General features: G+C 70.8%; 47 protein-coding genes, 6 pseudogenes and 1 riboswitch (1 of these 54 running past the window's edge). Of the genes and pseudogenes, 33 read left to right on the top strand and 20 right to left on the bottom strand.

The features are described 5' to 3' along the window. Positions 1-90, top strand: the 3' end of a protein-coding gene (locus ACFU53_RS01880) for a LacI family DNA-binding transcriptional regulator (protein ID WP_383984917.1). 960 nt of this gene lie to the left of the window's left edge; only the last 90 of its 1,050 coding nucleotides appear in the window; the start codon falls outside the window, past its left edge; it ends in the stop codon at positions 88-90. Between the two features lie 3 nt (positions 91-93). Next, on the top strand, positions 94-867 hold the full coding sequence (locus ACFU53_RS01875; protein ID WP_383984914.1) for a hypothetical protein: 774 nt from the start codon (positions 94-96) through the stop codon (positions 865-867). A gap of 151 nt (positions 868-1,018) precedes the next feature. Here ACFU53_RS01875 and ACFU53_RS01870 read toward each other — a convergent pair. Next, positions 1,019-2,192: pseudogene (locus tag ACFU53_RS01870) on the bottom strand (RNA-guided endonuclease InsQ/TnpB family protein). A gap of 257 nt (positions 2,193-2,449) precedes the next feature. Beyond that, on the bottom strand, positions 2,450-3,754 hold the full coding sequence (locus ACFU53_RS01865) for a DUF6986 family protein (RefSeq protein ID WP_383984911.1): 1,305 nt from the start codon (positions 3,752-3,754) through the stop codon (positions 2,450-2,452). 191 nt (positions 3,755-3,945) lie between these two features. Here ACFU53_RS01865 and ACFU53_RS01860 point away from each other — a divergent pair, with 191 nt between their 5' ends. Then, entirely contained in the window at positions 3,946-4,851 is a 906-nt protein-coding gene (locus ACFU53_RS01860; protein WP_383984908.1) for an endonuclease/exonuclease/phosphatase family protein, read from the top strand. Positions 4,852-4,908: 57 nt separating this feature from the next. Here ACFU53_RS01860 and ACFU53_RS01855 read toward each other — a convergent pair whose 3' ends face one another. The 4 genes from ACFU53_RS01855 to ACFU53_RS01840 all read right to left on the bottom strand — a co-directional run bounded on the left by ACFU53_RS01855 (position 4,909) and on the right by ACFU53_RS01840 (position 8,056). Next, positions 4,909-5,871, bottom strand: coding sequence for an electron transfer flavoprotein subunit alpha/FixB family protein (locus ACFU53_RS01855; protein ID WP_383984905.1), 963 nt, complete (start codon positions 5,869-5,871; stop codon positions 4,909-4,911). Between the two features lie 89 nt (positions 5,872-5,960). Further along, the gene (locus ACFU53_RS01850) at positions 5,961-6,746 is read right to left on the bottom strand and encodes an electron transfer flavoprotein subunit beta/FixA family protein (RefSeq protein WP_383984902.1); all 786 of its coding nucleotides are present in this window, start codon (positions 6,744-6,746) and stop codon (positions 5,961-5,963) included. Between the two features lie 205 nt (positions 6,747-6,951). Further along, positions 6,952-7,461, bottom strand: a complete 510-nt coding sequence (locus ACFU53_RS01845; RefSeq protein ID WP_383984899.1) for a flavin reductase family protein — start codon at positions 7,459-7,461, stop codon at positions 6,952-6,954. Between the two features lie 181 nt (positions 7,462-7,642). Next, positions 7,643-8,056 (bottom strand): thioredoxin family protein, encoded by a 414-nt coding sequence (locus ACFU53_RS01840; protein WP_383984896.1) that lies wholly within the window; start codon positions 8,054-8,056, stop codon positions 7,643-7,645. Between the two features lie 75 nt (positions 8,057-8,131). Here ACFU53_RS01840 and ACFU53_RS01835 point away from each other — a divergent pair, with 75 nt between their 5' ends. Next, positions 8,132-8,548: a DUF4395 domain-containing protein gene (locus ACFU53_RS01835; protein WP_383984893.1), complete on the top strand. Its 417-nt coding sequence runs from the start codon at positions 8,132-8,134 to the stop codon at positions 8,546-8,548. 186 nt (positions 8,549-8,734) lie between these two features. After that, positions 8,735-9,463 (top strand): lysophospholipid acyltransferase family protein, encoded by a 729-nt coding sequence (locus ACFU53_RS01830; protein ID WP_383984891.1) that lies wholly within the window; start codon positions 8,735-8,737, stop codon positions 9,461-9,463. 22 nt (positions 9,464-9,485) lie between these two features. Here the strand turns inward: ACFU53_RS01830 and ACFU53_RS01825 are convergent, their stop codons facing one another. The 5 genes from ACFU53_RS01825 to ACFU53_RS01805 form a co-directional block, all read right to left on the bottom strand. Next, entirely contained in the window at positions 9,486-9,839 is a 354-nt protein-coding gene (locus ACFU53_RS01825) for a hypothetical protein (RefSeq protein ID WP_383984888.1), read from the bottom strand. Between the two features lie 95 nt (positions 9,840-9,934). Next, a complete protein-coding gene (locus tag ACFU53_RS01820; RefSeq protein WP_383984885.1) occupies positions 9,935-10,528 on the bottom strand; it encodes a transglutaminase family protein in 594 nt (197 codons plus the stop codon). A gap of 72 nt (positions 10,529-10,600) precedes the next feature. After that, the gene (locus ACFU53_RS01815) at positions 10,601-11,671 is read right to left on the bottom strand and encodes a threonine aldolase family protein (protein WP_383984882.1); all 1,071 of its coding nucleotides are present in this window, start codon (positions 11,669-11,671) and stop codon (positions 10,601-10,603) included. Then, a complete protein-coding gene (locus ACFU53_RS01810; RefSeq protein ID WP_383984879.1) occupies positions 11,668-12,420 on the bottom strand; it encodes an SDR family NAD(P)-dependent oxidoreductase in 753 nt (250 codons plus the stop codon). The genes ACFU53_RS01815 and ACFU53_RS01810 overlap by 4 nt, the downstream gene beginning before the upstream one ends. 47 nt (positions 12,421-12,467) lie before the next feature. Then, positions 12,468-13,865, bottom strand: a complete 1,398-nt coding sequence (locus ACFU53_RS01805; RefSeq protein ID WP_383984876.1) for a DUF6421 family protein — start codon at positions 13,863-13,865, stop codon at positions 12,468-12,470. A gap of 413 nt (positions 13,866-14,278) precedes the next feature. Here ACFU53_RS01805 and ACFU53_RS01800 point away from each other — a divergent pair, with 413 nt between their 5' ends. After that, entirely contained in the window at positions 14,279-14,962 is a 684-nt protein-coding gene (locus ACFU53_RS01800; RefSeq protein WP_383984873.1) for a glycerophosphodiester phosphodiesterase, read from the top strand. A gap of 3 nt (positions 14,963-14,965) precedes the next feature. Here the strand turns inward: ACFU53_RS01800 and ACFU53_RS01795 are convergent, their stop codons facing one another. Beyond that, positions 14,966-15,505 (bottom strand): GNAT family N-acetyltransferase, encoded by a 540-nt coding sequence (locus tag ACFU53_RS01795; protein ID WP_383984870.1) that lies wholly within the window; start codon positions 15,503-15,505, stop codon positions 14,966-14,968. A 147-nt stretch (positions 15,506-15,652) separates the two neighbouring features. On the opposite strand from ACFU53_RS01795, the gene ACFU53_RS01790 reads away from it, so the two are divergent. From ACFU53_RS01790 to ACFU53_RS01780, 3 genes are all read left to right on the top strand, one after another. Then, positions 15,653-16,045 carry a VOC family protein gene (locus tag ACFU53_RS01790; protein WP_383984867.1) on the top strand — a complete coding sequence of 131 codons (393 nt, stop codon included), beginning with the start codon at positions 15,653-15,655 and terminating at the stop codon, positions 16,043-16,045. Positions 16,046-16,157: 112 nt separating this feature from the next. After that, on the top strand, positions 16,158-16,922 hold the full coding sequence (locus tag ACFU53_RS01785; protein WP_383984864.1) for a VOC family protein: 765 nt from the start codon (positions 16,158-16,160) through the stop codon (positions 16,920-16,922). An 80-nt stretch (positions 16,923-17,002) separates the two neighbouring features. Then, complete coding sequence (locus ACFU53_RS01780; protein ID WP_383984861.1) at positions 17,003-18,025, top strand: aldo/keto reductase; 1,023 nt, start codon at positions 17,003-17,005, stop codon at positions 18,023-18,025. Here the strand turns inward: ACFU53_RS01780 and ACFU53_RS01775 are convergent. Together ACFU53_RS01775 and ACFU53_RS01770 are read right to left on the bottom strand one after the other, a co-directional pair. Further along, positions 18,022-18,567, bottom strand: a complete 546-nt coding sequence (locus tag ACFU53_RS01775) for a MarR family winged helix-turn-helix transcriptional regulator (RefSeq protein ID WP_383984858.1) — start codon at positions 18,565-18,567, stop codon at positions 18,022-18,024. The genes ACFU53_RS01780 and ACFU53_RS01775 overlap by 4 nt on opposite strands. Continuing rightward, complete coding sequence (locus tag ACFU53_RS01770; RefSeq protein ID WP_383984855.1) at positions 18,564-20,138, bottom strand: FUSC family protein; 1,575 nt, start codon at positions 20,136-20,138, stop codon at positions 18,564-18,566. Before ACFU53_RS01770 ends, ACFU53_RS01775 begins: the two co-directional genes overlap by 4 nt. Positions 20,139-20,391: 253 nt before the next feature. On the opposite strand from ACFU53_RS01770, the gene ACFU53_RS01765 reads away from it, so the two are divergent. The 4 genes and pseudogenes from ACFU53_RS01765 to ACFU53_RS01750 all read left to right on the top strand — a co-directional run. Beyond that, positions 20,392-20,946 (top strand): DUF5134 domain-containing protein, encoded by a 555-nt coding sequence (locus tag ACFU53_RS01765; RefSeq protein ID WP_383984852.1) that lies wholly within the window; start codon positions 20,392-20,394, stop codon positions 20,944-20,946. 161 nt (positions 20,947-21,107) lie between these two features. After that, positions 21,108-22,049 carry a M56 family metallopeptidase gene (locus ACFU53_RS01760; protein WP_383984849.1) on the top strand — a complete coding sequence of 314 codons (942 nt, stop codon included), beginning with the start codon at positions 21,108-21,110 and terminating at the stop codon, positions 22,047-22,049. 134 nt (positions 22,050-22,183) lie between these two features. Then, positions 22,184-22,867: a phosphatase PAP2 family protein gene (locus ACFU53_RS01755; RefSeq protein ID WP_383984846.1), complete on the top strand. Its 684-nt coding sequence runs from the start codon at positions 22,184-22,186 to the stop codon at positions 22,865-22,867. 32 nt (positions 22,868-22,899) lie between these two features. Then, positions 22,900-23,508: pseudogene (locus tag ACFU53_RS01750) on the top strand (hydrolase); the annotation flags it as partial. Between the two features lie 314 nt (positions 23,509-23,822). Here the strand turns inward: ACFU53_RS01750 and ACFU53_RS01745 are convergent. Beyond that, entirely contained in the window at positions 23,823-25,328 is a 1,506-nt protein-coding gene (locus ACFU53_RS01745) for an LVIVD repeat-containing protein (RefSeq protein WP_383984843.1), read from the bottom strand. A gap of 194 nt (positions 25,329-25,522) precedes the next feature. On the opposite strand from ACFU53_RS01745, the gene ACFU53_RS01740 reads away from it, so the two are divergent. Continuing rightward, positions 25,523-26,188 carry a DUF305 domain-containing protein gene (locus ACFU53_RS01740; protein ID WP_383984840.1) on the top strand — a complete coding sequence of 222 codons (666 nt, stop codon included), beginning with the start codon at positions 25,523-25,525 and terminating at the stop codon, positions 26,186-26,188. Positions 26,189-26,215: 27 nt separating this feature from the next. Here the strand turns inward: ACFU53_RS01740 and ACFU53_RS01735 are convergent, their stop codons facing one another. After that, positions 26,216-26,746, bottom strand: coding sequence for a DUF6214 family protein (locus ACFU53_RS01735; RefSeq protein WP_383984838.1), 531 nt, complete (start codon positions 26,744-26,746; stop codon positions 26,216-26,218). Positions 26,747-26,918: 172 nt separating this feature from the next. On the opposite strand from ACFU53_RS01735, the gene ACFU53_RS01730 reads away from it, so the two are divergent. Then, entirely contained in the window at positions 26,919-28,334 is a 1,416-nt protein-coding gene (locus ACFU53_RS01730; protein WP_383984835.1) for an FAD-dependent oxidoreductase, read from the top strand. Between the two features lie 70 nt (positions 28,335-28,404). Further along, positions 28,405-28,991 (top strand): annotated as a pseudogene (locus ACFU53_RS01725) (solute carrier family 23 protein); the annotation flags it as partial. On the opposite strand, the gene ACFU53_RS01720 reads toward ACFU53_RS01725, so the two are convergent. Together ACFU53_RS01720 and ACFU53_RS01715 are read right to left on the bottom strand one after the other, a co-directional pair. Beyond that, positions 28,927-30,207: an SGNH/GDSL hydrolase family protein gene (locus tag ACFU53_RS01720; RefSeq protein WP_383985048.1), complete on the bottom strand. Its 1,281-nt coding sequence runs from the start codon at positions 30,205-30,207 to the stop codon at positions 28,927-28,929. The pseudogene ACFU53_RS01725 and the gene ACFU53_RS01720 overlap by 65 nt on opposite strands. Before the next feature lie 273 nt (positions 30,208-30,480). Then, the gene (locus ACFU53_RS01715; RefSeq protein ID WP_383984832.1) at positions 30,481-31,806 is read right to left on the bottom strand and encodes a PHB depolymerase family esterase; all 1,326 of its coding nucleotides are present in this window, start codon (positions 31,804-31,806) and stop codon (positions 30,481-30,483) included. Positions 31,807-32,249: 443 nt separating this feature from the next. On the opposite strand from ACFU53_RS01715, the gene ACFU53_RS01710 reads away from it, so the two are divergent. Together ACFU53_RS01710 and ACFU53_RS01705 are read left to right on the top strand one after the other, a co-directional pair. Beyond that, a complete protein-coding gene (locus ACFU53_RS01710; protein WP_383984829.1) occupies positions 32,250-33,227 on the top strand; it encodes a polysaccharide lyase family 1 protein in 978 nt (325 codons plus the stop codon). A 38-nt stretch (positions 33,228-33,265) separates the two neighbouring features. After that, a complete protein-coding gene (locus ACFU53_RS01705; protein ID WP_383984826.1) occupies positions 33,266-34,048 on the top strand; it encodes a pectate lyase in 783 nt (260 codons plus the stop codon). Positions 34,049-34,171: 123 nt separating this feature from the next. On the opposite strand, the gene ACFU53_RS01700 is transcribed toward ACFU53_RS01705, so the two are convergent. After that, positions 34,172-34,756, bottom strand: coding sequence for a hypothetical protein (locus ACFU53_RS01700; RefSeq protein ID WP_383984823.1), 585 nt, complete (start codon positions 34,754-34,756; stop codon positions 34,172-34,174). Positions 34,757-34,991: 235 nt separating this feature from the next. On the opposite strand from ACFU53_RS01700, the gene ACFU53_RS01695 reads away from it, so the two are divergent. The 12 genes and pseudogenes from ACFU53_RS01695 (at position 34,992) to ACFU53_RS01640 (ending at position 53,964) form a co-directional block, all read left to right on the top strand. Beyond that, the gene (locus ACFU53_RS01695; protein ID WP_383984821.1) at positions 34,992-36,077 is read left to right on the top strand and encodes a WD40/YVTN/BNR-like repeat-containing protein; all 1,086 of its coding nucleotides are present in this window, start codon (positions 34,992-34,994) and stop codon (positions 36,075-36,077) included. Between the two features lie 155 nt (positions 36,078-36,232). Continuing rightward, positions 36,233-36,433 (top strand): annotated as a pseudogene (locus ACFU53_RS01690) (uracil-DNA glycosylase); the annotation flags it as partial. Positions 36,434-37,361: 928 nt separating this feature from the next. Further along, positions 37,362-37,571, top strand: a complete 210-nt coding sequence (locus ACFU53_RS01685) for a DUF5988 family protein (protein WP_383984818.1) — start codon at positions 37,362-37,364, stop codon at positions 37,569-37,571. 190 nt (positions 37,572-37,761) lie between these two features. Then, entirely contained in the window at positions 37,762-39,045 is a 1,284-nt protein-coding gene (locus ACFU53_RS01680) for a beta-ketoacyl synthase N-terminal-like domain-containing protein (RefSeq protein WP_383984815.1), read from the top strand. 199 nt (positions 39,046-39,244) lie between these two features. Continuing rightward, the gene (locus ACFU53_RS01675; RefSeq protein ID WP_383984812.1) at positions 39,245-45,703 is read left to right on the top strand and encodes an SDR family NAD(P)-dependent oxidoreductase; all 6,459 of its coding nucleotides are present in this window, start codon (positions 39,245-39,247) and stop codon (positions 45,701-45,703) included. 677 nt (positions 45,704-46,380) lie between these two features. Further along, a riboswitch (SAM riboswitch) is annotated at positions 46,381-46,490 on the top strand. A gap of 29 nt (positions 46,491-46,519) precedes the next feature. Then, positions 46,520-46,639: a putative leader peptide gene (locus tag ACFU53_RS01670; protein WP_383984809.1), complete on the top strand. Its 120-nt coding sequence runs from the start codon at positions 46,520-46,522 to the stop codon at positions 46,637-46,639. Between the two features lie 186 nt (positions 46,640-46,825). Then, positions 46,826-48,451 carry an ABC transporter substrate-binding protein gene (locus tag ACFU53_RS01665; protein ID WP_383984806.1) on the top strand — a complete coding sequence of 542 codons (1,626 nt, stop codon included), beginning with the start codon at positions 46,826-46,828 and terminating at the stop codon, positions 48,449-48,451. 3 nt (positions 48,452-48,454) lie between these two features. Further along, a complete protein-coding gene (locus tag ACFU53_RS01660; RefSeq protein ID WP_383984803.1) occupies positions 48,455-49,414 on the top strand; it encodes an ABC transporter permease in 960 nt (319 codons plus the stop codon). Then, positions 49,411-50,337: an ABC transporter permease gene (locus ACFU53_RS01655; RefSeq protein WP_383984800.1), complete on the top strand. Its 927-nt coding sequence runs from the start codon at positions 49,411-49,413 to the stop codon at positions 50,335-50,337. The genes ACFU53_RS01660 and ACFU53_RS01655 overlap by 4 nt, the downstream gene beginning before the upstream one ends. Further along, positions 50,319-52,046 (top strand): dipeptide ABC transporter ATP-binding protein, encoded by a 1,728-nt coding sequence (locus ACFU53_RS01650; RefSeq protein ID WP_383984797.1) that lies wholly within the window; start codon positions 50,319-50,321, stop codon positions 52,044-52,046. The genes ACFU53_RS01655 and ACFU53_RS01650 overlap by 19 nt, the downstream gene beginning before the upstream one ends. After that, a pseudogene (locus tag ACFU53_RS01645) lies at positions 52,043-52,866 on the top strand (DUF1684 domain-containing protein). Before ACFU53_RS01650 ends, ACFU53_RS01645 begins: the two are co-directional and overlap by 4 nt. 48 nt (positions 52,867-52,914) lie before the next feature. Continuing rightward, positions 52,915-53,964: an LLM class flavin-dependent oxidoreductase gene (locus ACFU53_RS01640; RefSeq protein WP_383984794.1), complete on the top strand. Its 1,050-nt coding sequence runs from the start codon at positions 52,915-52,917 to the stop codon at positions 53,962-53,964. 108 nt (positions 53,965-54,072) lie between these two features. Here ACFU53_RS01640 and ACFU53_RS01635 read toward each other — a convergent pair whose 3' ends face one another. Further along, the gene (locus ACFU53_RS01635) at positions 54,073-54,750 is read right to left on the bottom strand and encodes a uracil-DNA glycosylase (RefSeq protein ID WP_383984791.1); all 678 of its coding nucleotides are present in this window, start codon (positions 54,748-54,750) and stop codon (positions 54,073-54,075) included. Between the two features lie 269 nt (positions 54,751-55,019). Between ACFU53_RS01635 and ACFU53_RS01630 the strand changes: the two are divergent. The 3 genes and pseudogenes from ACFU53_RS01630 to ACFU53_RS01620 form a co-directional block, all read left to right on the top strand. Beyond that, positions 55,020-55,184 (top strand): annotated as a pseudogene (locus tag ACFU53_RS01630) (uracil-DNA glycosylase); the annotation flags it as partial. Next, complete coding sequence (locus tag ACFU53_RS01625) at positions 55,181-56,254, top strand: N-acetylglucosamine kinase (RefSeq protein WP_383984788.1); 1,074 nt, start codon at positions 55,181-55,183, stop codon at positions 56,252-56,254. The pseudogene ACFU53_RS01630 and the gene ACFU53_RS01625, both read left to right, overlap by 4 nt. A 193-nt stretch (positions 56,255-56,447) precedes the next feature. After that, positions 56,448-57,371: a sirohydrochlorin chelatase gene (locus tag ACFU53_RS01620; RefSeq protein WP_383984785.1), complete on the top strand. Its 924-nt coding sequence runs from the start codon at positions 56,448-56,450 to the stop codon at positions 57,369-57,371. The last annotated feature ends 75 nt before the right edge of the window (positions 57,372-57,446 follow it).

Raw genomic sequence — 57,446 nt, 5'->3', positions numbered from 1 at the left:
CTGGACGGCTCCCTCGTCGCCCCCGAGCGCATCGAGCTGCCGACCCGGCTGATCACCCGCGGCTCGGGCGAACTCCCGCCTGCGGACTGACCCTTGGAAGCCCCCGACCCCCGTACGCTCGAAGCGCTCGGCCTCGCCGTGGCGCCGCGCGAGGACCCGCTGAGCTATCCGGGCGCATGGCCTGCCGAGTCCGCGCTCCTGGACGGCAACCGGATGCTGCCGCTGGACTCGCTCGTCTTCGGGGACCGTGTCCCGGTCCTCTCGGTCGGCTCCAACGCCTGCCCCGCGCAGCTCGTGCACAAGATGGCCGAGCGCGGCGTCGAGTGCCGGATCCCCATGGTCAGGGCCAGGGTCACGGGCATCGGGATCGGCGTCTCCGCGCACGTCAGCCTGCTCGGCTACATGTCCGCCTCGCCCTTCCACTCCCCCGGCTCCACCGGCGAACTGTTCATCACCTGGCTCGACGAGGCGCAGCTCGCCGTGGTCGACGCGAGCGAGGGCGTCGACTCACCGACCGGCAACTTCCGGCGGGCCGTCCTGCCCGCCGCCGACTTCCGTGTCGAGCTGGAGTCGGGCGAACTCCTCGACCACGCCTGGATCTACGTCAACCGGTGGGGCGTCCTGCACGACGGCGGCCCCGGCCCGCGCTCCCACCCGGGCCGCCAGCGCCCGCTGATCACCGAACTCCTCGCCGCGTCCGCCGAGTTGCGCGAACTGTTCGGCGCCACCCCGGACGAGTTCTGCGCCCGGGCGCGTGGCGACCGAGGGCTGTGCGCGCGGGGCAGGGAGCTGTTCGCCGAGCAGAGGTGGACGACGGTGTCGGGTCTGGAGCAGTACGTACGGCCGCACCCTCGGTCGTACGGCTGAGGCTGATCCCGGCCCGGCCTCAGCAGACCGGGAGGCCGGGCACCGGGGCGTCGTTGTCGCCGCCCTTCGGGGCTGCGGCCCGGCACCCGTTCCCGGCCCAGGTTCTGCTGGCATTGAAGTGCTCTCCCGGCTGAAGCCAGGAGATTCCCTCCTACCTTGCGGTGGCGGGCTTGACGCCACGAGGGCGCCTGACGACTGCCCTCCCGGCAGCCGGGACGAGCGCGAGGCCCATCCGGTACAGGTGCAAGATGTTCCGGGCCGCGTTGTAGTCGGCATTGCCCACCCACCCGCAGTCGGCGTTCTTGCACACGAAGACGGCCTGGCTCTCACGGCTGCCCTGGGTGGTGAAGCCGCAGGCGGAGCAGCGCCTTGAGGTGCCGGGAGCGGGAACCTTGTGCAGGGCGCCGCCGTGGCGGACGGCCTTGTACGTCAGCAGAGTGACGGTCCGGCCCCATGCCTCGCCGCTGATGGCGCGGTTGAGGCCGGACTTCTGCGCAACGTTCTTTCCCGGGTTCTCGACGGTTCCCCTGACGCTCTTGGTCATGTTCGTGATGGCCAGGTCCTCCACCACGATCACGCCGTATGTCCGGGCGATGTCGGTGGTGGTCTGGTGCTGCCAGTCACTCGCCCTGTGCTTGGCTGTCGCGCGAAGGCAAGCGATCTGGTCGTACGTCCGCTTCAGCCGGTTCGAGGTGCAATCTCCCCGCTTGCGGAAGCTCTTGCGGTGTGCGGCGCGCTGCTCCAGCCGAAGCAACTTGGCCTGTTCCTTCTCGGTCAGCCACGTGCCGTGGGTCTTGGTGTCCCCGTCCGACAAGGCCAGGGGGACGGTGACACCCATATCGATGCCGGCCTCGGGGCCGGTGTGCGGCTCGGCTACGCCTTCAAGGGTCTGGACGCGGAATGCGATATGCCAGCCAAGCGCGTCCTTCACCAGCCGGGCGCCGGTGATCCGGTTGCCGACGTCCGCGTTCTTGGCGACCGGGAGGTCCTTGGTCCAGCGGAAGCGGACCCGGCCTACTTTGGGGATGTTGACCATGCCCCAGCGGCGGTGTACCCGCGTGATCTGCAGGTCGCGCCCCTGGGGGATGTCCACGCTCATCACGGACCGGCAGCGTGTCTTGAAAGCCAGGCGCGTCGGCGCGGCCGTCCCAGCAATTCTTCCACGCCTTGAAGTGCGTCTTCAAAACGGCCTGGGCGCCCTGGGCCGGGAGGACGGCAAGCCAGCCGATGTCCTTGCGGGCCTGGCGGATCGCCGCATCGGCAGCGGCCAGTGAACGCTTCTCCTTCGGGAGCATCGTCCACCAGTCGTGCAGCAGGTTCCACATCGCTCGGGCCGCGTGTGCCTGGGAATCGACGAGCCGGACCTGCACAGGTGTCAGCGCCAGCCGGGCACGATGCCCGAACTGCCGCTTCTCCCGCGCACGTTCCGTACTCACGCGATCACTGTGCCATATGGCTTATGTCACCGTGGTCGAATCCGACCGCGTCCGAGCTGCTCCACGCCACGGTACGAGGAGCCGTCCGATCTGCCACAGGGCCGCTACTTGGCCACGTGTCCCGCCCACTTGACCCGCCCACCCGCCTACTGGCCGGAGATCGTCAGATCCGCCCGCCTGGGCGCCGCGAAGCCCTCCAGGCCGGCGCGGGTCAGGCCGGTCGCCTCGGACACCTCGTCGATGTCGAGGGCGCCGCAGTCCAGGCCCCGCAGCAGATAACCGCTGAGGGCCTTGGCGGTCGCGGGCTCGTCCATCACGTCGCCGCCGGCGCGGTTGGCGTATCGGGAGAGGCGGGCGGCGGCCTGTTCGTAGCCTTCGCGGTAGAAGGCGAAGACGGCCGCGTAGCGCGTGGGGATGTGGCCGGGGTGCATGTCCCAGCCCTGGTAGTAGGCGCGGGCGAGGGCGCGGCGGGTGAGGCCGTAGTGCAGTCGCCAGGCGTCGTGGACCTTCTCGGTCGGGCCGACCGGCAGGACGTTGGTGGAGCCGTCGGAGACGCGGACGCCGGTGCCGGCCGCCGCGACCTGCATGATCGCCTTGGCGTGGTCGGCGGCCGGGTGGTCGCTGGCCTGGTGGGCGGCGGAGACGCCGAGGCAGGCGCTGTAGTCGAAGGTGCCGTAGTGCAGACCGGTGGCGCGACCCTCGGCGGCGTCGATCATGCGGGCGACGGTCGCGGTGCCGTCGGCGGCGAGGATGGACTGGCTGGTCTCGATCTGGATCTCGAAGCCGATCCGGCCGGGCTCCAGGCCGCGCGCCTTCTCGAAGGCTTCGAGGAGCCGGACCATGGCGGTGACCTGCTCGGCGTACGTCACCTTGGGCAGGGTCAGGACGAGTCCGTCGGGCAGGCCGCCGGTCTCCAGCAGGCCGGTGAGGAAGATGTCGAGGGTGCGGATGCCCCGGTCGCGTACCGGCGCCTCCATGCATTTCATGCGGATGCCCATGTACGGGGCTGCCGTGCCCTTGGCGTACGCCTCCGCGATCAGCCGGGCGGCGCGGGCGGCGGCCTCGTCCTCCTCGGCGTCCGGACGCGGCCCGTAGCCGTCCTCGAAGTCGACGCGCAGGTCCTCGATCGGCTCGCGCACCAGCTTGGCGCGGACGCGGTCGTACACGGGCCCGGCGAGGCTGTCGTCGAGGCCGAGGACGGCGGCGAAGGAGGCGGCGTCGGGGGCGTGCTCGTCGAGGGCGGCGAGGGCCCGGTCGCCCCAGGTGCGGAGGGTGTCGGCGGCGAAGACGTCACCGGGGACGTAGACGGTGTGCACGGGCTGACGGGTGCCCGGGTCGCCCGGGTAGCGGCGCTCCAGCTCCGCGTCGACGGGGGCGAGGGAGGCACTGATCTCCTCGCTGACGGCGCCCGCGAGACTCGTCGCCACGTTCTCCTGCCGGCCCTGCCCCATTTCAAACCCTCCATTTTCCGCACTGCGGAATCAACAATCCGCATATCGAAGCTATCTGTCGGCCTTCACCCCGGTCAACACCGTCTCGAAGTGGGATTCCCCATGCTCTCCCGCTGGTCACTGCTATCCCGCCGTCTTCTTCCGTATTAGTCAGGCAAGATTCATCCTGACTCACAAAGGAGGGAGATCGCGTGCCGAAAGAGGTCGGAGTGACGCGCCGCCAAGGACTCAAATCCGCGGCGGCCGCCGCCATCGCCGTGCCGCTGCTGACCACGGCGGGCTCGTCACAGCCGGCGTCAGCCGGTGAGTACGCGGGCGCCCTGAACGTGATGACGTTCAACGTGCGCTTCGCGACCGTCGTCGACAAGACACCGCGCTGGGCCGTGCGCCGCCCGGTGATGCGGCAGCTGCTGCGCCGCGAGCGACCGCACGTCATCGGCACCCAGGAGGGGCTCTACCAGCAGCTGCGCATGATCGAGAAGGATCTCGGCGGGCACTACGACTGGATCGGTACCGGCCGAGGGGGCGGCAGCAAGGACGAGTTCATGGCGATCTTCTACGACACCCGCAGACTCGACCCGATCGAGTTCGATCACTTCTGGCTGTCCGACACCCCGTACGCCATCGCCTCCAACACCTGGGACGCGGACTGGCTGCGCATGGTGACCTGGGTGAAGTTCGCCGATCTCGCCGACGGGGGACGGGAGTTCTACGTCCTCAACACCCATCTGGACAGCGTCAGCCAGTACGCACGGGAGCGCTCCGCAGGGCTCATCGGCGAGACGATCGCCGGGTGGGACCCGTCAGCGCCGGTCATCGTCATGGGCGACTTCAACGCGGCCGCCCACGACAACCGGGTGTACGACCTGATGCTGGACATCGGCCTCGTCGACGCCTGGGACACGGCGGACTCGCGCAGCCAGGCGTACGCGACCTACCACGGCTATCGGGGGCTCAAGCCCGGTGGCCGGCGCATCGACTGGATCCTGACCTCGCCCGGGGTGACCACGCACTGGGCGGCGATGAACACCTTCTCCGTCGACGGGATGTACCCGAGCGACCATCTGCCGGTGCAGGCCTCGCTGACCCTGGGATGAGCCGAGGCCCCCGTGACCGTTCGTGCGGTCGCGGGGGCCTCGGACGACTCAGGAGGCTCAGCCCTTACGGGTGTTGATCTCCTCGGTGAGCTGGGGGACGACGTCGAAGAGGTCGCCGACGACGCCGTAGTCGACGAGGTCGAAGATCGGGGCTTCGGCGTCCTTGTTGACGGCGACGATCGTCTTGGAGGTCTGCATGCCGGCGCGGTGCTGGATGGCGCCGGAGATGCCGTTGGCGATGTACAGCTGCGGCGAGACGGACTTGCCGGTCTGGCCGACCTGGTTGGTGTGCGGGTACCAGCCGGCGTCGACGGCCGCGCGGGAGGCGCCGACGGCCGCGCCGAGGGAGTCGGCGAGGGCCTCGATGAGGGCGAAGTTCTCGGTGCCGTTGACGCCGCGGCCGCCGGAGACGACGATCGCGGCCTCGGTCAGCTCCGGGCGGCCGGTGGACTGGCGCGGGGTGCGGCCGGTGACCTTGGTGCCGGTGGCCAGCGCGCCGAACGTCACGGCCAGTGCCTCGACCGCGCCGGCGGCCGGGGCGGCCTCGACGGCGGCGGAGTTGGGCTTGACGGTGATGACCGGGGTGCCCTTGGCGATGCGGGACTTGGTGGTGAAGGACGCGGCGAACACCGACTGGGTGGCCACCGGGCCCTCGTCCGAGGCTTCCAGGTCGATGGCGTCGGTGATGATGCCGGAGCCGATGCGCACCGCGAGACGCGCGGCGATCTCCTTGCCCTCGGCGGAGGACGGGACGAGGACGGCGGCCGGGGACACGGCCTCGACCGCGGCCTGCAGCGCGTCGACCTTGGGTACGACCAGGTAGTCGGCGTACTCGGCGGCGTCGTGGGTGAGGACCTTGACCGCGCCGTGCTCGGCGAGGGCGGCGGCGGTGTCCGCGGCGCCGTTGCCCAGCGCGACGGCGACGGGCTCGCCGATACGGCGGGCCAGGGTCAGCAGTTCGAGGGTGGGCTTGCGGACGGCACCGTCCACGTGATCGACGTAGACGAGAACTTCAGCCATGGGAATGCTCCTGCGGATTGCGAAGGCTTGAGGGGCGGTAAGGGAGTCGGGCCTCGGCCGGACCGTCGGGTCGCGGCGGGCCGCTGGGCCTAGATGAACTTCTGGCCCGCGAGGAACTCGGCGAGCTGCTTGCCGCCCTCGCCCTCGTCCTTGACGATCGTGCCCGCGGTACGCGCCGGGCGCTCGGCAGCGGAGTCGACAGCCGTCCAGGCGCCTTCCAGACCGACTTCCTCGGCCTCGATGTCGAGGTCCGACAGGTCCCAGGACTGCACCGGCTTCTTCTTCGCCGCCATGATCCCCTTGAACGACGGGTAACGCGCCTCACCCGACTGGTCGGTGACCGACACCACGGCCGGAAGCGAAGCCTCCAACTGCTCGGAGGCTGCGTCGCCGTCACGGCGGCCCTTCACCGTGCCGTCCTCGACGGAGATCTCGGACAGCAGCGTGACCTGCGGAACACCCAGACGCTCGGCCAGCAGCGCGGGCACGACGCCCATCGTGCCGTCCGTGGAGGCCATGCCGGAGATCACCAGGTCGTAACCGGCCTTCTCGATCGCCTTCGCCAACACCAGCGAGGTGCCGATCGCGTCGGTACCGTGCAGGTCGTCGTCCTCGACGTGGATGGCCTTGTCCGCGCCCATCGACAGCGCCTTGCGCAGCGCGTCCTTGGCGTCCTCCGGGCCCACGGTCAGCACGGTGATCTCGGCGTCGTCGGCCTCGTCGGCGATCTGCAGCGCCTGCTCCACCGCGTACTCGTCCAGCTCGGAGAGCAGACCGTCCACGTCGTCACGGTCGACGGTCAGGTCATCGGCGAAGTGCCGATCGCCAGTGGCGTCGGGCACGTACTTCACAGTGACAACGATCCTCAAGCTCACGCCGGCTCTCCTACTGCATCGTCATTTCTGGGCTGCCTTCTTCCAGGCAGCATAGGCGCCTGAAGCGGCCGATCCCGATCGGGGCGACCTGCACCCCGATCGAAATATTACTCGCCAGTACGACGCCTACGTTCCCGCATTTCGTGCCCGCTAAGCAAGCGCTTTGAACTGTGAGTTAGGCAACCCTGCGTAATCGTGCGGGAAATCAGTCTCGCAGACCGTTGAAGCGGCCCTGGTGGTACAGCAGCGGCTGCCCGGCGCCCGACGGATCGCCCAGGACCACCTCGGCGAGGACGATCCGGTGCTCGCCCGCCGGAACGCGCGCCACCACCCGGCAGACCAGCCAGGCGAGCACGTCGTCGAGAACGGGAACTCCCTCCGGGCCGCTACGCCATCCGGTGGGCGCCCCGAACCGGTCGGCTCCGCTGCGGGCGAAGGTGGCGGCCAGCTCCCGCTGGTGCTCCCCGAGTATGTGCACGCCCACGTGCTCCGCCTCGGAGATCACCGGCCAGCTGGAGGCTCCCGTGCCGATGCCGAACGAGAGCAGCGGAGGCTCGGCGGAGACCGAGGTGAGCGAGGTGGCGGTGAAGCCGACCGGGCCGGCGCCGTTCTGTGCGGTGATCACGGCGACGCCGGCGGCATGGCGCCTGAAGACGGAGCGCAGGAGGTCGGGGGAGGCGAGCTGGGGCGAACCGAGGCCGGAGGTGGCCGTCATGGAGTTGTCCTTCTGTCGGAGTCGACGGGCTGGTCCGTGATTGCTCAGGTTCCCGGACAGCACGAACTCGCCGTGCGGACCAAATCCACATGGACGCGCTCGAAGAGAAGGAGTTCTCGGGGCATACGGTCAGGCTGACGAGAGGTGCGGCGCCCAGTCAAGTGCGTTCCGACATGCGGCTTCACACGGCCTCGCCGAGTGCGGCGATCACATCCGCCTTGCGCGGCTGTCCGGTTGCCCTGCGCACGATCCGGCCGTCCGCGTCGAGCACGAGCACGGTCGGCGTCTTGAGGATGTCCAGGCGGCGCACGAGGTCGAGGTGTTCCTCGGCATCGATCTCCACATGGGCGACGCCGGGGACCATTCCGGCCACTTCGGCGAGCACCCTGCGGGTCGACCGGCAGGGGGCGCAGAAGGCGCTGGAGAACTGGACGAGCGTGGCCCGTTCGCCGAGCCCCTCCCCCAACTCCGCCGCGCCGAGCAGCTTGTCGCCGTCCCGCCCGCGCACCCTGACTCTCCCGCTCCGCCGCTGATGCAGCACTCCGTAGACGCTCGCCGCGGCGAGCACCAGTCCACACACCACAAGTCCGGTCACAGCGTGCGTCAGCGTTCACGAGACTGCAAAGATTCCCGGCTCCCCACGGAGATTGGCCTGCGGAATGCTTGACGCATGGACATCGATGTGAGGGGCCCGCGCTTCGGGGCGGCCGTGACGACCGTGGTGCTGGCGGTCGTGCTGATCACCGGCAGTGGCTGGCTACTGGCCTGGCAGACGTTCGCGTTCGCGCTGGGCGCGGCGGGCGGGGTGGGGCGTTCGCCGTACGGCTTGGTCTTCCGCACCCTCGTGCGGCCCCGGATCGGGCGGCCCACGGAGTTCGAGGCGCCGGAGCCGCCGCGGTTCGCGCAGGCGGTCGGGCTGGTCTTCGCGGCGCCGGGCCTGGTCGGTTTCACGGTGGGGCCCGAGTGGCTGGGGCTGACGGCGACCGGCGCGGCGCTCGCGGCCGCCTTCCTGAACGCGGTGTTCGGGTACTGCCTGGGGTGCGAAATGTACCTGCTCATCCGGCGGGTGACGGTACGTACCGAGTAAAGACCGGGTGAACTTCCGACGATCGGCCATGTGTCCGACGTGACGAGAATCTCGCCCTCGGCCTGCGTCAGGACTGGCTACTCGTGCGTTCTTGGGGCACGATCTGCGAGATGCCGTAAACCTACGGCTGCGTAACTTCCCGCCGGGAGCCCCCTTCCCAGGCAGAGAGAAGGGTCCACTCCGCCCATGGCAGAGCTTGTCTACCGTCCCGCAGTCGGTCTCGCCGTCACCCTGTTCAAGGCATGGGACCTGAAGATCGACTGCAAGGGGTCGGAGAACATCCCGCGCTCGGGCGGCGCGGTGCTGGTGAGCAATCACATCAGCTACCTGGACTTCATCTTCGACGGTCTGGCGGCGCTGCCGCAGAAGCGTCTGGTGCGCTTCATGGCCAAGGAGTCGGTGTTCCGCCACAGGATCTCCGGTCCGCTGATGCGCAACATGCGGCACATCCCGGTGGACCGCAAGCAGGGTGAGGCGGCCTACGCGCACGCGCTGGACTCGCTGCGCTCCGGCGAGATCATCGGCGTTTTCCCCGAGGCCACCATCTCGCAGTCGTTCACCCTGAAGAGCTTCAAGTCGGGCGCGGCCCGGCTGGCCCAGGAGGCGGGCGTCCCGCTGATCCCGATGGCCGTGTGGGGCACGCAGCGGCTGTGGACCAAGGGCCACCCGCGCAACTTCAAGCGCAGCCACATCCCGATCACCATCCGGGTCGGCGAGGCGATAGAGGCCTCCAAGGACAAGTACGCGGGCGCCATCACCCGCCAGCTCCGCGAGCGTGTCCAGGAGTTGCTGGAGGCCGCCCAGCGCGCCTACCCCGTCCGCCCCAAGGGCCCGGACGACACCTGGTGGATGCCCGCCCACCTCGGCGGCACGGCCCCGACCCCGGAACAGGTCCGCGAGGCCGAGGCCCGCTGACCCCCCTCGCCCGGCGTGGGCTTCACGGGTTCCAGTAGGTGGACAGGGACCCGATGAAGCCCGCCCCGAAGTTGAGCACGACCAGGTGCACCACGGCGGTGAGCCACAGTCGGCAGACCAGGGCGAGCCCGACGCCTCCGGCCGCCAACCGGTGGAGGAAGGCCACGGAGTCCTGCTGGTACGTCTCGCCCTCCGGGGCCATCATCCCCGGGTAGGGCAGCCAGTCCTCGGTGAAGACACCGTCGATGCCGATCATCAGGACCCAGCCGATGACGGCGAGGTCCACGGCGCCCAGCACCAAGGCCGCACGCACGTCCGCGCGCTGATGGCGCTCCGATCTCACCAGGAACCGCTGGACCCGCCCCGCTTCACGCATCCGCCGAGTCGATCACTTCGGCTCGGCGGCGGCCTATGACGGAAGCCACACCTCCGGCAACAGGAGTGTCACAGAGCCCGGCACCCACAGGGACCTCAGAGTTCCGTGGGGAGCGTTCGCCAGAGGTGCGGCCGGTCGGCGGCGGCCTTGAGGACGTCGAGTACCGCCGGATGCGGTGCGGCGTACAGGACCGGGTAGTCCCGCTCGTCGGCATCGGGATCGGGCACCCACGCCAACTCCTCTCCCTCCAGCGAGAACCGGGCGTTCACACCCGGTTTGTTGCCGCGCGGATCCTGACGGTGCCAGTACCCGTTGAAGCGCACCGCGACCAGGCCGTGGACGGCGTGTCCGTCGCCGTCGTCGTGCGCCAGCCGTTGGTAGCAGAGCGCGGTGGGGATGTCCTCGGCGCGCAGCAGTGCGGTCAGCGCGTGGGCCTTGGCGTAGCAGATGCCGGTGCCCTGCTCCAGGACGTCGGAGGCGCGCCAGGTGACGCGCGGGTCGCCCGAGTCGGCCGAGTGGGGAATGGTGTCGCGCACGAACTCGTAGGCCGCTCGCGCATAGTCATACGAGTCGGTCGCGCCCTTGGCGAGCCGGGCGGCCGTCGCCCGTACGCGGGGGTGGTCATGGTCGATGACCTCGTCGGCGGCCAAGTACGCGGACAGGTCAGAGTTTTGCTGCATCAGCTCCATGCCTGCAGAGCATAGGAAAACGATCACCCGAGAGTCAATGACTTTTCGGGTGACCGTATATCTATGCAGTCTTCAGCGGGCCATCTCCTCCTTGAGCGCCGCCACGAACCCGTCCACGTCCTCCTCGGTCGTGTCGAAGGAGCACATCCAGCGGACATCGCCCGCGGCCTCGTCCCAGAAGTAGAAGCGGTAGCGCTTCTGGAGGCGTTCGCTGACGTCGTGCGGGAGGCGGGCGAAGACGGCGTTGGCCTGCACGGGGTGCAGGATCTCCACGCCGTGGACCGCGCGGACGCCCTCTGCGAGCCGCTGCGCCATCTCGTTGGAGTGGCGGGCGTTGCGCAGCCAGAGATCCTTCGACAGCAGGGCCTCCAACTGCACCGACACGAAACGCATCTTGGAGGCGAGCTGCATGGACAGCTTGCGCAGGTGCTTCATGTGGCGGACGGCGTCCTGGTTGATGACGACGACCGCCTCGCCGAACATCGCGCCGTTCTTGGTGCCGCCCAGGGAGAGGAGGTCGACACCGGCCGCGTTGGTGAACGTACGCATCGGGACGTTCAGGGAGGCGGCGGCGTTGGCTATCCGGGAGCCGTCCAGATGCACCTTCATGCCGTGCGCGTGGGCGTGCTCGCAGATCGCGCGGATCTCCTCGGGCGTGTAGAGGGTGCCGAGTTCGGTGCTCTGGGTGATCGAGACGACCTGCGGCATCGCGCGGTGCTCGTCGTCCCAGCCGTACGCCTGCCGGTCGATCAGCTCGGGCGTGAGCTTGCCGTCGGGCGTGGGCACGGTGAGCAGCTTCAGCCCGCCGACCCGCTCGGGCGCCCCGCACTCGTCGACGTGGATGTGCGCGCTCTCGGCGCAGATCACCGCGCCCCATCGGTCGGTGACGGCCTGGAGCGCGACGACGTTGGCGCCGGTGCCGTTGAAGACCGGAAAGGCCTCGGCGGTGGCGCCGAAGTGGCTGCGGACGATCCGCTGGAGGTTCTCGGTGTACTCGTCCTCGCCGTACGCGACCTGGTGCCCGCCGTTGGCCAGGGCCAGGGCGGCGAGCACCTCGGGGTGGACACCCGCGTAGTTGTCGCTGGCGAAGCCGCGGATCTCCGGGTCGTGATGGCGGTGGGCGTCGGTCTTCGGAGGGTTCACGGCTTGTCGGTCAGCCACAGACGGTTTCCGTTCACTTCGGCGGCGGGCGTCTCCCAGACGCCGGCGATGGCCTCGGCCAGCTCCTTGACGTCGGTGAAGCCCGCGAACTTCGCGTTGGGGCGGTCGGCGCGCATCGCGTCGTGCACCAGTGCCTTCACCACCAGGATGGCAGCCGCGGAGGTCGGCCCGTCCGGCCCGCCCGCCTTGCGGAAGTAGTCAGCCGTGGCCAGCGTCCACGCCTCGGCGGCGGCCTTGGCTGCGGCGTAGGCGGCGTTGCCCGCGGTGGGCCTGCTGGCGCCGGCTGCGCTGATCAGAACGTATCGGCCGCGCTCGCTGCGCTGCAGGGCCTCGTGGAAGGCGAGGGAGGTGTGCTGCACAGTGCGGATGAGCAGCATCTCCAGGAAGTCCCAGTCGTCGAGGCTGGTCCTGGTGAAGGTCTCGCTGCCGCGCCAGCCGCCGACGAGGTGGACGAGGCCGTCGACCCGCCCGAAGTCCTTCTCGATACGGGTGGCCCAGTCACGGGTCGACTGGAGGTCCAGCAGGTCGACCGTGTCGCCCACGACGGTGGCGCCGCCGTGCGCGTAGCGGGCCGCGTCGACGGCCTCGGAGAGCCGCTCGGGGTCGTTGTCCGAGCCGACGACGATCGCCCCCGCGTCGGCCAGCCGCAGCAGGGCCGCCCGGCCGGCGGGTCCGCCCGCCCCTGCCACCGCGATCACCGCACCGCTCAGTGCACCGTTGCCGTTCTGCATGGTCTTCGCCTCCTGAGCAGCGACTGTGACGTCTGCGAATCTGGCGCTCACGCGGCGGCCCGCTCGGCGTTCGCCGCGGTGATGCCCTTGGTGGAGGCGATCACGGTCTTCAGCTTCTTGGCGAGCGCCTCATAGAACATGCTGAGCGGAAACTCGTCCGGAAGCACGTCGTCGACGAGTTTCCGCGGCGGTTGCGTCAGATCCAGGGCGTCCGGGCCCTTGGCCCAGCGGGAGCCGGGGTGCGGAGCGAGGTAGTCGGCGACCAGCTCGCACCCGGCGAACCAGTGGACGAGCTTAGGGCGGTCGATGCCGTCGCGGTAGAGCTGCTCGATGTCGGCGCAGAGCTGGTTGGTGACCTGCGGGGCGCGCCGCCAGTCGATGTGCAGCTTGTTGTCGGTCCAGCGGACGACGTCGTGCTTGTGCAGGTAGGCGAAGAGGAGCTGGCCGCCCAGGCCGTCGTAGTTGCGGACCCGCTCGCCGGTGACCGGGAAGCGGAACATGCGGTCGAAGAGGACCGCGTACTGCACGTCACGGGCCTGCGGGACGCCGTCGTCCTCCAGTTTCACGGCCTCCTTGAAGGCGGTGAGGTCGCAGCGCAGCTCTTCGAGGCCGTACATCCAGAACGGCTGGCGCTGCTTGATCATGAAGGGGTCGAAGGGCAGGTCGCCGTGGCTGTGGGTGCGGTCGTGGACCATGTCCCACAGGACGAAGGCCTCCTCGCAGCGCTTCTGGTCGTGGACCATCGCGGCGACGTCCTCGGGCAGCTCGAGGCCGAGGATGTCGACGGCGGCCTCGGTGACACGGCGGAAGCGGGCGGCCTCGCGGTCGCAGAAGATGCCGCCCCAGGAGAAGCGGGCGGGTGCCTCGCGCACCGCGATGGTCTCCGGGAAGAGGACGGCCGAGTTGGTGTCATAGCCGGACGTGAAGTCCTCGAAGGTGATGCCGCAGAACAGCGGGTTGTCGTACCGGGTGCGCTCCAGCTCGGCCAGCCACTGCGGCCAGACCATGCGCAGCACGACCGCTTCGAGGTTGCGGTCGGGGTTGCCGTTCTGCGTGTACATCGGGAACACGACCAGATGCTGGAGGCCGTCCGCGCGGCTCGCGGCGGGCTGGAACGCCAGCAGCGAGTCAAGGAAGTCGGGCACCTCGAAGCCGTCGTCGGCCCAGCGACGCAGGTCCTTGACGAGCGCCTCGTGATAGGCGGCGTCGTGCGGCAGCAGCGGTGACAGCGCCTCGACGGCCCCGATGACGCCCTGTACGGCCAGCTCGGCGTCGGCCGGATCGGGGGCGTGCTCGGCGTCGAAGTCGATCGAGCCATCCTTGGACTGCCATGGCCGGATCCGCTCCACGGCATCCTTGAGCACGGGCCAGGCCGGGTGCTCCACCACCCTATCGACCGAAGGAACGACGCCCTCCGCACCCACTTGCACAAGAATTTCCGTCATGACCCATCCTCCACGGGAGAACCTTTCGTAAGGACACCGTATGTAGCGGAGGTTCCCCACCGCAAGACCGATCATGAGCGATCCGGCCGGAAATCCTCCCGCCACTCCCTCTACCTAACCGCTGAATCTCCTGCCACACGCGTCATGGATCACAATTCATGCGCCGCGCTCTCCGCGCGGAGATCGCCGGGTCAACGCGCGCCGGACTCGCCCACTCAGGGATGACCCGATCGGTACGGGGCAGGCGCGGAAACGGTCCTGTTCTCCGACGTGACACGGCGTGCCACGGCTCGAAAGGGCTCGTGCACATATGGATGCATCGCACGGCGGGAGGACTACGCTGCGCCCCAGCCGCGTGCCGCCCCTCCCCCGGTCACGCGGGCCGAGCCGCCGTCGACGGAAGCGAGTCAACCTTGAACTTCGTCACCATCGGTCACCGCGGAGTCATGGGTGTCGAACCCGAGAACACCCTTCGTTCCTTCGTAGCCGCCGATCGCGCGGGCCTCGACGTCATCGAACTCGATCTGCATCTGAGCAAGGACGGCGCGCTCGTCGTCATGCACGACGCGGACGTGGACCGGACGACGGACGGCACGGGCCCGATCGCCGACAAGACCCTCGCCGAACTGCGCGCCCTGGACGCGGGCCGCGGCGAGCGTGTCCCCACCTTCGAGGAGGTCCTGGACGCGGTACGGGCGCCGATCCAGGCCGAGATCAAGAACACGGCGGCGGCCCGCGCCCTCGCCGAGGTCATGCACCGGCGCGACCTGGTGGGACGGGTCGAGGTGCTGTCCTTCCACGACGAGGCGGTCGCCGAGACAGCCCGGCTCGTGCCCGGTGTACGCACCGCGCTGGTCGCCAGCCGCTACGGCCCCGACATCGTGGACCGGGCGGTGGCGGTGGGCGCCGCCACCCTCGTGCTGAACATCCGGCGGCTGACGCTGGAGGTCGTCGAGAAGGCCCGCAAGGCGAACCTGAGGATCATCGGCTGGGTGGTCAACACCCAGGACCACCTGCGCCTGGTCCGCGCACTCCAGCTGGACGGCGCGACAACCGACTACCCGGACATCAAACGCACGGGCCGCTTCACGGCCTGACCCCTACACGAGTTCCTTGACCAGCAGTTCGAACCGCAGGTCCTCGCGCTGCGGGATGCCGAAGCGCTCGTCGCCGTACGGGAACGGGGTCGTCCGTCCCGTACGGCGGTAACCACGCCGCTCGTACCAGGCGATGAGGTCGTTCCGTACGGAGATCACGGTCATGTGCATCTCCTTGGCGCCCCAGGCCTCGCGCACGATCCGCTCGGCCTCGGCGATGATCACCTTGCCGAGGCCGCCGCCCTGGAGGGCCGGGCTCACCGCGAACATCCCGAAGTAGGCGTGGTCACCGCGGTGTTCGAGCTGGCAGCAGGCGACGACCGCGCCGTCGCGCTCGACGGTGAGCAGCCGGCTGTCGGGCGACTTGATGACCTCCAGGACGCCCTCCGGGTCAATGCGCTGCCCTTCGAGAATGTCCGCCTCCGTGGTCCACCCGACCCGGCTGGAGTCCCCGCGATACGCCGACTCGATCAACGCGACGAGGGCGTCCACGTCGCCGTCGGCGGCATCGCGAAAGGTCAGGCCGGTGGCGGCGGTGTCCATGGGCTGCTCCTGACGGATATCTGCGCGGCTCGAACACGCAAGAGGGTAACCGCAACCGCGCCCCGAAAAGGGGCGTGGGGAACCGGTCGAGAAGCCCCACTCACCCGCACCCGAATACACGGCACCCCAGCGCCTACCCTCGACCACATGATCCACGTACTGAGCAGCCGCACCCTTCTCCGCCCCACCGACCCCGAGCGTTCCCGCACCTTCTACGGCGAGCAGCTCGGACTTCCCGTCTACCGGGAGTTCGGTACGGGCGACCACCGGGGTGTCGTGTACTTCCTCGGCGGCGGTTTCCTGGAGGTCGCGGGCCGCTCGGAGACCCCGCCGTCGCCCGCGCTGAAGCTGTGGCTGCAGGTGGCGGACGTGGCGGCGGCGTACGAGGAGCTGCTGGCGGCCGGGGTGGAGGTGCGGCGGCCGCCGGTGAAGGAGCCGTGGGGGCTGATCGAGATGTGGATCGCCGACCCGGACGGCACGGAGATCGTGCTGGTGGAGATCCCGGCGGACCATCCGCTGCGCTACCGGCCGGGGATCTGACGCGTCGCACCCCGGTGGCCGGGGCCGGGGCGCGGGCATAGCGTGCTGGAAGGGGATTCCCCTCCCCGATTGCCTCCCGCTCCCCTCCCGATCCCCTTCCGGAAGGAACGCCATGAAGCTCGACGAGCCGGTGACCGGCGGGCCCTGCTGGACCGAGCTGGGGACCAGCGACCTGGAAGCCGCCAAACGGTTCTACACCGAGCTGTTCGGCTGGCGTCCGGAGACCGATCCGCGCCAGGAGGCCGGCGGCTACAGCATCGCGCACCTCGGCGACGCGGCGGTCGCCGCGCTCACACCGCTGTACCAGGAGTCGCAGCCGGTGGCCTGGAGCGTGTCGTTCGCGGTGAGCGACGCGGACGCGGCGGTGCGAGCGGTACGGGACGCCGGCGGGACCGTCGTGCTGGAGCCCATGGACGTCTTCGACATCGGGCGGTTCGCGGTGGCGCTCGACCCGGGCGGCGCGGCCTTCCAGCTGTGGCAGGCGCGGTCCTTCCCCGGCGCCGGGCTGTTCAACGCGCCCGGCTCGCTCGGCTGGGTCGAGCTGCTGACCCGCGCGCCGGAGCAGGCGAAAGCCTTCTACACGACGGTCTTCGGCTGGAGTGTGAGCGCCGGCGGGCAGTACACGCAGTGGAACCTCGACGGCGCCGACTTCGGCGGCATGATCACGATGGACGACAAGTTCCCGCCCGAGGTGCCCTCGCACTGGCTGCCGTACTTCGCCGTGGAGGATGTCGACGACACGGCCCGGATCGCCGCCGAGGCGGGCGGCACGATCCTCATGGAGCCCACCACGGTGCCGGACGGACCACGCATCGCGGTGCTGCGGGACTCCCAAGGGGCCATGTTCGGCGTGTACTTGGCGGGCGCGGAGGGCTGACGCCGACCGGCCCGCGTTTGCGTTGAAGCGCTCTCCAACTCCTAGCGTCGTACCCACGAACCGCTCGGAGGGGATGCATCGTGCGTTACACATTGTTCGGCAGGACCGGTCTGCGTGTGAGTGAACTGGCCTTCGGGGCCATGACGTTCGGCTGGGGAGCCGTGGATCTCGACGCGAGCAGGCCGCTGCTGGACGCCTACGCGGACGCGGGCGGGAACTTCGTCGACACGGCGAACAACTACTCCGAGGGCGCCTCGGAGACCATCGTCGGCAAGCTCCTCGAAGGCCGCCGCGACCGCTTCGTACTGGCCAGCAAGTACACCTGCGCGACGAGCCCGGACGACGTGAACTCGGCGGGCAACCACCGCAAGAGCCTGGTGCGGTCGGTGGAGGCGAGCCTGGAGCGGCTGCGCACCGACCGGCTCGACGTGCTGTGGGTGCACGCGCGGGACGACTTCACACCGGTCGACGAGGTGATGCGGGCCCTCGACGATCTCGTACGGTCCGGGAAGGTGCTCTACGTCGGGGTGTCGGACTGGCCGGCGTGGGAGATCGCGCAGGCCAACACCCTTGCGGAGCTTCGGGGTTGGACCGCGTTCGCGGGCTCGCAGCTGCGCTACAACCTGCTGGAGCGCACCCCGGAGCGTGAACTGCTGCCGCAGGCACGGGGGTTCGACATGGCCGTGTTCGCGTGGGGACCGCTGGCGGCCGGGAAGCTGACCGGCAAGTACCGGCGGGGTGAGTCGGGACGGCTCGGCGAGGGCGGGGCCGCTCCCGATCCTCGGCAGGACGCCGTGGTCGACGCCGTGCTGGAGATCGCCGAGCAGGGCGGCCGGCGCCCGGCGCAGGTGGCCCTCGCCTGGCTGCTCGGCCGCCCCGGCAACGTCGTACCGATCGTCGGCGCCACCGGCGAGCGCCAGCTCGCGGACAACCTGGCGAGCGTCGACGTCCGCCTCGACGCGGACGCGATCGCCCGGCTCGACGAGGTGAGCGCGCCCTCGCTGGGCTTCCCGCACGACTTCCTGCGCGAGCCCGTCATCCGCCAGAACGTGTACGGCCCCCGCTGGGCCGACATCGACAACCCGCGCGCGACGGCCCGCTAGGCGCGCGGCAGGCCCAGGCGGCCCTCCAGCTGGATCAGCAACTCGCCCAGCAGTACGGCGAGTTCGCTGCGGTCGTCGGCGTCGACGCCGGACAGTACGGCCTCTTCGTAGGCCAGTTGCTCCGGCATGACGCTGTCCACGAGATCGCGGCCGGCGTCGGTGAGGCGGACGTGGGCGACGCGGCGGTCGCGATCGTCGCCGCGTCGCTCGACCAGTTCGCGCTCGGTCAGCAGCTTGAGGCGTTTGGTGACGGCGGCGCCGGAGGCGAAGGTCTCGCGGGCGATCTCGCTGGGGGTCAGTTCATGACCGGTGCGGCGCAGGGTGCCGAGGACGTCGAACTCGGGGCGGGTGAGCCCGGCGCGGCGCAGTGGCGCGTCCTCGGCCTGTTGGAGGAGGGCTGCGCAGCGGTTGACGCGGCCGATGATCTCCATCGGCGCGGTGTCGATACCGGGGTGCACCGTCTGCCACTGGCGCACCACCTTGGCGACCGTGTCCCCCAGAGCCGCGCCGCTCCCCGCTGCCCGCCCGTTGCCTGCCGTCATGCCCGTGCGCCCTCCGATGCCTGGAACCCGTGCCGTACCGTCGCCGCGAGCGTACGGTGTCCGGCCTGCTCGGCGTGTGTCACCCGCTCCGACGGCCAGGCGCGTTGCCACCATTCGCCGCTCGCGGCGTCGGTGACGGCGCGCAGTTCGACGAGGGCCGCGGCGAGGGTGCGGCGGGCGGCGGGCAGTGCGCCGGGCATGGCGTTCGGGTCGGCGGCCGTGCGGACCGTGTGTGCGCGGGCGCGCTCCACCGCGGCGAGGGCGTGGGCGACGCGGTCTCCGGCCCGTCGGTTGGTGACGGCGACCGCCGCGAGGAAGCCGACCAGGACGCCGACGAGGGTGTCCAGCAGCCGGTCCGTGATCAGCTCGCCGGGGTCTCCGTAGCGGACGAACTCGGTGACGAGCAGGGCCATCGGGGTGACACAGATGGTGCCGAGCCAGTAGTTGCGGCTGATCAGGGCCTCGGCGCCGAAGCTGAGGGCGAGGCAGCACAGGACGAGTGCCACCGGGCCGAGGTGGGCGAGCGGGACCAGTGCGGCGAAGGCCAGCACACCGGCGAGGTTGCCGACGACGCGCTGGACGCCCCGGCTCCAGGTGAGGGTGACATTCGCCTGGTAGAGCGAGGCGGCGGTGACGAGGGCCCAGTAGGGGCGGCCGACGCCGATCGCGAGGGAGGCGTACCCGGCGAGGGCGCAGCCGACCGCGGTGCGTACGGCGATGGGGGTGAGCGGGCCGAGCCTGCTCCACAACGGGGCCCGCCCTCCCACGAGTTCGCACTCCACGTCGAGCAGCTGGTCGGCCGCCTCCGCGGGGGCGGCGCCTTGCGGGAGGGGCCCGGCACCGCGCAGTTCCCGTGCCCGGGCGCGCAGTCGGCCGGGCACGGCGTCGGCGGGCGCGGCGAGTGCGACGTCGGCGCGGACCAGGAGCGCTTCGAGGGCGCGCCGGGGCTCGGTGCGGGCACCGGCTGCGAGCAGCGTCTGCCGGGCGGTGTGCACGGCGGTCGCGGCGGCCGCGCGGGACCCCGGCCGCTCGGGCGCCTCGACATGGGTGGCCACCGCGTTCAGGGCCTGGGCGGTGGCGCGGCGCTCCGGCCCGTGCGGGCGCAGCAGGCCGGGAGCCATGCAGACGATCCAGGCCCAGGCGCCCGCGACGGCGGACGCGGCGAGGTGGCCGGGGACCTGGGCGAGGGTCTGGGGCAGGAAGAGGGCCGCCGAGGTGACGAAGGTGAAGATGACGTTGGCGGGCGGCCCGATCCGGCTCGCGTCGCAGAGCGCCTTCTGCGCGGCGGCCAGGAGCGCGCCCACGGTGACCAGCACCACCGCGTTCGTGGTGAGCGAGGCGGCGACCAGGGCGACCGCGAGTCCGCCGATCATGCCGAGCACCACCCGGGCGAGGGTCCGGGCGCGGGCCGCGTACGGGCGGTTGTGGGCGTAGAGGGCGCACAGCGACCCGGCCATCGTGTACATCGCCAGGTCGAGGCGGTCGAGGGCCAGCAGCGTCAGGTTCGGCGGGGCGGTGGTGACGACCACGCTGAGTGCGGGCTTGAACCAGATCTCGGAGGGGCGGTTCATCCGGAGGACACCGGAGAGGGGAAGCCGGCGGGCACGGGGAGGTCTGACGCTGCACATACCCATAACCTTAGCTTGTGTTTTACTCGTAAAATATACTGCCGGCTGTGGCACTCGTCTCCGTGCCGCACCCCCGCGCGCTCCCCCGCGTACACCCTTGCGCTCGTATGCGCGCCACCGGGCCCGGGCATGCCCTGACCGACTGTCCGACCTCGCTCTCAGCACTGACCGACGTCGTCGAACGGGGAGGTGCGCGGTGCACGGACCGGTTTCGCCCGGCTGGCTGCTGGTCGCGCTGTGCGCGGTGACCGGGGGCTACTGCCTGCTGCGGATGCGCAGCGCCGTCGAGGAGCAGCGCCTGGCCGCGGGCGGCGAGGCGCTGATGGGGTTCGGCATGGCCGCGATGGCCGTACCCGCCGCGGCCGTGGCGCCGCCGCGCTGGGCCTGGCTCACCTACGCGGCCGTGTTCGGCGCGGCGGCGGTGCGCGCGCTGTGGTCGGCCCGCACGAGCCCGCACCATCTGCATCACCTGGTGGGCGCGCTGGCGATGGTCTACATGGCCGCGGTGATGGTTGCCTCGCCGGGCGGCGGCCACGGCGGCGCGGGCCTGCCCCTGGTCACCGGGGTGCTACTGGTGTACTTCGCCGGCTACGTGCTGTGGGCGGGCGTCCGGCTCCTGCCCGTACCGGCCGCGGCGGGGGCGCGGGTTCCGGTCTCCGGGGCGACCGGCTGGGGCGACCGGCCGGAGCTGGCACGGGCCTGCCGGCTGTCCATGGGCATCGGGATGTTCGCCATGCTGATGACGGTCTGAGCGGCACGGACGGCGGGGTCGGCCCGGCAGCGGGTGGTACCGGCCCATAGACCGAACGGAAGTGGTTCGTCCGGCCGCGGGTCGTACGTGATCGTGGCCTGCGTCACTTCGGTGGCTCGGCCCGTGTCGCCGTGCCCCGGCCCGCTCATAGGCTGCGCCTCATGATGGTCCCCGCGGCGTTGTTGCTGCTCGGCGCCCTGACCGCCGTTGTCGCCCCGCGACTGCTGGCCCGCGCCGACTGGCCGGACCGTGAACCGGTGGTCGCCCTGTGGGTGTGGCAGTGCGTGGTGGCGGCCGTACTGCTGTGCTGCGCGCTGTCGATGGCGCTGAGCGCGGCCGCCGCCTGGACGACGGTGCGCGGGCGGGTGTTCGCGCCCGCGCCGGACGAGGTCGTGGAGGCGTACGCGCTGGGCAGCGGGGGCTCCTGGGCCGTGGCCACCGCCGTGGCGCTCGCGTGCGGCGGTCTGTGGACCGGGGCGATGCTGGTCCGCGAGGTCGTCCGGGCCCGGCGGCAGCAGCATCGACGCCACGCCGAACTCCTCCTGCGCGCCCCGCTGTTGCCCGGCGAGGAGCCGGGCGGCGAGCGGCTGGTGGTGGTGGAGGGCGAGCGGCCGGACGCCTGGTGGCTGCCCGGTCCCACACCCCGACTGGTCATCACCACGGCCGCGTTGCGCCGACTGAAGGGGCGGCAGGTGGACGCGGTGGTGGCCCATGAGCAGGGGCACGCGCGGGCGCGGCACCACTGGCTGCTGCACTGTTCGGCGGCGCTCGCGGGAGGATTTCCCCGGGTGCCGGTGTTCGCCGCGTTCCGCGACGAGATGCACCGCCTCGTCGAACTCGCCGCCGACGACACGGCCTCCCGCCGTCACGGCCGCCTCACCACCGCCCTCGCGCTCGTCGGCCTCAACGAGGACCGGGGCGTGTTCGGGCCCTGCCCGACCCCTGAGGACCATGTGCCGCAGCGGGTCCACCGGTTGCTCGCTCCCCCGGAACGCCTCACTCCGGCGCGACGCCTGCGACTGACCGCCTGCGCCGCCCTGGCGCCGGTCGTGCCGGTGTTCGTGGCTTTCGTCCCGGCTTTTCGGGCACTCGGTAGGTCGTGACCTGGCAAAGAGGGGATAAAGGGCAGACCAAGGACAACGCGCGACGCGACCGCTTTGCTCCGGTCGCGGCGCGTGACAGTGATCTCACGCCCCGGCGTTGGCCTGAGGCCCCGGGAGTCGGCAAGGATCGCTGTATGCACACGCCCCCCGTCGACGCGCCGCCCCACCGGCCGTCGACCACCCGCACCACCCGCGTCGCCGCGGCCTTCGCGGCGCCCTCCGTCCTGCTGCTCGTCCTGGTCGCGCTCTCCTGGGGGCCGCTCATGTCGCTGGACGAGAGCATCGCGAACACCACGCACAGATGGGCCGTCGGCGAACCGGGCATCACCCACGCGTTCCGCGTCCTGACGGACTGGGTCTGGGACCCGGTGACGATGCGTCTGCTGGCGGCGGCCGCCGCGATCTGGCTGATGTGGCGCCACAGGGAATGGTGGCTCGCCCTCTGGCTGGCGGTCACCTGCGCGGTGGGTACGGCGATGCAGCAGGGCCTGAAGGCGGCCGTCGGCCGGGAGCGGCCCGCGTGGCCCGACCCCGTCGACTCCGCCCACTACGCCGCGTATCCGTCGGGCCACGCCATGACGGCCACGGTCGTCCTCGGTCTGCTGGTGTGGCTCCTGCACCTGTACGGCGCCGGCCGCGTCCTCGTACGGACGGCGCTGGCGGTGGCCACCGTCTCCGTCGTGGGCGTCGGTCTGACCCGGATCTGGCTGGGCGTGCACTGGGTGTCGGACGTGCTGGGCGGCTGGCTGCTGGGCGGCCTGACGATCGCGCTGGCGGTGCTGACGTACGAGAAGTGGTACGGCCCGAAGGGCACTTGACCGGGTGCGGGCCGGCACCAAGGATCGACGGCATGACGATCAACGGGGTGCTGGTCGACTTCTCCGGAACCTCTTCCGCGTGGAGTCCGACGAGTCGTGGCTCCACGCGACCCTGAGGACGCCGGTCTCGACCTGCCCGAGTCGTCGGCATGGGTCCGGGCGGCCGAGGCCCTGGAGCGGGCGGGCGCGCTGCCGGGCGGGGCGTTCCAGGCGGAGCCGCCGACGGGCGGGCCGGGTGAACTGTGGGCGGCGCGGGACCGGAGCGCCGAGCAGCACCGGGCCGCCTGCACGGGCCTCTCCCGCCGGGTGGCGCTCCCCGACCCCGCCCTCCACGCGCTGTACGACCGCCCTATGACGCCGTCGGCGTGGAGCCCCTACCCGGACGCCGTCGAAGTCCTCGCCGCCCCTTCTGGATGCCGTGCTCGTACGACAGCATGTACGCGCCGACGTACGGGTCCAGGCCGTGCGCGCGGAACACCGGTCGCGGATCCCAGCCGATGTTGCTCACCACCCCGACGGCCACCCCGCGTTCCCGCCGTCGGCGGGCCGACGGCGGCACTGGGGTGCAGGTGCACCTCGTCGACCATCTGCCCGCCGCCGAGCGACCGGACGGGCTGCGGCCGGTGCTGGATCTGGTGGACCGAGATGCCGTCAGCCGCTGTCCCATGAGCCGGGCCGGATGTCCGAGTCCCGTTCACCGACCGGCTGTTCGTCACCGCTGGACGTCCGTCCCGGACCGTCCCCCGTGCGGCCCGGGACGAACAACGGCCGGGTGGGAGCACGTAGGGTCGCCACCCGGAAGCGCTGAGTATAGTTCGCCGACAGTCGGTCGACGTGGGAGTTACAGGATGTCCTCGCTCGGCGCCCCGGTCAATGAAGAGTCCGGGAGCCCGGTGTCCCGCCGGTCCCCGAGGGGCCCGGCGGGACGGGTGACAAGGATCCCGTCGCGGTTCTTCTACCGGTCGAAGTAGTCCGGCTGCGTCTGCACGTTGAGCTCGCGCAGGTGGACCCACTTGGCCGGATCCGTCCGCCGGTCGTCGATCTTCAGGACGTCGAAGCCCTTCACCAGGTCGTTCGAGTAGATGTAGCCGTTGTAGTAGTACGCCGACCACGAGCCGCCGCCGACGAGGGTGTCGGTGGAGATCGGACCGCGCTCGAAGTAGGCGATCTCCTCGGGCTTCGAGGAGTTGGTGAAGTCCCAGACGGAGACGCCGCCCTGGTACCAGGCCTGAACCATGATGTCCTTGCCCTTGACCGGGATCAGCGAGCCGTTGTGGGCGACGCAGTTCTCGGTGTCCGCCTGGTGGCGGGGGATCTTGTAGTAGCTCTTGAAGACGAGTTTGCGCTTGTCGCCCTTGCCGACGATCTCGTAGATGCCGTCGGCACCGCGGTTCGGGCCGATCGCCGCGTTGCAGGTGGCCGCGCCGCCGCCGCCCAGCTCGTCGGTGAAGACGACCTTGTCGGCCTCCTGGTTGAAGGTGGCCGAGTGCCAGAACGCGAAGTTCACGTTGTCCTGGACCCGGTCGATGACCTTCGGCTTCTTCGGGTTCTTGATGGAGAACAGGATGCCGTCACCCATGCACGCGCCGGCGGCCAGGTCCTTCGACGGCAGCACCGTGATGTCGTGGCAGCCGGTGGTCTTGGAGACACCGGGGTTCGTGGGCGACCCCGGGTTGCCGCCACCGTCCGCGCCCTCACCGGGGAACAGGACCGGGAAGCCCACCACCTTCGCCCGCTCCGGGTGCTTGCGGGACACCTTGATGACCGAGATGCCGTCGTGCGGAGGCTGGCAGTCGGGGAACGCGGCGCTCGGCGAGTACGAGGAGACGTAGACGTAGACGTTCTTGCCGTCGGGCACCAGCGTGTGGGTGTGCGAGCCGCAGGAGGTCTCGACGGCGGCGACGTACTTCGGGTGCGCCTTGTCGCTGATGTCGAAGATCTTGATGCCCTCCCACGACGACTTCTCGGTCGCGGGCTGCGTGGTGCTGTTGCAGGAGTTGTCGCTGCGCGAGGAGTCGGTGGACAGGAACAGCAGGTCGCCCGAGACGGAGATGTCGTTCTGCGAGCCCGGGCAGAGGACCTGGGCGACCGTCTTCGGGGCCTTCGGGTTGCTGATGTCTAAGACGCGGAAGCCGTCGTAGTTGCCGGCGTAGGCGTACTTGCCCTGGAAGGCGAGGTCCGAGTTGGTGCCCGGCAGCGCCTCCTTCGGGATGTTGGCCAGATGCTGGATGTTGGCGGAGTGGACGATCTCGTCCTGGCCGGGTATCTCGCCGGCGGCTATCGCCGCCCGCGCCTCGGCGGCGTCACTCTTGGAGACCTTTTCCCGCGCGGCGGGCGAGTCCCCGGGGTCGGGGGTCGCGGCCGCCGGTCCGGCGGTGAGCAGCGCGGCCAGCAGTCCGGCCGCAGCGGCGGCGACTCCCAGACGTCTGCGCCGTGTCCGCAGGTTGTTCAACAGGGTCACTGTGTCCTCCCGTATGGCCGTTCGCAGTTGAACGGTTCAGGCACCTCCGAAGTATCGTCTTCATCATGCACAGATCAACAGACAGCAATGTACTTGTAACGAACAAATTTGATCACCGGCTCGCGAAAGCATGTTAGGAACGTTCGTCAACACTCACGAGGTGTACGCCTGTTGCTGTGTCCCAGGAGGTCACTGTGCTCGTTCGCCGCACATCCCGCGCGCCGCTGGTCACGGCCTCGCTGACGGCCGCTCTGCTGGCACTCGCGGGCTGCGACTCGGGGTCGGACACGGACCCCGACAGCGGTTCCGCCAAGTCGAGCGGCCCCGCGGTGATCGCCCCCGGAAAACCCGGTGAGGCCGCTCAAACCCTCTCGCCGGAAGAAGTCGAGAAGCAGCGAGCGGAGGACGACTCTCCGAATTCCGCGGACTTCGACTATGCGCGCTTGATGATCCAGCATCACACCCAGGCCCTGGAGATGACCGAACTGGCCCCCGACCGCGCGAAGTCGACTCAGGTCAAGCGGATCGCCGAGCGCATCTCGGCCGCCCAGAAGCCCGAGATCGAGGCCATGGAAGGCTGGCTGAAGGTCAACGACGGTGACGAGCGGGACGCTTCGCACGACCACGACACGATGCCCGGCATGGCGACCGAGGCCCAGCTGAAGGAACTCGGCACGCTCGACGGGGAGAAGTTCGACCAGCTCTTCCTGAAACTGATGATCACCCATCACGAGGGGGCGATCACCATGGCCACGGATGTGAAGGCACAGGGCAACAACATCCTGATCGAGGAGATGGCCGACGACGTGATCGCCCAGCAGACGACGGAGATCAGCCGGATGCGCGACCTGACGGAGTAGCCGACCGGCCTCCCCCGGCCTCCGGGCTCAGCGCCGGGCGTGGCGGGGGCCGAGCAGTCCCTCGTCGCGCGCCCCGGCGATCAGCCGGAGCGACTTGCGGCGGCTGTGCCCGGTCGCGCACATCACGGCGAGGACCGGGTCGTAGCCGGACCGCTGCGCCGCGAGGTACTCCTCGGCCACCAGCCGCCGCCCCTCCACACCGCGCGGCCACGCGGGCCTGGCCCGGCGCCCGGGTCCGTACGGGAATTCCGGCAGCTCCTCGTCGAGCGACTCCGGCGTGGTGCCGCACGCCTCGAACAGCGGGTCCTCGATCCAGTCGGCGAGCTCGGCCAGGTCGTCCAGGGACAGCGGCGGCTGGGCGCTTACGTCCTCCAGGGACAGCCGGCCCTCGCAGACCACGGCGAGCACCTCGACCGCGGCACCGTCCGGGAAGGCCAGCCGGGCGTTGAACCAGGCCGTGGCGCCGTCGTGCTCCTGCACTTCCCACGCGGGCCGCACGGTCACCGCGCCGTCCTGCCAGTGGCGATCAGAAAGATTGAGAAAGGATGCTTCCAGCACATACGCAACGTAAGCGCATCATCACATTCACTGCGCAAAGCCACGCATACCGGGGGCGCACGGCACCCCGACGGCGCAGCACCACCTCCCCCGCCTCCGCGCCCCTCCCCCGGCGGGCCCCGCGGTGCGATCCTTGAGACATGAGCGATCTCCTCGCGTAAGGAGTTCCGCCGTGCTGCGTGTCGCCGTCGTCGGTTCGGGGCCCAGCGGGTGCTACACCGCCCAGTGCCTCGTCCAGCAGGACCCGGAAGTGCTGGTCGACGTGCTGGACCGATTGCCGTGCCCGTACGGCCTGGTGCGTTACGGGGTGGCGCCGGACCACGAGAAGATCAAGTCGCTGCAGAACACTCTGCGCGCCGTGCTGGAGCACGAGCGGGTGCGGTTCCTCGGCGGCGTCCCGGTCGGCCCGGACGGGGTGCCGGCCGCCCGGCTGAGGGAGCTGTACCACGCGGTCGTGTACTGCGTGGGCGCCGCCGGCGACAGACGGCTCGGCATCCCGGGCGAGGAGCTGCGCGGCAGCTGGTCGGCGACCGAGTTCGTCTCCTGGTACAGCGCGCACCCGGACGCGAGGGCGGACGGCTTCGTCCTCGGGGCTCGGGCCGCGGTGGTCATCGGCGTCGGCAACGTCGCGGTGGACGTCACCCGCATGCTCGCGCGCGGCGCGACCGAGCTGAGCCCCACCGACATGCCCCAGGCCGCCCTCACCTCGCTCGCCGCCAGTGAGGTCACCCGCGTCCACATGGTGGGCCGCCGGGGCCCCTCGCAGGCCCGCTTCACCACCAAGGAGCTGCGCGAGCTGAGCACCCTCCCGGACACCCAAGTGACTGTCAACCCCGCAGAGTTGGAACTCGACCCGGCCTACGTCGACCCGTCGTCCCTCCTCGCCGCCCAGCGCCGCAACGTCGAGGTCCTGCGCGGCTGGGCCACCGCACCCGCCCCGACCGGCCGCCACCACATCCGGCTGCGCTTCTACCTCCGCCCCGTCGAACTCCTCGCCGACGGCGACCGCGTCTGCGGCGTACGCCTGGAGCGCACGGAACCCGACGGCCACGGCGGCCTGACCGGCACCGGCCGGTACGAGGAGATCGAGGCCCAACTCGTACTCCGCTCGGTCGGCTATCGAGGCGTCCCCCTCGACGGCCTCCCCTTCGACCCGGCCCACGGCACGGTCCCGCACGCCGCCGGACGCGTACTCCGAGAAGGCGTCCCGTCCCCGGGCGAGTACGTGGCCGGCTGGATCAAGCGCGGCCCGACCGGGGTGATCGGCAGCAACCGCCCGTGCGCCAAGGAAACGGCGACGTCACTGCTGCAGGACGCCCCGGAGCTGGCGATCAGAAGCGTGCCGGACGACCCGATGACAGCGTTGAGAACACACGGCTGCACACCGATCGAGTGGCCGGGCTGGCAGGCGATCGAACGGGCCGAGGCGGAGCTGGGCGCCTCCCTGGGCAGGGGCGTGGTCAAACTCCCGGACTGGGAGTCCCTGACAACCGCCGCTCACCGGGGCGCCGCCCCTCGAGGGGCGCGGGCAACTGCGCGATCAGCCCCCACCGACCCGCACCCGAGCCCACACAGACAACACCCCTGAAATCAACAAACTGTTCGAATCCCCTATGGTCTCGCCCATGGCATCCAGCACCCCCACCCACCCCGTGGACGGCCGCGAGGTGGAACCCCGTTCCCTCGCCGACGGACTCCGGGCCGACGGTTTCTCCACGGTCCTCGGCGGAGTCTTCAACACCTTCCCGTACACAGCGCACGCGCAGAACGTCGGCCTGGTCGGCATGCCCCGGAGGCGCAGCCGCTGGGTCGTCGCGGCGGCGGGCGGGATCCTCGTGCTGCTCGGCCTGCTGCCCAAGCTGGGCGCGGTGGTCGCGGCGATCCCCGCGCCGGTGCTCGACGGCGCGGGACTCGTGATGTTCGGTACGGTCGCCGCGAGCGGCCTGCGCACGCTCACCCGGGTCGAGTTCAAGGCAACGACAACCTGACCGTCGTGGCCGTCTCGGTGGCCGTGAGCCTGCTGCCGGCCGGGGTGCCGACGGTCTACGCGGAGTTCCCGGACTGGTTCCGGACGGTGATGAACAGCGGTATCAGCGCGGGCTGCCTGACGGCGATCGTGCTGAACCTGCTGTTCAACCACCTTCCGACGAGGGCGAGTTCGACGAAATCAACTGATCCGCTCACCTCCGCTGGAGCAAGCGCGGCGGCACCGCTTCGGCCAGGATCCGGTAGCCCTCAGGGTTGAGGTGCAGCCAGTCGCCGTCGTGGAGGGTGGGGAGGAGTCGGCTCGGGTCGGCCGGGTCACGGACCGCGCGGTCGAAGTCGAGGACGGCGTCGAAACGGCCGCTGGTGCGGATCCAGGTGTTGACGGCCTGCCGTGCCGCCTCGCGGTGTCCGGCGGTGTCGTCGTACGGGGTGTTGCCGCCGAAGGGCAGCAGGGTCGCGCCGTGGACGCGGATGCCCTGGGCGTGGGCGCGGACGATGATCTGCTCGTAGGCGGCGATGAGGTCGGCGGTGACGCGCTGCTGGGCGACGGGGGTGGCTTCGGCGGTGCCGAGGTCGTTGACCCCCTCGAAGACGATCAGTTGCTCGACGGCGCTGTGGGCCAGGATGTCGCGGTCCAGGCGGGCGAGGGCGCCCGGGCCGAGGCCGTCGTTGAGGACGCGGTTGCCGCCGGCCGCCTGGTTCACCACGGCGATGTGCCGGGTGCCGGGCTGCTGCCGGAGGCGGTCGAAGAGCTGGTCGGGCCAGCGGTTGTTGCGATTGGTCGTGGAGCCCCGGCCGTCGGTGAGCGAGTCGCCGAGGACGGCGACCGCGGTCGTGGCGGGCCGGGACAGCACCTCGACATCACTGAGCAGGTACCAGTGGTTGGTCGGGGTCGCGCCGGGGAGGTCCGCGTCCTCGGTGTGGTCGCCGTGCCGGAGGTACGAGGTGGTGCGGGAGCCGGGGTGCGAGGTGAGGGCGAGGGACGCCTGACCCTCCGCCAGGTACGCCGTCACGGTCAGGTTGGCGCCCGGCTTCAGCGTGAAGTCCAGGGGGTCCGAGACCACTTGGGCGCCGACCGGCACGGTCGTGGACTCCCGGCCGCTGAAGGTCACCGTCCGGGAGGTGCCGGGTTCGATCGCCCCGACCCCGGCCTGCCCGCCCAGCGGAAGGGCCACCGTCACGGCGGTCAGCGGCAGCGTGCTGCCGCCGAAGGCGTTGGAGAAGCGCAGCCGGACGCGCTCGCCGCCGGTGGTGACGCGTACGGTCTGCCGCAGGGTGGTGTCGACCAGTACGGCCCGGTCCCCGGTGAACGGTGCCGGTGGCATGTTGCCCGGCTCGGTGAGCTGCGGCATCGCGGACCAGGTGTTCACCCAGTGCCGGGCGGACGATTCCGCGTCACCGGTGCCGGCCCCGTCCGTGCGCTGCGGGCTCCCGACCAGGGCGACCACGGCGGACGATGCCACCACGAGGGCCAGGGCTAGAACGCAGGTGGCAAGTACGGTCGCGAGCGGGGCTCTGCTCGCGGGCTTGGCGGGCCGTGGGCTGCTGAGCGGGTGCAAGGGCGGTGCCTTTCTCCGGAGGTCGGGCGAGACGAACGAGGTCCGGGCGCGCGCCTCGTCGGCGCACGCCCGGAGGACCGGTCCGGACGGGAGGCCGGATGAAGCGGTCGGGCCGGGTGAGAACCCGGGGCCGGCCCGGACCGGAGGCCGGGCCGGGCGGAAGGCCCGTCGGACAGCCCGCACGACGCGTCAACCGCTCGTGCACGCCGTCCCGTTGAGCGAGTACGCCGAGGGTGCGGCGCTGTTGCCGGTGTGGGTGGCCTGGTAGCCGATGCTGACGCTCGCGCCGGGTGCGATCGCGGCGTTGTACGTGGCGTTGGTCGCGGTCACGGCGCCGCTCGCCGGGCTGTACGTGGCGCCCCAGCCGTTGGTGACGGCCTGTCCGGAGGGCAGGGTGAAGCCCAGCTTCCAGCCGTTGACCGCCGTCGTACCGGTGTTGGTGAGGGTCACCGAGGCGGTCAGGCCGGTGCTCCAGGCATTGGTGGTGACGGTCACCTTGCAGGGGCCGGCCGGGGGCTGGGGCGCGGGACCTGAGCTGTTGAGACCGAAGAAGGTGAGGACGCGCTCGGCCATGCCCCAGGCGTAGAGGTTGTGGCCCGTGCCCTGGAGGCTGACGGCCTCGACGGGGGCGCGGTCACCGGTGCCGCCGTAGCGGGTGCGGGTCCAGCCGGACTGGGGCGAGTCGGTGGCGGCCGGTGTCTGGCCGACACCGTGCACATCGGTCCACTGCTTGATCTCCTCGTCGAAGTTCGGATAGCGCAGCACGTCGTCCGCGGTGCCGTGCCACAGCTGCATGCGGGGCCGGGGCCCGGAGTAGCCGGGGTAGGCGCCGCGGACGAGGTCGCCCCAGGCCTGCGGGGTGCGGGTGATGGTGCCGTTCGCGCAGTCGCTGTTCCACTCGGAGCCGTTGGTGGTGGCGAAGCAGGCGAAGGGCACGCCCGCGAAGGCGGCACCGGCGGCGAACACGTCGGGGTAGTCGCCGAGGAGGACGTTGGTCATCATCGCGCCGGAGGAGATGCCGGTGGCGAAGATGCGGTCGGTGTCGGCGCCGTAGGTGCGGACGGTCCAGTCGACCATGGACTTGATGCCCACGGGGTCGCTGCCCCCGCCGCGGGTCAGCGCCTGCGGCGAGGCGACGTCGAAGCACTTGCTGCTTCGGGTGACCGACGGGTACACGACGATGAATCCGTAGCGGTCGGCCAGCGAGGCGTACTCGGTGCCGTTGTGCATCGCCGGTCCCGAGCCGGTGCAGTAGTGCACGGCCACCACGATCGCCGGGTTCGCGGTGACGCTGTCCGGCACGTACAGGTACATCTGCAGGTTGCTGGGGTTCGTGCCGAAGCCCGTGATCTCGGTGAGCGCCGCCCTCGGAGCGGCCTCGGCCCGCGCGTCCGCCGCGGTGGCCGTGGGTGCGGTGAGGAGCGTGGCCGCGAGCAACGGCACCAACGCTCCCAGCAACGCGACAAGCAGCGAGCGCAGCGGTCCGCGCGCACGGTCGTGGGGGGTGAGGGTCACGTCGTTGTGCCTTCCTGTGACGAATTGGTCGGAAGGAGAGAAGTCGGTTCCGGTCAGCAGGAGGAGCATCGTGACATGGGCATGGTTGCCATGGAAGCGCTCCCACACATCGAAAGAATTCGCTCGCACCGGCCCGCCGCGACCGATCGGCGCACCCGCCGAGCGCACTCCTGCCGCCCCCACCAGGCCCGCCCCAATGTCTTTTGCGCAAAGCGTTGACTAGAAAGCGCTTGCCCCCTACGTTCCGTTCAGCAGTGTGAACCAGCTGCGGCCACTCCTCACCGAGGGCCACTCATGCCGGGGCCCGCCAACCTTTGGTAAACCGCTCCACCTGCACCACCGAGGTCCACGCCACACCCTTTCCGCTCGCGCGTGTCGATCACAACAATGAACTAAATTCACATACATGGACTGGCTGGCTCTCCCTGAAGGGACGCACCCGCATGCGTACCGTCCCCCCACGTACACAGACGCAAAGATCAGCCCTGGTGGCCGCGGCCGCCGCCCTGGCGACAGCCGCCGTCCTCGCCGTGCCGCACTCCGCGGGAGCCGCGGAGACCTCGCCGATCGGTTACGGCGCCGGGACCACCGGCGGCGGCGGCGCCACCCCGGTCACGGTCTCGACGCTCGCCGCCTTCCAGAGCGCCGTCACCGGCAACGCCGCCAAGGTCGTCCGCGTGAGCGGCCTGATCTCGCTGAGCGGCCAGGTGGACATCGGCTCCAACACGACGGTGCTCGGCGTGGGTTCGTCGTCCGGGTTCACCGGCGGCGGCCTGCGGATCAAGGAGGAGACCAACGTCGTCGTCCGCAACCTGAACATCAGCAAGCCGGTCGCGCCCGCCGACGGGATCACCATCCAGGAGTCCACGAAGGTGTGGATCGACCACAACTCCTTCTCGGCGGACCGCACACACGACAAGGACTATTACGACGGCCTGCTGGACATCAACCACGGCTCGGACAACGTGACGGTGTCCTGGAACACCTTCAAGGAGCACTTCAAGGGCTCGCTCGTCGGTCACAGCGACAACAACGCCTCGGAGGACACCGGTCACCTGAAGGTGACGTACCACCACAACCACTTCAGCAACATCTACTCGCGCATCCCCAGCCTGCGCTTCGGCACCGGGCACTTCTACAACAACTACGTGGACGGCGCCGAGACCGCCTGCCACTCCCGCATGGGCGCCCAGATGCTCGTGGAGCACAACGTCTTCCGCAACACGGGAGTCGCGGTCACCACGAACCGCAGCAGTGACGTGGACGGCTACGCGAACCTGCGCGGCAACGACCTCGGTGGGGCCGCCACCGAGATCTCCCGGCCGGGGAGCTTCACCACCCCGCCGTACGGCTACACCGCCGAGTCCGCCTCCTCCGTCGTCGCCTCGGTGACGTCGGGCGCGGGCGCCGGAAAGCTCTGACACCCCCCATCCGCTCGGACAACAGAAGGAATCGGGACATGACTTCTGCAGCACGTCCGCGTGCCCGCACACGCGCGCTGACCGGCACGTTCGCCGCGTTCAGCCTCTCGTTTGGCATGATCATGACCAGCGGGGCCACTCCGGCGAACGCCGCCACCTGGCCGACGCCCACCAGCAGCCAGCCGGTCTCCTCCACCATCTCGGTGTCCGGCACCAGGGACGGCGGCATGGTGCGCTACTACGGCAGCGGCGCCCTGGCCGGCGACGGCCAGGAGGAGGGCCAGGACCCGATCTTCAAGCTCGCGGCCGGCGCGACGCTGAAGAACGTCATCATCGGCGCGCCCGGCGCCGACGGCATCCACTGCGAGGGCAACTGCACGCTGCAGAACGTGTGGTGGGAGGACGTCGGCGAGGACGCGGCGACCTTCCGCGGCGGCTCCACCTACACGGTGACCGGCGGCGGCGCGAAGAAGGCGGCCGACAAGGTCTTCCAGCACAACGGGCCCGGCACCCTGAACATCTCCAACTTCGCGGTCAGCGACTTCAAGACGCTGTACCGCTCGTGCGGCGACTGCTCCACGCAGTACACGCGCAAGGTGAACCTCAGCAACATCGAGGTGACCGGGACGGGTTCGACCGCGCGACTGGTCGGCATCAACGTCAACCGGGGCGACGTGGCGACCCTGCGGGGCATCACGATCCTCAACGACAGCAGCCGCAAGGTCATCCCGTGCCAGAAGTACAACAACAACACCGCCGCCGGTACCGGCCCCGACAGCACCAACTGCCTGTACTCCACCTCGGACATCACCTACAGGTGACACCGCTCGTCACCCACCGGTGAGTCCCCCCGGCGGCCGGACGGAGCCTTCCCCCACGGGCCTCGTCCGGCCGTCGGCCGTTCGCGCGGGGCGATCGCCGTCACGCTCACGCCCCGCCCGTCCTCACCAGATCTTGCGCTCCCAGAGCGGGCCGATCCGCTCCCACTCCTCGTCCCACTGGTCCATGCGCCGCCTCTCCATACGGCCGCGTACGAGCCGGCCGCCCACGAAGGGCACGGCGGCCACGAACACACCCGCGAGGCCGCCGACGAGCGCGGCGCGCAGCCGGGCCTGGGACTCACTGGCGGGCTTGGTGACCAGGAGGCCGTCGGCGTCCGTCCAGACGGTGACCGGGGCGCCCATCAGGCTGGCGGGGTCGACCCGGGCCTGGCCTTCGCGCGCGGAGCCGTCCGGCGCCGTCCAGCGAACCTTCGCCCACACCTTCTCCGTGCCCGTACCGCTCGGGCCGGACGGCGGCTCCGGCGCGTCCTCGGTGAGGACGGCGCCGACGGGGCGCCACTCGGCACGCTGCCGGGCGAGGCCCGACTCGACGGAGTCGGCGGCCATGAGCCCCGTGACCACCCCGCCGAACACAGTCAGCGCCCAGGCGATCAGCACGACCCAGGACTCCAGCCGGTCGCTGCGCCTTCTCAGCGGGTTGCGCCGCCATCGCCACAACCACACCTTCGGACCACGGAATGCCACCATCGGGGGCACCCTCCCTCACACACGCAGGACTGCCGGACCGCTCTCCCATACGGCGGCGGTCCGCCCGATGCTCATGCGATGTGGGTCACCCCGCCCGGCCCGGACGGTCCCTGACCCGCGCACCACCCGCCCCCATGCCCGCTGACCTGCGACGAAGGCGTCCCGAGGGGTGACTGTCAGTGGTGGGGTGCAGACTGGCCGGTGACTGGGACGACGATGTCCGGAGGTGGCCGAGATGGCTGACGTACTGCTCACCGTAGGCACACGCAAGGGGCTGTTCATCGGGCGGCGGCGCGGCGGCGCCTGGGAGTTCGACGAGACGCCGTACTTCAACGCACAGGCCGTCTACGCGATCGCCGTCGACACCCGCACGGACACCCCCCGGCTGCTCGTCGGCGGCGACAGCGCGCACTGGGGCCCCTCCGTCTTCCACTCCGACGACCTCGGCCGCAGCTGGACCGAGCCCGCCCGGCCGGCCGTCAAGTTCCCCAAGAACACCGGAGCCTCGCTGGAGCGGGTGTGGCAGCTGCACCCGTCGGCCGCCGAGCCGGACGTGGTCTACGCGGGCACGGAACCGGCCGCGCTGTACCGCTCCGAGGACCGGGGGGAGACCTTCGAGCTGGTACGGCCGCTGTGGGAGCACCCGACCCGCGACAGGTGGGTGCCGGGTGGCGGCGGCGAAGGGCTGCACACGATCCTCACCGACCGGCGCGACCCGCGCGCGATGACCGTGGCCGTCTCCACCGCCGGGGTGTTCCGCACCGAGGACGGCGGCGCGAGCTGGTCGCCCTCCAACTCCGGGGTCTCCGCGGTGTTCCTGCCGGACCCGAACCCGGAGTTCGGCCAGTGCGTGCACAAGGTGACCCGGGACGCCGCGACCCCCGACCGGCTGTATCTGCAGAACCACTGGGGGGTGTACCGCAGCGACGACGCGGGCGCGCACTGGGAGGACATCGGCGCGGGCCTGCCCTCCACGTTCGGGTTCGCCGCGGTCGCCCATCCACACCGCGGGGACACCGCCTATGTGTTTCCGATCAACGCCGACGCGGACCGCGTCCCGGCCGACCACCGCTGCCGGGTCTTCCGCACGGCGGACGCGGGCAGGAGCTGGGAACCGCTGACGGCGGGGCTGCCGACGGAGAACCACTACGGCACGGTGCTGCGCGACGCGATGTGCACGGACGACGCGGACCCTGCGGGCGTGTACTTCGGCAACCGCAACGGCGAGCTGTACGCGTCGGCCGACGACGGCGACAGCTGGCGGCAGTTGGCGTCGCACCTGCCGGACGTGCTGTGCGTGCGCGCGGCGGTCGTCGGCTGAGAGAGCTGAGGAAACAGAGGGGCAGGAAGGGGGGCCGTCCGCCAAGTCGGCCCGGAATCGGTCGTGTTCGGCGTGGAAACAGTCGTCATCGATCACCTGCTGGCCACCGGTCGATCGTCATGGCCGTTACGGCAGCAGGGTGACGCCGTGGTTTCGTGGCACCACGACCGTTGCATGAAATCGTCGAACCCGGCTGGGCGAAGGCCCTCGAACCAGTGGCCGGAAGGATCGCCGAGGCGGGCGACTTCCTGCGCGCGGAGATCGCCACGGGACGCACCTGTCTCCCCGCCGGATCCAACGCCCGCCGGGCCTCCCAGCAGCCCTTCGACGACGTCCGCGTCCTCATCGTGGGTCGGGGGTCTTCTGCGGCTCGTGGTAGGGAGGGCCCCCAAGGTGCTCCACGGCCGGTAGCCCACAACCGCACCCCTCCGTTCATGCCTCCGGTGAGACTGCGTGGGCGGTATGACAGGCCTCCCGGTTCTCTGCGCGGAGCCCGCCTCGGGGCGCTGCACGTCCATGCCCCGTTTGCGGGCCCAGGCCCGTACTGCGGCCACACTCGGCGCCGGAGTCACGGACCGTGGCCGGGGTGCGTCGAATCCCTCACCTACGAGCTTGGCCGTCGACTTTCACGTTCCACGAACTGGTGGCTCGTCCTGCTCTCCTTCAGACGCTCCTCGGGCAGGCTCTGACCACGCATCCTTCCCCCGGGTGAGCACGGCACCGGCGACACGTGTGACTCGCGGCCCTCACGCTTGGGTGCACGGCGCGTCGGCGTCAGCACCGATTCCCGCCGCCCCACGGCCTCACCCCATGGCCGCCGGCCCCGAGTCGTTGCCCCGCCTCCGTCAAGCGGCTCTCGCAGACTTCATCCACCCAAGCTGCTGTCCGCCGCCCCGGGCGGGAGGCCGGCGATCAGCGGACTGCGGGCAGCCACCACCGCGTCAGATCAGCCGCCGGAACTGCTCGATTCCTTCCCGCAACAACTGACGTTCGAGGCTCGCGGAACCCACGTCCCGAGAGCCACACCAACCCCGAAATCGCACTTCCTCATGGCGGATCAGTCAGGGTGTGCGCCGGAGCGCAACCCGCCCTGCGGGTAGCTCATTTGCACGGCAATTAACGCACGAAAACACATTGCGATCGCACGCGGTGCCTTTGCTCCAACACTCCGCTTTAACTTACCTTTTTTTGGACCTACGTTGGTACGAGTCTCTGAAAACGCCTTCGGCGGAGCATGATCCGCGAATTCCCCAAAGGCCCTCTAAACCATAGGAGGATACAGCCATGTCTTCCGCCAGTCTCGTGTTACTCAAAGGCGGTCCGAGCTGTGCTCCGCAGGTGGTACAGGCGCCGTCCGGAGAACCGGGCGCAACCGTGAAGATCGAATACTGCGGCAGCTGGGAGCACTACGAATTCACCGGCGAGTACTCCGACATCGGCGAGGGCCCCATGCCGGTGTACCGCTGGACACGCCATCAACCCGGAGCAGAGTAGCCGAGTTGGCTCGCAGGACTGCGATGAGCGGTCCCCCACAGAGCCGGTGCCGTTCCCTCGTTTTCCGTCGTGGCACCAGCGAACCCTCAATTTCCTCTTGGAGGTCGAGATGAGTAACTCCCTTCGCTCGCGCCCAGAACGCGAGAAATCCGCAGAAGCTGTCCGCCGTGGAGCGAGCGCGCGGGACGTCATGGTCACTGGCATGGGGTTTTGCCTGCCGGGCACCAGCCGGCCGGTGTTCACCGCGGACGACGTCTGGGACGTCGCGTCCCGCGGCGCGTCGTGCCTTGTCCATGGTGACGTCTACTACGGTTCGGTCGACCTGTCACAGGCCATGTTCGACGCACGGCTGCCAGACCTCCCGCCGGTGTTCTCCCGCCACTACACCAATGCCCACAGATTCGGCCTCGTGTCGCTGGTGGAGGCCTGCCGGGACGCCGGACTGGACTTCCGCGCGGGCGACCTGAGGAGTGCGGCCGTTCTGGCCGGACGTGGCGGAGTGGACACCAACGTCGGACCTTATATGGCGGTGCTTGAGGCCGATCCGCTGACGACCAGCCCGCAGGAGGCGATGGAGCTGTTCGTCCGTGGTCAGCAGGGCATCACACCGTCCGACGTCTCCCTGGTGCAGGGCGCGCTCGTACGGTCGACCGGTCCGTGCTTCACCGTGTCCTGTGGATGCGCCTCATCCGCTGTGCAGGTCGCCAACGCCCGGCAGATGATCGCCAATGGCATGGTCGACCTGGCCGTCGTGTCGGGCGTGGACCTCTTCGGCCTGGAGGTCATCCTGAACGTCCAGCGGCTGCTGCGCGCTGCCCAGGGCGCGTACGAGGCCGTTCGGGTCGACGGCATGCCGGAACTCCTGCCGTCCTTCGACCGCCTGATGCGCCCGTACGACCGCCGGGCGGACTGCGTGAACCACGGCGAAGGAGCGGCCACCCTCATCCTGGAGTCCCGGAAGCACGCCGACGAACGAGGCGCACGCCCCTACGGTCAGGTACTGGCTCATGCCATGACCCGCGACGGGCTGTCGAACCCCCTGGCGAGTGACGACAGCGGAGCAGCCCTGGTGGAGGCCGTCCGCCGGTGCCTGGGAGACCGGTGGGACATCTCGCAGGTGCCCTACGTGCACGGTGGCAGCGACGGTGACGTGGTGGTCACCGCATTCGAGGCGAACGCGGTGAGGCAGCTCTACGGCCCGGACAGCGGCGTGCTGATGACGTCTCAGGAGGCATGCTTCGGCCACAACGGCGCCCCGTCGGGCTGCCTCGGGGTGGCATTGAGTCTGCTGATGATGCAGCGCGGCCAGGTGTGTCCCACGGCCAATTGCGAACAGCCCGCAGACGGCCTGCCGTTCGACCCCGTGCCCGGCACGAGCAGCAGGCCTCTCGACTTCGACTATGCGCTGACCTGCAATTACCAGATCGGCGGGGTGAAGAGCGTGATTCTCGTCGGCAGCCCGGACGCCGTCTGACGGCGGTGTCCGTTCCGGCACACGCGTGCGGTGTCGGCCCGTGGACCCGGGCCCGCGGCCGGAGGGGTGAGCAGTCCGCACGACCCGGTGCGCTCACCGATCCGACGGCAGGCCCCGGCGGCACCGGCCACCGGATCGGCGACGGCCGTCCTCGCACCATCACACAGCAATCCGACGGCGACAGCAGAGGGAGCAGCTCATGGGACGCAATGCGCAGGATTCAGCAGCCGGTGCCGACGGACGCATCGCCGTCATCGGCATGGGGTGTCGGCTGCCAGGGGACGTCGACTCCCCGGCTGCCTTGTGGCGGCTGCTGGCCGCCGGTCTCGACGCGGTCGGAGATCCGCCGCCCACTCGCACGGAAATCGGGCGGACGCCCGATGCCGCGCTGCCCCGGCAGGGCGGCTGGCTGAGGGACGTCTCAGGTTTCGACGCGGCGTTCTTCGGCGTCTCCGGACGGGAGGCGGACATACTCGACCCGCAGCACCGGCTGTTGCTGGAGGTGTCCTGGGAGGCGCTGGAGCATGCGGGAGTGCCTCCCGGACGCCTCATGGGAACGCCGACCGGGGTCTTCACCGGACTGAGTTACACCGAGTACATGGACCGCCTGGCGGGGCATCCCAAGGAGCTGGAGGGGTCGGTCCTGACGAACGGTCACTGCGTCGCGCCGGGACGCATCTCCTATCTGCTCGGGCTGCAAGGGCCGTCGGTGGCGCTGGACACCGCGTGTTCGTCCTCGCTGGTCGCCCTGCACCTGGCGGACCAGGCCCTGCAGAACGGGGAGTGCGATGTCGCGCTCGCCGGGGGTGTCAGCCTGGTGCTCGCCTCCAGGACGACACGGTCCTTCGTCCGGATGGGCATGCTCTCCCCGTCGGGGCGCTGCCGCCCGTTCGATGCGACGGCCGACGGCTTCGTACGTGGTGAGGGCTGCGCGGTCGTCGTCCTGAAACGCCTGCGGGACGCCGTGCGGGACGGTGACCGGGTGCTGGCCGTGGTCCGGGGCTCTGCCGTGAACCAGGACGGCCGGTCGGACGGTCTGGCCGCGCCGTCGGCGGCGGCCCAGGAAGCGCTGTTCCGTCAGACGCTGGCCCGTGCCGGGGTCGACCCCGGCGAGGTGGGCATGATCGAGGCGCACGGCACGGGCACCCCGGTGGGCGATCCGGTGGAGTTCACCAGTCTGGCGCGCATCTACGGGCAGGGCCAAGGCCGTTGTGCGCTGGGCTCGGTGAAGTCCAATCTGGGTCATCTGGAACCCGCTGCGGGCGTCGTCGGTCTGATGAAAGCGGTGTTGTGCCTGCAGCAGGGTGTGGTCCCGCCGAGCCTGCATTTCACGCGCTGGAACCCGGCCCTCGCACCGGAGGGCACGCGCTTCTTCGTGCCCGTCCGGCTGACGGACTGGCCCACGCGGACGACGTCCCGGCTGGCAGCCGTCTCCTCGTTCGGGTTCTCCGGCACGAACGCGCACGTGGTGCTGGAGCAGACACCTGCCGCGGCCGTGCGCCGCCCGACGGGCACGCGCCCGCGCCCGCGCCCGCGCCGGGAGCGTTCGGCGGCCGCGGAATCGCATGTCCTGCTGGTGCCCGCCGGCTCGGCCGACGCGTTGCCCGCGGCGGCGCGGCGGCTCGCGGACTGGCTGGAGGGCGATGGCGCGAGCGTGCCACTCGGCGACGTCGCGCACACCCTCGCGGTGCGCCGCCCGGCCGGACGCGGGCGGCTCGGCGTGGTGGCCTCCTCGCGCCCCTCCGCCGTGCGTGCCCTGAGGTCGTTCGCCGACGGGGAGGCCGTGCCGGGCGTGGTGTCGGGGGCGGTGGCGGCCGGTGTGAGCAGGCGGCCGGTGTGGGTGTTCTCCGGTCAGGGCTCCCAGTGGCCGGGCATGACCCGCGGTCTCCTCACGCACGAACCCGCCTTCGCCGCCGCCCTGGGCGAGGTCGAGCCGCTGATCGCGGCCGAGGCCGGTTTCTCCGTACTGGACGTCGTACGGGAGGGCCGGGAGATCACCGGGTGCGGACGTGTGCAGCCGGTGCTGTTCGCCGTGCAGATCGCGCTGGCCGCCACGTGGCGGGCCTACGGTGTGGAGCCCGCCGGGGTCGTGGGGCACTCGATGGGTGAGGTCGCCGCCGCCGTCGTCGCGGGGGCGCTGTCCTTGCAGGACGGCGTCCGGGTGATCTGCCGGCGCTCCGCCCTGCTGACCCGCATCGCGGGCGCCGGTGCCATGGCAAGCGTCGGACTGGGCCCTGCCGAGGTGGAGGCGGACCTGGCGTCCGCCGACGCCTCGGCATCGGTCTCCGTCGCGGTCCTGGCCGCTCCCGGCTCCACCGTCGTCTCCGGCGACACGGCCGTCGTGGAGCGCCTCGTCGAGCGCTGGGACACCCGGGGCGTTCCCGCCCGTCTGATCGCGGTGGACGTCGCCTCGCACTCGCCGCAGGTGGAGCCGCTGCTGGACGACCTGGCGGCGGCTCTCACCGACGTGACGCCCCGCCCGCCGACCGTACCGTTCTACTCGACGGTGCTGGACGACCCGCGCGCGGTCCCGGCCTTCGACGCCGCGTACTGGTGCCACAACCTGCGCCGCCCGGTGCGGTTCACGGACGCGGTCCGTGCTGCCGCCCAAGACCGGCACACGGCGTATGCGGAGATGTCTCCGCATCCGGTCGTCACCCAGGCCGTCGGCAACAGCCTGAAGGGGCTGGTGAGCGAGCCCGTCGTCGTGCCCACACTTCGGCGCGGGGAGGACGAGCAGGCCACCTTCCGCACCCAGCTCGCCGCCCTGTACTGCGTCGGCGTACCCGTCGACTGGGCCGCCCTGTTCGAGGGCGGCGCCCTGGCCGATGTGCCCACCACCGCCTTCGACCGGAAACGGCACTGGGTGGATCCGAGCGACCGGCCCGACGACGCCGGACGGCGGGCGGCACCCGGCCAGGGGGAGAATTCCGGGTCGGGCGGCGGGAAGAGTTCCATGCCCGGCGTTCACGAGCGGATTCCGGGCCGTCCCGTCCGTCACACCTGGCGGGCGGAGACAGGGACTCACGCCCACCCGTGGCTGGCGGACCACCGGGTGAACCAGGCGGTGGTTCTGCCGGGAGCCGCCTACTGCGCCCTCGCCCTCACCGCTGCCTGCCAGGCCTTCGACGAGCCGCCGCGTGATGTGGAGGTCAGTGACATCGCCTTCCATGAACTGCTCGCCCTGGACGGCCGCTCCGAGATCACCATGACGGCGGACATGTCGGCCCAGGGCCGCGCCACCTGCGAGATCTACGCGCGTGCCGACGGCGACGAGGACGGTCCGGGCGGCACCCACGAGGGGCAGTGGGTGCTGCATGCCAGTGCCGTCCTCAGTTCCGGCAGGCCACCGGAGGATGCCGCGTCCGTTCCCGTGCGCGCCCTCGTCACGGAACACCCCGTGGCTGTGCCTGACGCCACGCTGTACCAGCGCCTGCGCTCGCGGGGCCTCCACCACGGACCGGCGTTCGCGGGGATCAGTGAACTGCGTCTGTCGGCCGCCGGCGACAGTGTCTGGGCACGCGTCGCCGTCCCGGCCGCGGCCGGTCCCGCGCCGGGCTCCCTGTGCGTCCATCCCGTGCTCGTGGACCTGTGTGCCCAACTGGCAGTGGCTTCGCTGGTGCGCGAGGAGGCCGCCGGCGGCCTGGTCCTCCCGGTCGGCGCAAAGTCGCTGAGGATCCACGGTGATCCCGGCGCGGTCGTCCACGGGCACGCGAAGATCACGCAGAAACAGGCCGATGGGATCACCGCCGATATCCGGCTTCTCACCGATGACGGACATACGGTGATCGCCCTGAACGGCCTGCGCCTGCTGCACCGCGAAGCCAACGAGGACACCGCCGTCGACCGCTGGTTCTACGCCATCGACTGGCAGCCCACGCACGCCGAAGCGCCGCCCGCCCGGACGGCGAAGAACGCAGCGGCCGGTGACTGGCTGGTGGTCGGCGAGCGCGGCAGCCGAGCGGAGGCGCTCGCCGGCGCCCTCCGCGCCTCCGGGTCCCGCGCCCGGGTCGTCGCCCTTGCGGAGGACGAACAGCGCGTGTCCGCCCTGCGGGACCGTTTCGCCGAGCGGGAGCTGACCGATCCGCCGGGCGCTGTGGTGTTCCTGTGCGCGCCGGCCGACGGGCCGGGGCCCTGCGTCGACGGGCCGGCTGCCGATCCCACGCCCGACGCCCTCGAGCGCACCCGGCGCCTCCTGGGCGTCGTCCAGGCGGTCGTGGACTGCTCTCCTCCTCCGCGGCTGTACGTCGTCACGCAGGGTGCCCACGCCCTCGAACCGGGCGAGACAGCCGACCTCGCCCAGAGCCCGGTCCGCGGCCTGGTGCGTGTCCTGGCGCACGAGCACCCGGAGCTGAGTCCGACGCTGCTCGACCTGGGAACGTCCGACGACGACCTGCGGCGGACGGCCGACCTCCTGCGGGGCCGGGCGCCCGGGGACGAAATGGCCGTGCGGGGTGCGGACGTCCGCGTGGCCCGGCTCGTGCCCGCTCCCCTGACGGACACCGAACGCCTGACCGTGACCGCCCGCCGTGTGCGCTTCGAGACCGACCGCTTCCGGCTGCACGCGGGCAGGGCCGGAGACCTCGGTTCCCTGCATCTTGTGGTGGGCGGGCGGCGCCCGCCCGGCCCGGGAGAAGTGGAGCTTCAAGTCCACGCGGCGGGAGTGAACTTCCGTGACGTCCTCACCGTCATGGGCCTGCTGCCGACCGCGGGCGGGTGTCCGGGCGGCGGTGACCGTATCGGTTTCGAGTGCACAGGCACCGTGACCGCGGTCGGCCCGGACGTCCAGCGCGTCCGGGCCGGGGACTCCGTCCTGGCCGTGGATCTCGCCGGCGGCGCCTTCGGCTCGTTCACCACGGTCCGCGCCGACGCCGTGCTCCCCCTTCCACCCGGCATCGACGCCGTCGCCGCGGCGGGCGTCCCGACGGCGTATCTCACCGCCTGGTACGCCCTGCGGCATACAGCGCGCCTCGCCGCAGGGGAACGCGTCCTGATCCACTCCGCCACCGGAGGTACGGGCCTGGCCGCTGTCGCCGTTGCCCGGTACCTGGGCGCAGAGGTGCTCGCCACGGCCGGCAACGACGAGAAACGCGGGTACCTGCGCGGCATGGGCATCCGGCACGTCATGGACTCCCGCTCGCTGGACTTCACCCGGCACGCCCGCGAGGCGACGGGAGGCGAGGGCGTCGACGTCGTGCTCAACTCACTCTCGGGGCCGGCGATCCGGGCGGGTCTGGAGGCACTTCGTCCCTTCGGCCGGTTCGTCGAACTGGGTGTCCGGGACATCCTCGCCGACACCTCCCTCGGGCTGGCGCCGTTCCGGCACAACGTCACCTTCAGCAGCGTCGATCTCATCGAACTTCAGCAACTCCAGCCGAAGGTGTTCCGCGACCTCCTGAACGAGGTCATGGACCTGATGGCCGCAGGCGCCCTCCAGCCGCTGCCCCACCAGGAGTTCCCCCTGACACGGGCCACGGAGGCGTTCCGTCTCATGGCGGGCGCCGGGCACATCGGCAAGCTCGTCCTCACCATGCCTGAGCAGGGGGAGACGACCGCCGTGCTGGCAAAGCCGCCGTCACCGGTCCGTTCCGACGGCGCCTACATCATCACCGGGGGACTGCGCGGGGTCGGCCTGGCCACGGCGGCCCGCCTGGCCGAACTCGGCGCCGGGCACATCGTCCTCAACGGCCGTACGCCGCCCGGCGATGCCACCGAGACCGAGCTGGCCCGGCTGCGTGCCGCCGGTGTCCGTATCACCGTGGAACTCGGTGACGTCTCCCGGCCGGGGGTGGCCGAACGGCTCGTGTCCGCCGCCACGGATGAGGGGTTGTCCTTGCGGGGAGTGGTGCACTCGGCGATGGTCCTCGACGACGCCGCCATCACGAACATCACCGACGAACAACTCGAACGCGTCTGGCGGCCCAAAGCCACCGCCGCATGGCGGCTCCACGAGGCCCTCGCAGGGCACCCGACGGACTGGTTCGTGCTCTACTCGTCCATGGCTTCGCTGCTGGGCAACCCGGGCCAGGGCGCGTACGCCGCCGCCAACTCCTGGCTCGATGCCTTCGCCACCTGGCGGGACGCCCAGGGGTTGCCCACCCTGGCCGTCAACTGGGGGCCGTGGGGACAGACCGGCGTCGCAACCGACTTCGCCGACCGGGGCTACGAGACCATGGCCACCAAGGACGGCCTACAAGCCCTCGAGGCACTGCTCACCCACCGCAGGGCGGCCACCGGTGTTCTGCCCGGACCACCGGAAGCCTGGATCCTGCCCAAGGTCCGCAGCTCCCCCTTCTTCGCAGGCCTCATAGACAGCCAGGAGGGCCAGGGCACCGAACTACCGAGCAGCAAGTCCCCCACCGAAGCCGACGTCCCTGCTCGCCTGGCCGGGCTTGACTCCCCCCTCGCCCGGCGAACGGCCCTGGAGGCCTACCTGGCCGCGGAGATGGCCATCGTCCTGCAGTCCGGCAACGCCCGACTGGACCCGCAGACACCGCTCCGCAGTCTCGGCTTCGACTCACTGCTGTCCATGGAGCTGCGCACCCGGCTGCAGGCGGGACTCCGCATCAAACTCGCCGGCGACTTCATCTGGAAGCACCCCACCATCGCAGCGCTCGCCACCGGCCTGGCCACCAAGATGGGACTGGACCTGCCATGAGGAACGGTTTTTCTTGGAACGTGCCCGTCGAACGCAGTTCCTGGTCGGGTGATCTTCCGGCCGTACGCGCATGAAGGCGGGGCGTGTTGGGAGCTCGTGGGTGCTACCCCGTTCCGGTGGTCGTTGGTCACGCGCATGGGCCGGTGTCCGGCACGGCAACGGGCCGCCGGCCGGCGCTGAACATCTCCGACGTCTCCAGGCCCAACTCCACCGCGATCTCTTCGGCCTTCACCGACCCCTGCCGCTGATCACCGCTCCTCCGGCACGCCCGGAATCCACAGCAGGAACTTCACGGGGACTCCTGGGGGCGCGACGAGCGGTGGGGCGGGACGACGGCGACCGGTGCCCGGGATCACCGGGAGATCAGGGGAAATCCGCGGCATCATCCGGCAGCGCCCCTACGGATGCGAAACCTGCTCTCTCCCTGCGCCGCGACGACCTCGAGGCGCACTTTCCCGGACTGCTCGACAGCATCCTCGCGGTCGCAGACGGGCCAACACGGCCCGCTGCGGCAGCCCGCCCGAGCCGCGCGACCGAAACCGGGTCCCGATAGGCCGGGCGAACATCACCGCCCCGTCGAGCAACCTCAATCCGGCACACTCGATTGGCCACCGTGTCTTGCTCGACTCGTCTATCGACATTGACGGATTACAGCGGCAATCGGTAAAGTTGCAACCGGCATTGAGTGTCAGCATCAAGCCCTGGCTCGCTGACCGGCAACCCTCCGACGCGGTGGGGTGCTCCAGGTGAAAGCCCGGCCGGGTCGCCGACCCGGCAAGCGCGTGGCCCCGCGACAGGGGCGTGGAACATGGAGGAATGAGCGTGCGGCACAGCGTCTCGAACCCCTCCATCGCAGCTGCGGCGGCTCTCTGCCGCTTCTCCCGCCGCCGCCACATCGACCTGCAGCGCATCACCAGCTGCCTGTGTCATGGCTGACTGCGTCCCGTCGGCTGTCTGAAAACGTTCACCGTTGGCTTTGACGCCCGCGGCACACTCCTGAACTTTTCCCGCCTTTCCCCCTCTTGAATCGTGTCGCTCTTCCTCGGGAGCGACACCATCCACGCCTCTCCATTGTCCGCACGCACGCGTGCACGACGACTTTCGAGTAGGAGAACTCATTCCGTGATATCGCATCCGGATTCCCGCCATGGCCCCCGGTGGGTGGCACTGACCGCACTCCTGACGACCAGTGTGCTGCTGACCGCATGCTCGTCCGGCAGCGGCAGCAGTTCGAGCAACGACAGCCGCCAGCCCAGGTCCGGCGGCACCTTGACCTTTGCGGTGGGTTCCGACGCCGGCTGCGTGGATCCGCAGCAGGTCGGCAGCAACGACACCATCTACTCGCTGCGGCAGGTCGTCGACTCCCTGACCGACCAGGACCCCAGGACCGGCAAGATCGTGCCGTGGCTGGCGAAGAGCTGGGACGTCAGCTCGGACACGACGACGTTCACCTTCCACCTGAGATCGGGTGTCACCTTCAGCGACGGTTCGCCGCTGACCGCGCAGGTGGTCAAGGACAACTTCGACGCGGTACCGAAGCTCGGCGCCCTGGGGGTCCTGGCCCAGGGGTACCTGAGCGGAGTGGAGAGCACCACCGTGGTCGACCCGCTCACCGTGCGGGTGACGTTCAAGCAGCCCAACGCCCAGTTCCTGCAGGCCACTTCGACACACTCGCTGGGCATCGAGTCTTCGGCGAGCGTGAAGAAGAGCCCGCAGCAGAAGTGCAGCCAGGGAGTCGTCGGCAGCGGCTCGTTCACGCTGAAGCAGTACGTGCAGAACCAGTCGATCACCTTGGCCAAGCGGGCCAAGTACGACTGGGGTTCCTCGCTGTGGGGCAAGAAGGGCGAGGCGTACCTCGACAGGCTGGTGTTCCAGGTGGTGCCCGAGGCGGGGGTGCGCACCGGCAGCCTGCAGTCCGGCCAGGTGGACGCGATCAGCAGCGTCGGCAAGGCCAACGAAGCGGCACTCAAGGGTGGCCAGGCGAGCCTGCTGCGGCGCGCCAACCCGGGTAACGTGTTCAACCTGGGGCTGAACAACTCCCGGCCGGTATTGAAGGACGCGAAAGTGCGTCAGGCGATCCAGTTCGCCATCGACCGGCAGCAGATCGTCGACGCCGTGTTCCCCACCGGCACGCAGCCGGCCACCAGCATCCTGGCGCGCACCACACCCGACTACGCGAACCTCGACTCGGCGCTGTCCTACGACGCGGCGAGAGCGAAGTCCCTGCTGGACTCCGCCGGTTGGAAGACCGGCAGCGACGGCATCCGGACGAAGAACGGCACCAGGCTGAGCCTGGCCATCACGTGGTTCCCCAACTCGGCCACGAACCAGCCAGCGCTGGAGCTGATCCAGCAGCAGCTCAAGGCCGTCGGCATCGACGTCGAACTCAAGGAAGGGCAGGTAACCCAGTTCGCCACGACGCTGCAGTCCGGTGACTTCGACGCCGTGTGGGGCAATGTGACCCGCGCCGACCCGGACATCCTGCGCAGCTCGTTCTCCACGAAGCTGGCCAACTTCTACCGCCTGTCGGCGAGCCCGCTGGACTCGCTGCTGGACCGACAGGCGTCGACCACCGATGCGGCCAAGCGCAGGCAACTGGTCGACCAGGCACAGCAGTTGATCGTACAGAAGGCGTACGTGGTACCGGTGGTGGAGCTGCAGACCCAGCTCGGGGTGGCGAAGAAGGTGCACAGCCTCGACTTCGATGCCTCCAGCCGGATCCAGCTGCACGACACCTGGATCGGCTAGCGCATGCGCCGCTATGTGATCAAACGCGTCGCGCAGGCGCTCGGGGTGCTGTGGGCGGCCTACACGGTCTCGTTCCTGGTGCTGAACTTCCTGCCCGGTGATCCGGTGTCGGCGATGGCCGGTGCCGGAGCGGAGTCGAACACGGTCGATCCGGCGCAGCTCGCCACGCTTCGACACGAGTACGGCTTCGACAAGCCGGTGCCGGTGCAGTATGCCGACTACCTCGGCAAGGCGGTGCGTGGGGACTTCGGCGACTCGGTCTCCACCGGCCGTTCGGTGACCTCGACCCTGGGCGACGCACTGCCGCCGACCCTGACGTTGACCGGTACGGCGCTGGTGCTCGCGGTGGTCCTCGGCGGCGGTCTGGCGGTGCCGGCGACGTACACATCGCAGCGATGGCTGCGGCAGCTGCTGTTGTCGTTGCCGCCGCTGGGCGTGTCGGTGCCGACCTTCTGGGTCGGGCTGCTGCTGGTCGAGCTGTTCTCCTTCCGGCTGCGGTGGTTCCCGGCGTTCGGCAACGACGGGTTGCGGGGTCTGGTGCTGCCGGCGCTGACACTGGCGATCCCGACGGGCGCACTGGTGGCGCAAGTGCTGGCCAAGAGCCTGCTCACGGCCCTGGATCAGGCCTATGTGGAGACCGCCCGGGCCAAGGGCGCGGGCAGGCTGCGGATCCACCTGCGGCACGCGCTGCGCAACGCGTCGCTGCCGGCTCTGACGGTCGTCGGGCTGCTCGCCGGGCAGCTGATCGCCGGCTCGGTGGTCGTCGAGACCGTGTTCTCCCGCGACGGCCTGGGCCGGGTCACGGCCGCCGCGGTCACGGTCCAGGACATCCCCCTGGTGCAGGGAGTCGTGGTGTTCGGGGCACTGATCTTCGTGCTGGCCAACCTGATCGTCGATCTCGTCTATCCGCTCCTCGACCCGCGGATCGTGGTGGCCTCCGGCAGAAAGGGGAGTTTCGCATGACCCAGCCCCTTGTCGACGATGTCGCCACCGGCGCCGCGCTCGGCCTGCCGCAACCTGTCGAACCCGGCATCGCCCCGGGTGCCGGGCGAGGTCTCGAACCACGGCGCGTCCTGCGGTTCTTCCTACGCCGGCCCGGCCTGCTGGCATCGCTCCTCGTCGTGGTTCTCGTGCTGCTGGCCGCGTTCCGGCCCGGTCTGTTCACCTCGCAGGACCCGCAGTACGGGGTGCCGGCACAGAACTTCCGAAGCCCCAGCGGCTCGCACTGGTTCGGCACCGACGAACTGGGACGGGACCTGTTCTCCCGAGTGGTGCACGGTGCGCAGCTGTCGTTGAAGGCGACGCTGATCGCGGTGGCGGTCGCCTTCGTGGTCGGCGGTCTGCTCGGCCTGGTCGCCGGGTTCGTCGGCCGCTGGGTCGACGACGTGCTGATGCGCTTCGTCGACGTACTGCTGTCGATCCCGGCGCTGTTCCTGTCCCTGGCGCTGGTCACGGCGCTGGGCTACGGCACGGCGAAGGTCGCGGTCGCGGTCGGGGTCGCCAGCGTCGCCGGCTTCGCCCGGGTGACGCGCTCAGAGGTACTGCGAGTGCGGCAGGCGGTCTTCGTCGAGGCGTCACGCTCGTGCGGGTCCCGCTGGTACTCGGTCCTCGGCCGGCACGTACTGCCCAACGCGGCGGGCCCGGTGATCGTCCTGGCCACCCTCGACTTCGGCGCGTCCATCCTGGCCGTGTCGTCGCTGAGCTTCCTCGGCTACGGGGCGCCGCCCCCCGCACCGGAATGGGGCACGCTGATCTCCGACGGGCGCAACTACCTGGGCAACGCCTGGTGGCTCACCGCGCTGCCCGGCCTGGCGATCGCCGCGACCGTACTGGCCACCAACCGCATCGCGCGGGCGCTGGACGGCGAATGGTCCCGACAGCGATGACCGGCCCCACGACCAACGAACCCGGAACGGGTGGGAACGTGACGAACACACCGGAACCACTGCTGGAGGTACGGGGCCTGTCGGTGTCGTACCGAACCCGCGGCGGCACGGTGCGGGCCGTGCGGGGCGTGGACCTCAACGTATGGCCGGGCCAAGTGACCGCGGTGGTCGGCGAGTCCGGATCCGGCAAGAGCACGACCGCGCACGCGGTCATCCGGCTCCTGGCGGCGAACGGCGGCATCGACACCGGCACGGTCCGCTTCGGCCGGCACGACCTCACCTCGCTGTCCGAGCGTGAGCTGCGCACCGTACGCGGCGCACAGATAGGCCTGGTGCCCCAGGACCCCACGGTGTCACTCAACCCTGTCAAACGCATCGGTGAACAGGTCGCAGAGGTGCTGCGCATCCACCGGCTGGCAACCCGCCGCTCCGCCCCGTCGGACGCGATCGCGATCCTGGACCGGGCCGGGCTGCCCGACGCGGCCATCCGCGCCCGGCAGTATCCGCACGAACTGTCCGGCGGGATGCGGCAGCGTGCCCTGATCGCCGTCGCCATCGCCGGCAGGCCCAAGCTGATCATCGCGGACGAGCCGACCAGCGCGCTGGACGTCACCGTGCAGCGAGTCATCCTCGACCACCTGCAGCACCTCACCGAGGAGTCGGGCACCGCGGTGCTGCTGGTGACGCACGATCTCGGCGTCGCCGCCGACCGGGCGCAGCGGATCGTCGTCATGTCCGAGGGCCGGGTCGTCGAGGCCGGTCCGACCCGCGACATCCTCGACAACCCGCGGCACGAGTACACCCGGCGGCTGCTGGCCGGCGCGCCGAGCCTGGCCACGGCACGCTCCCGTGCCACGGTGTCCGCACCGTCCGCTCCTGAGGCGGCGCCGTTGGTCGAGGTCCACAACGCGGTCAAGGAGTTCCGACTTCCCCACACCGCGGGCTCGGCCCGCACCGTGCGCGCGGTCGACGACGTCAGCTTCACCCTTCACCGGGGCCGCACGCTGGCCCTGGTCGGCGAGTCCGGTTCCGGGAAGTCCACCACCGCCCGCCTGGTGCTCCGCCTGACCGACCCGACCGCAGGCCGCATCCTGTTCGACGGCGCCGACGTCACGACCGCGCGCGGGGCCCGGGCGAGGCAGCTGCGCCGCCGCGCCCAGCTCGTCTACCAGAACCCGTACGCCTCGCTGGACCCCAGGTTCTCCATCGGCGAGGTGATCACCGAGCCGCTGCGCGCGTTCAAGGTCGGCGACCGGGCCACCCGGCTCGCCCGGGCCCACGACCTGCTCGACCGGGTGGCGCTGCCCGCCTCGACGCTGGAGCGCCGCCCGGCGGAACTGTCCGGCGGACAGCGCCAGCGCGTCGCGATCGCCCGCGCCCTGGCGCTCTCCCCCGACCTGGTCGTCTGCGACGAGCCGGTGTCCGCGCTCGACGTGTCCGTCCAGGCCCAGGTCCTCGACCTGCTCGCCGAACTCCAGGCCGACACCGCAGTGGCATACCTGTTCATCTCGCACGACCTGGCCGTCGTACGCCAGATCGCGCACCAGGTCGCCGTGATGCGGTCCGGGCGCATCGTCGAGGCGGGTACCGCCGAGGAACTCTTCACCCGCCCCCGCCACGCCTACACCCGCGAACTGCTCGCGGCGATCCCCGGCAGCCGTTACGCCACGGCCGCATCCGAGCCCCCGCAAGAGACGGAGCGCGCATGACCGTTCAGGACACCACCGCAGACCTGTCCGCCTTCACCCGCGACTGGCAGGAGTGGCACACCAGGCAGGAGGCACGACTCGCCGCCCCTCATGGGTTCCTCGCGATCACCAGCCTGCACTGGCTCGCGACCAGCCGCAACGCTTCCCGGACGCGCCGGGCGACTGGACGACCGACGACGACGGGGTGACCGTAGTCCTCGACGACGGTGAGGAACTGGTCGTCGACGGCAGCCCCGTCCGCGGCGAGCACCGTTTCGGGGTGCTGCCGGAACGCGGCGGAGTCGAGGCGGTCTGGGGCGACGCCGTGATCGAGGTGGCCAAGCGCGGCGGATACGACATCATCCGCCCTCGGCACCCGGACACTGCGCTGCGCACGGCGTTCACCGGCACACCTGCCTACGCGCCGCATCCCCGCTGGGCGGTGACCGGCCGCTACACGGCCTTCGACGCGCCGCGACCGACGACCGTGGGCGCGGCGGTCGAGGGCCTTGAGCACGTGTACGACGCGCCGGGCCGGGTCGAGTTCGAACTGGACGGACGCCTGTTGGCGCTGACCGCGTTCCCCGGACGCGGCCCTGGCAGTCTGCTGGTGCTGTTCACCGACGCGACCTCCGGGGTCACCACTTACGCGGCCAACCGGGCCCTCGCGCTGGATCCGCCCGCCGCCGACGGCACGGTCGTCCTGGACTTCAACCGAGCGGCGAACCTGCCGTGCGCCTACACCGACCTCGCCACCTGCCCGCTGCCGCCGGCCGAGAACCGGCTGCCCGTGGCGATCGAGGCCGGGGAGAGGATCCCCCGCGAGCGGGGCGGGTCCTGAGCACCGGGCGCCACCGAGACGATCACTACCAGGAGGGACGAACACCGCATGAGCACCCCCGCGATCAGCTCGCTTGCCTTTCTCACTCCGGGCAACTTCGCCGACGACGACCCGTACCCCGGCCTGGAGGAGACGCTGCAGCTGTTCGAGTACGGCGAACGGCTGGGCTTCGACGGCGCCTGGATCCGGCAACGTCACCTCGAGCACGGTGTCGGTTCGGCCGCGGTTTTCCTCGCCGCGGCGGGCCAGCGCACCGAGCGGGTCGAACTGGGCACCGCGGTCATCCCGATCGGCTACGAGAGCCCGTTCCGGCTCGCCGAGGACCTGGCGCTGGCCGACGTACTGTCCCGCGGCCGGCTCCAGGTCGGCCTCAGCACCGGCATGCCGCACGCCGAACTCCTCGGCGACCTGGTGTACGACGGGGACTGGCGCGGCTTCGACCTGTCCTACGGCAGGATCGCCCGCGTCATCGACCACCTGCGCGGCGACTACCTCGGCGGCCCGGACACGGTGATCCACTCGCCGGGCAACACCCAGCGGCCACGCCTGCAACCGCACAACCCCGGCCTGGTGGACCGGGTCTGGTACGGCGGAGGCAGTCAGCGCTCGATCCGGTGGGCCGCCGAGCACGGCCTGAACCTGCTCAGTGGCAACATCGTCACCGGCGAGGGAACGGACGACTTCACCACGGCCCAGCTCGCCCTGCTCACCGAGTACCGGCGCACCCTCACCGGAGACCGGCCGACCCGGGTGGCGTTGGGGCGGGTGATCGTGCCGTTCGACAGCGCGGACGCACCGACCCGGGCCCGCTACCGGGAGTACGCGGCCGGTCGACACGAGCGCACCCTGGCGCCGCAGGGCCAGAACCGGATCCTGTTCGCCCCGGACGTGGTCGGGACCGCGGAACAGATCCTGGAGCAACTGACCGCGGACCCCGTGGTCTCGGCCGTTTCGGAGCTGCGCCTGGAGCTGCCGTACGAGTTCCACCGGGCCGACTACGAGCAGATCCTGCACGACGTACGACACCTGATCGCACCTGAGCTGGGCTGGCGGCCGGACACCGCGCTGCTCCACGAGGCAGGCCGGCGTACGAGGTGATCGCCACGGCCCACCACGCGGTCGATCCGGACGCGCCCGCCACGACACGAGTCGGGCTGTACGCCGGGTACTTCGCCAAGGGGCGCGGACCCTGCGGCAGGCGTGAGGTTACGGCAGTCGCCAGTCCACGGACTGCGCGCCCTGCTGCACGAGCAGGTCGTTGGCCCGGCTGAAAGGACGGGAGCCGAAGAAACCACGGTCGGCCGACATCGGCGAGGGATGAGCAGACTCGATCGCCGGGAGATCCCCCAGCAGCGGCCGCAGATTGCGCGCGTCGCGCCCCCACAGGATCGACACCAGCGGCTTGCCCCGCGCCGCCAGCGCCCGGATCGCCTGCTCGGTGACCTCCTCCCAGCCCTGCCCGCGGTGCGCACCCGGACTGCGCGGGGCCGTCGTCAACGCCCTGTTGAGCAACAGCACACCCTGCTGCGTCCACGGCGTCAGATCCCCGTTCGACGGCCTGGGCAGCCCCAGGTCGGAGTGCATTTCCCTGAAAATGTTCTCCAGACTGCCCGGCAACGACCGCACCTCGGGCGCCACCGCGAAACTCAGTCCGATGGCCATCCCCGGTGTCGGGTAGGGATCCTGACCGACGATCAGGACACGGACGTCATCGAACGGCTGCTGGAAGGCCCTCAGGACATTCACCCCAGCCGGAAGATAGGTCCGGCCCGCCGCTATCTCGGCCCGGAGGAAGTCCCCCATCGCAGCGATACGTTCGGCCACAGGCTCGAGAGCCTTCGCCCAGCCTGCTTCAACAAGTTCATGCAAAGGTCGTGGTGCCACGGCGCGTCACCCTACTGGTACACACCGGGTCCACGCATACGCACGGAAGTCTCCGCCCAGGGGCGGTCCCTCGCGCGCTAGTCTTCCTCCTCACCAAGATCTTCGAGCCGGTCCAGCAGATCGCACAGCCGGTCACCGGGAAGGAGGGGAGCCTGTTGCAACCAGTGATCAAGCCACTCCGCCATGGTCATCACGCCTCGCAGGCCCCTCGTCACCGATACTCAGATCTCGGAACTCCCGCACACGCGGTGGGGCTGTCCTTCTCGGTGGCGCCGGAGGTACGGCCGCTGCCCGGCGACCTCCCGTCCATCGGGTCCGCCCGCCCCTCCCCCATGTCCGCCGACCGAGGCTTCTTCGGCTCCCGCCCCTTCAGCCGCGCCGACGACCTGCTGTCCCGCCAGGGCGGCGCCCCGGTGGACCGGCGCCTGCCATGACCGATGCCGGGGAGGCGACGGGACCCGGGCCGCGCGATGCCCCGGTCCGGGCTCCTGGGCACGACCCGGAGCCGTTCCCTGCGCCCTCCCATGGCTCCCGGGGCGAGCCGCCCGTCGTGCTCGCCGTGGATTCCGGCGGCTCCGGGCTGCGGGCGGTACTGGCCCGGGGCACCGAGGTGCTCGGCGAGCCGGTCGTGTCCGGGGAGGCGGTGCGGACCGGGGCGCGCGGGATCGACGCCGGGCATCTGCTGGAGCGGTTGCTGCCCATGGCGCGGCGGTTGGTCCACGACGCCGGATGCGGCCGTCCGGTCGCGGTGGCCGTGGGGGCCGCCGGGTTCGCGACGCTCGGCGAGCAGCTGCGCGCCGAGCTGCCGTCGGCGCTGACGCGCGAGTTGGGGGTGAGCCGGGTCGCGCTGGTGGCCGACGCGGTCGCCGCGTACACCGGCGCCCTCGGTGCGCGGCCCGGCGCGGTGATCGCCGCCGGTACGGGGCTGATCGCCATCGGCACGGACCTGGAGAGCTGGCGTCGGGCGGACGGCTGGGGCCATCTGCTGGGGGACTGCGGCGGCGGGGCGTGGATCGGGCGGGCGGGGCTGGAGGCGGCGCTGCGGGCGTACGACGGGCGGACCGGTGGTTCGGCCCGGCTGCTGGCGCGCGCCCAGGAGTTGTTCGGCCCGATGGACGGGCTTCCCGGCCGGCTCTACCCGAGGTCCGACCGCCCGGCGGTCCTCGCGTCCTTCGCGCCCGAGGTGGCCGCCTGCGCCGGGGACGACCCGGTGGCGGCGGACATTCTGCGCGAGGCGGCCCGGCACATGGCCGACGCGGCGGCCGCCGTCTGTCCGGCCTCGGGCGAGCCCCGAGTGGCCCTGGCCGGCGGCCTGTTCAAGCTGGGCGACGCTCTCCTCGTCCCCCTGGAGGCGGAGTTGGCGGAGCGGCTGCCGCATGCGCTGCGGGTGTCGGCGGAAGGGGATCCGCTGGTCGGCGCCGTGCGTATCGCGGCCGCGCTGGCGGGCGGCGGACTCGGGTTGCCGTACGACGAGCGGATGTTGTACGTGATGGCCGAAAAATAGTACCTGAAACAGGGATCAATCCAGCCTGTCGGACAAACATCACCGTGGGCACCCAAGAACACCCCTCAGCAGATAAATGCGGTATTGATCGGCCCTGATCGGCCCGTAACTCATCAGACAAATCCGGACGGATACCGCTCACATGCACCCTCCCCGAACAGGGGAGCCCAAGAAGCCAGTAACATGCGGCGCCATGAGTTCCCCCACTGGGCCCGCGTCCGGCCTGCCTGTACGAATGCCGCGACCCCGCCAGCCCGGGCGGCACCGCCGTCCCGAGCCGCTGGCGGCTCCCGAGGGCGCGCCCGCGCTCGTCCTCGCGGTGCCGGGCAGGCCCAGCGCCGCCACGCGCAGCCTCGCCGAGGAGGTCGTGAGCATCGCGCGCTCCGAGCTGCCCGGCCTGGACGCCCGCATCGGTTACGTCGACGGTGGTGCCGACGAGTTCCCCACGCTGCAGTCGGTGCTCACGCGCGCCGCCGAGGAGCGCACCGCCCGTTACGAGCAGTCGCGCGCCGCCGGCCTGGACGTCAAGGAGCCGGACGGCCCCGTCGGCGTCGTCGTGCCCCTGCTGGCCGGCCCGGACAGCGCCACGCTGCGCCAGGTCCGCCAGGCCGTCATGGAGAGCCGTATCGCGGCCGAGCTGACCGATGTCCTCGGTCCGCACCCGCTGCTCGCCGAGGCGCTGCACGTGCGCCTGTCCGAGGCCGGTCTGGCGCGTGCCGACCGGGCCCGCCTGTTCACCGTCGCCACCGCCGCGGACGGCATCGTCCTCGCCACCGTGGGTGGCGAGGAGGCCGTACAGGCCGCCGGGATCACGGGCATGCTGCTGGCCGCGCGGCTCGCCGTTCCGGTGATGGCCGCCGCTCTCGACCAGGAGGGCTCGATCACCTCCGTGGCCGAGCAGCTGCGCTCCTCGGGCTCCCAGCAGCTCGCGCTCGCGCCGTACCTGATAGGGCCGGAGATCGACGCCGGTCTGATCGAGGCGGCCGCGAAGGAGGCGGGCTGCTCCGCCGCCGAGGCGCTCGGCCCCTACCCGGCGATCGGCAAGCTGGCGCTCGGCAAGTACACGACCGCGCTCGGCATCGCGCCGCAGCAGCCCCAGGGCATGCCGGTCCGCTGAGTCCGGTGCGCTGAGTCCGGTGCGCTGATCCCGGACCGCGACCCCGTACGGCCGAGGGCCCGCTCCTCTCGCAGG

This window comes from Streptomyces sp. NPDC057474 (genome assembly GCF_042802555.1).
Classification (GTDB): Bacteria; Actinomycetota; Actinomycetes; order Streptomycetales; family Streptomycetaceae; genus Streptomyces.
The sequence above is the reverse complement of the archived record's forward strand: the minus strand, read 5'-3'. Positions and strand labels throughout refer to the sequence as shown.

Bases quoted from the DNA above. Each gene is read 5' to 3' on its own strand.
- ACFU53_RS01675 (WP_383984812.1), top strand. From the start codon at position 39,245: ATGGGACGCAATGCGCAGGATTCAGCAGCCGGTGCCGACGGACGCATC.
- ACFU53_RS01660 (WP_383984803.1), top strand. From the start codon at position 48,455: ATGCGCCGCTATGTGATCAAACGCGTCGCGCAGGCGCTCGGGGTGCTG.
- ACFU53_RS01710 (WP_383984829.1), top strand. From the start codon at position 32,250: ATGCGTACCGTCCCCCCACGTACACAGACGCAAAGATCAGCCCTGGTG.
- ACFU53_RS01830 (WP_383984891.1), top strand. From the start codon at position 8,735: ATGGCAGAGCTTGTCTACCGTCCCGCAGTCGGTCTCGCCGTCACCCTG.
- ACFU53_RS01670 (WP_383984809.1), top strand. From the start codon at position 46,520: ATGAGCGTGCGGCACAGCGTCTCGAACCCCTCCATCGCAGCTGCGGCG.
- ACFU53_RS01805 (WP_383984876.1), bottom strand. From the start codon at position 13,865: ATGACGGAAATTCTTGTGCAAGTGGGTGCGGAGGGCGTCGTTCCTTCG.
- ACFU53_RS01855 (WP_383984905.1), bottom strand. From the start codon at position 5,871: ATGGCTGAAGTTCTCGTCTACGTCGATCACGTGGACGGTGCCGTCCGC.
- ACFU53_RS01795 (WP_383984870.1), bottom strand. From the start codon at position 15,505: ATGGACACCGCCGCCACCGGCCTGACCTTTCGCGATGCCGCCGACGGC.
- ACFU53_RS01650 (WP_383984797.1), top strand. From the start codon at position 50,319: ATGGTCCCGACAGCGATGACCGGCCCCACGACCAACGAACCCGGAACG.
- ACFU53_RS01865 (WP_383984911.1), bottom strand. From the start codon at position 3,754: ATGGGGCAGGGCCGGCAGGAGAACGTGGCGACGAGTCTCGCGGGCGCC.
- ACFU53_RS01820 (WP_383984885.1), bottom strand. From the start codon at position 10,528: ATGGAGCTGATGCAGCAAAACTCTGACCTGTCCGCGTACTTGGCCGCC.
- ACFU53_RS01810 (WP_383984879.1), bottom strand. From the start codon at position 12,420: ATGCAGAACGGCAACGGTGCACTGAGCGGTGCGGTGATCGCGGTGGCA.
- ACFU53_RS01680 (WP_383984815.1), top strand. From the start codon at position 37,762: ATGGTCACTGGCATGGGGTTTTGCCTGCCGGGCACCAGCCGGCCGGTG.
- ACFU53_RS01825 (WP_383984888.1), bottom strand. From the start codon at position 9,839: ATGCGTGAAGCGGGGCGGGTCCAGCGGTTCCTGGTGAGATCGGAGCGC.
- ACFU53_RS01770 (WP_383984855.1), bottom strand. From the start codon at position 20,138: ATGAACCGCCCCTCCGAGATCTGGTTCAAGCCCGCACTCAGCGTGGTC.
- ACFU53_RS01755 (WP_383984846.1), top strand. From the start codon at position 22,184: ATGCACACGCCCCCCGTCGACGCGCCGCCCCACCGGCCGTCGACCACC.
- ACFU53_RS01655 (WP_383984800.1), top strand. From the start codon at position 49,411: ATGACCCAGCCCCTTGTCGACGATGTCGCCACCGGCGCCGCGCTCGGC.
- ACFU53_RS01790 (WP_383984867.1), top strand. From the start codon at position 15,653: ATGATCCACGTACTGAGCAGCCGCACCCTTCTCCGCCCCACCGACCCC.
- ACFU53_RS01845 (WP_383984899.1), bottom strand. From the start codon at position 7,461: ATGACGGCCACCTCCGGCCTCGGTTCGCCCCAGCTCGCCTCCCCCGAC.
- ACFU53_RS01685 (WP_383984818.1), top strand. From the start codon at position 37,362: ATGTCTTCCGCCAGTCTCGTGTTACTCAAAGGCGGTCCGAGCTGTGCT.
- ACFU53_RS01835 (WP_383984893.1), top strand. From the start codon at position 8,132: ATGGACATCGATGTGAGGGGCCCGCGCTTCGGGGCGGCCGTGACGACC.
- ACFU53_RS01760 (WP_383984849.1), top strand. From the start codon at position 21,108: ATGATGGTCCCCGCGGCGTTGTTGCTGCTCGGCGCCCTGACCGCCGTT.
- ACFU53_RS01695 (WP_383984821.1), top strand. From the start codon at position 34,992: ATGGCTGACGTACTGCTCACCGTAGGCACACGCAAGGGGCTGTTCATC.
- ACFU53_RS01625 (WP_383984788.1), top strand. From the start codon at position 55,181: ATGACCGATGCCGGGGAGGCGACGGGACCCGGGCCGCGCGATGCCCCG.
- ACFU53_RS01620 (WP_383984785.1), top strand. From the start codon at position 56,448: ATGAGTTCCCCCACTGGGCCCGCGTCCGGCCTGCCTGTACGAATGCCG.
- ACFU53_RS01775 (WP_383984858.1), bottom strand. From the start codon at position 18,567: ATGACGGCAGGCAACGGGCGGGCAGCGGGGAGCGGCGCGGCTCTGGGG.
- ACFU53_RS01785 (WP_383984864.1), top strand. From the start codon at position 16,158: ATGAAGCTCGACGAGCCGGTGACCGGCGGGCCCTGCTGGACCGAGCTG.
- ACFU53_RS01700 (WP_383984823.1), bottom strand. From the start codon at position 34,756: ATGGTGGCATTCCGTGGTCCGAAGGTGTGGTTGTGGCGATGGCGGCGC.
- ACFU53_RS01705 (WP_383984826.1), top strand. From the start codon at position 33,266: ATGACTTCTGCAGCACGTCCGCGTGCCCGCACACGCGCGCTGACCGGC.
- ACFU53_RS01640 (WP_383984794.1), top strand. From the start codon at position 52,915: ATGAGCACCCCCGCGATCAGCTCGCTTGCCTTTCTCACTCCGGGCAAC.